This window comes from Teichococcus deserti (genome assembly GCF_001982615.1).
GTDB classification, from domain to species: domain Bacteria; phylum Pseudomonadota; class Alphaproteobacteria; order Acetobacterales; family Acetobacteraceae; genus Pseudoroseomonas; species Pseudoroseomonas deserti.
Window position 1 is genome coordinate 1 of the sequence record NZ_MLCO01000021.1, and the last position, 55290, is coordinate 55290.

The window sequence follows — 55290 nt, forward strand, 5'->3', positions numbered from 1 at the left end:
AGGGCTTCGACGCCTGGGTGGCGCAGAACAAGGCCGCCGGCGGCCTTGTTCTGCGCCACCCAGGCGTCGAAGCCCTGCTGGCTCAGCCCGTGGAACTTGAAGCGCATGTCGGAGAAGCCGGCGCCGCTGTAATTGGCCGAGAGACCGTCATAGACGCCCTCGCGGTTGATCACCGCATGCAGCTTCGTCTCCATGCCCGGCATGGCATAGATCATCCCCGCCATGGCCGGGATGGAGAAGGAGTTCATCACGGAGGAGGCGGTGATGCGGAAGTTGATCGGGGTGTCCACCGGCGCGGCGAGCTCGTTCACCGTGGCGAAACCCTGCTCCGGGTAGATGAACAGCCATTTCCAGTCGAGCGCCACGACCTCGACCGTCAGCGGCTTGTGCTCGGCGGTCACCGGCCGGTCGGCATCGATGCGCGCCAGCGGGCGGTAGGGGTCGAGCAGATGCGTCGCCGTCCAGGTCATGGCGCCCAGCACGATGATGATGGCGAGCGGCGCGGCCCAGATCACCACCTCGAGCTTGGTCGAGTGGTGCCATTCGGGGTCGTAGGTCGCGGCCTTGTTCGAGGCGCGGTAGCGCCAGGCGAAGAACAGCGTGAGCACCATCACCGGAACGATGATGATCAGCATCAACACGGTCGAGGCGATGATCAGGTCGCGCTGCTGGGCGGCGATGTCCCCCGAGGGCGACAGGATCACCAGGTTGCAACCGGAGAGGAAGAGGCCCAGCGGAAGCAGGGCCAGGATGCGCAAAATCTTCGGGGGCATGCCACTCGCTCAGGAAACCATGCTGCGGTGCACCCTCTTAAGAGGGGGGTGGAGAGGCAGGGATAGGACGTTTTGTCCCATCGCCGGTCCTGTTAGCATCCTTGGGGGACCACCTGACTTGACAGGTTCGGGACCACAACAAGTCGGGAAGCCTGATGCCACCCGACTGGTTATAAAACGTTGAAAAAGGGGCGGAATTCATGATTCAAATGCCTGACGCGGCATTGCATTCGGCCTCGCTGGAACGCGACGCCCGGCTGGTCAACGCCGATGACCACGAGGCCTCGGCGGGCGACATCGCGCTCGGCGTGGTGATCGGCCGCACCTCGGAATTCTTCGACTTCTTCGTCTATGCCATCGGCTCGGCCCTGGTCTTCCCGGCGCTGTTCTTCCCCGACTTCACCCCGCTGCAGGGCACCCTCTTCGCCTTCGCCATCTTCCCGCTCGCCTTCCTGGCGCGTCCCGTCGGCTCCTTCGTCTTCATGGCGGTGGACCGCCGCTACGGCCGCGGCACCAAGCTGACGGTGGCGCTCTTCCTGCTCGGCGGCTCGACGGCCTCGATCGCCTTCCTGCCCGGCTTCGAGAAGGCCGGCTGGTGGGCCGTGGCCTCGCTGGCGCTGTTCCGCCTGGGCCAGGGCTTCGCGCTCGGCGGCGTCTGGGACGGGCTGGCCTCGCTGCTGTCGCTGAACGCGCCGCAGAACAAGCGGGGCTGGTATGCGATGATGCCGCAGCTCGGCGCGCCGCTCGGCTTCGCCCTGGCCAGCGGCCTCTTCGCCTATCTCTACGGCACCCTGACCACCCAGGACTTCCTCGACTGGGGCTGGCGCTATCCCTTCTTCGTCGCCTTCGCGGTGAACGTGGTGGCGCTCTTCGCCCGGCTGCGGCTGGTGGCGACCCGCGAATTCTCGACCCTGCTGGACAAGCACGAGCTGCAGCCGACCACGGTCTTCTCGCTGCTCGACAATGAGGGGCGCAACGTGCTGATCGGCGCCTTCGTGCCGCTGGCCAGCTTCGCCCTGTTCCACCTGGTCACCGTCTTCCCGCTGGCCTGGATCGCGCTGAACACCGACCGGTCGCCGGCCGACTTCATGTCGGTGCAGCTGATCGGCGCCGTTCTCTGCGTGGTCAGCGTCGTGATCTCCGGCCTGGTGGCCGACCGCATCGGCCGGCGCAGCCAGCTGGCCATCGGCGCGGTGCTGATCGGGCTCTTCGCCCTGGCCGCGCCCTTCCTGCTGAATGGCGGCCGCCATGGCGAGACGCTCTTCGTGCTGGCCGGCTTCACCCTGCTGGGCCTGTCCTTCGGCCAGGCCAGCGGCGCGCTGGCCTCGAACTTCTCGCAGCGCTTCCGCTACACCGGCGCCGCCTTCACCTCGGACGTCGCCTGGCTGCTGGGCGCGGCCTTCGCCCCCCTGGTGGCGCTCAGCCTGTCCGACCTGATCGGCCCGGCGGCGGTCGGCGCCTATCTGCTCTCCGGCGTGCTCTGCACCCTGGGGGCGCTGCGGGTGAACCGCCAGCTCGAGGTGCAGGACCGGTAACACTCTATATAGAGATACGGCCGGGGAGGGGGTCGCCGCAGGGCGGCCCCCTTTCTTGTCGGGCAGGGGTTTCAGCCGCGGAACGGTCATTGCATGGCGTGGGCCAGACCCTTCTGCCCGCGAGGAGCCCGCCCTTGGCCAAGACGATGATGCATCTGGGTTTCGACCTGTCCTACGCCCATATGGGCGGCCGCTGGCGCAAGCCCGGGGCGCTGCGCGGCCGCCGCTTCCCCGATGTCGCGATGTATGAGGAGGTCGCGCGCCTGGCCGAGCGCGGCTGCCTCGACATGCTCTTCACCGGCGACGGGACCGGGGTGCCGGACACCTATGGCGGGTCACGCGACGCCGCCATCGAATGGGGCATGAACTGGCCGCGGCAGGACTTCAACCCTCTGATGGTCGCCATGTCGCGGGTGACCCGCCATATCGGCTTCGGCCTGACCTATTCCTCCACCTTCATGCATCCCTACTACCTGTCGCGGCTGATGAACTCGATCGACCACATCACCGGCGGGCGGGTGGCGATGAACCTGGTCACCTCCACCCGCAAGTCGGATGCCGCCAATTTCGGCTTCGACGAGCTCATGGAGCACGAGGCCCGCTACGACCGGATGGAGGAATTCGTCGATGTCTGCCGCCTGCTCTGGGACAGCGCGCAGCCCGACGCCATGCTCTGGGACGCCGAGACCGGCCGGGTGGCCGAGCCGTCGCGCATCGGCGATGTCCGCCACCATGGCCGCTTCTTCAAGGTGGAGGGGCCGCTGAACACGCCGCCCTCGCCGCAGGGCCGGCCGGTGCTGATCCAGGCCGGCGGCTCGCCGAGGGGCATCCGCGCCTCGGCCTATGTGGCCGACCATGTCTTCGGCCAGGACATGGCGCTGGCCTCGCAGGCGAAGCAGCGGGTCGCCCTCGACCAGGCGCTGGTCGCCCTGGGCAAGGACCCGGCCAAGGTCGGCATCCTGTGGCAGACCCCGATCACGGTCGCCGAAAGCCGCGCCGAGGCCGTGGCCCGCAAGGATGCGCTGCTGTCCTTCATCCCTCCGGAAGCGGTGGGTGCCTATCTGTCCTACAATTGCGGCTATGATTTCTCGACGCTGCCGGCCCGGTTCACGCTGAAAGAGATCCAGGCGGAGATCGTCGCCGCCAATGCCTCGCCGGTCAGCCCGGTGCAGAAGATGGCGGAGGAGCTGGGCGAGGACACGGAGATGACCCGGGCCGAGTTCCTCGAGGAGGGCGCCCGCTACGCCACCAGCCACAACACCATGCTGGCCGGCACCGCGCCGGAGCTCGCCGATATCCTGGAGGAGGCCTTCGAGGCCACCGGGTCCCGCGGCGGCTTCATGCTGGGCCACACCGCCTCGCTGTTCGAGGACCTGACGGCCATCGTGGACCTCCTGGTGCCGGAGCTGCAGCGCCGCGGCCGCTTCCGCAACCGCTATGCCACCACGACGCTGCGCGAGACCCTGGCGGAAGGCTGAAAGAGGGGGGGCGGCGCCCCCCTCAAAACTCAGCCGCCGACGCTGATGACGATGTCCAGTGCGCGGCGCAGCATGGTCATGGTCGCCTCGGGCGTCATGAAGCCGGCATGCGCCGTCAGCGTGACATTGTCGAGGCCGAGGAAAGGATCATCCCCCGCCGGCGGCTCCTGGCTAAAGACGTCGAGCGCGGCATGGCGCACATGCCCCTCGCGCAGCAGGGCGACCAGCGCGGCATTGTCGACGATGTCGGCCCGCGCCGTGTTGACGAAGATGACACCCTTCTTGGTCAGCTTCAGCCGCTCGGCATTGAGGAAGCCGCGGCTGCCGTCGTTCAGCGCCATGGTCAGGCACAGGATGTCGGCCGTGGCCAGCACCTCCTCCAGCGGCGCCATGGGGCAGGCCGGGCTCTCGACCGGGCTGCGGTTCCAGGCGACCACCTTCATGCCCAGGCCCTGGCCCATCCGCGCCACCTCGCGGCCGATGCCGCCGAGGCCCACGATGCCCAGCACCTTGCCGTTGACCTGCAGCCCCTCCACCTGGCGCCACTGCCCGGCGCGGACCTCGCGGTCCATCTTGGCGACGCCGCGCGCCGCCGACAGGGCGAGCGCGATGGTGTGCTCGGCCACCGTGGTGTCGCCATAGCCCTTGATGGTGTGGACGGTGATGCCGTTCTTCTCGGCCGCCGCCAGGTCGATGAAGCTGGAGGCGCCGGTGCCCAGGAAGACGATATGCTTCAGATCGGGGCAGCGCCCGAGCAGACCGGCGTCAAAATAGCTGTGATCGACGATGCAGGTGTCGTGGCCCGCCAGCAGCGCCGGGATATCCGCCGGCTGGCCCGGCTCGATGTTCACCACCACCGTGGGGTCGCCGGCCGCGGCCACCGCCTTCCACAGCGGAATCATGTCGTCGAAGCAGTCGAGAAAGATGGTGCTCATGCCAGCCGTTTCTCCGATAGGGCCGATATGCCCATGCACGATGCGGGACGCTCTGGCAAACGCCTAAATCTTGGGCCGTTTGTTTTTGGCGGGCGGAATCCGCCTGCTGCACCGCGGCAAATGCGCTTCCCCCCGGAAAAATCCCTGACCTAAGCTGATCCTCGCAGGCGGCCCCGGGATCGGGATGGCGCCGCCATCTGGAAAAGGAGGCTGCAGGCTGTCCTGGATTCCGGCTTTCCACCCCCGCCTGGGCCGCGCCGCGCCCCGCTGACGCCGTTGCCCGGGATTGCTGTCGCCGACAGCGATCCCGGCCATCCGTCTCGCCTGGAAGCTCGCGGCGCCGCGCCGGCGGGCGATGCCCGACCATGCTTTCGTCCCACCGAAGGGCGCGCCTGACCGCGCGCCTGCCATCCCCCGCAGGAGGCGCCGCGTGACGATTCTGTCTTCAGTTCTCCCCCGCCGTCTCACCGCGCTGGCCCTTGCCGCGGGCCTGCTGGCGGGCCCCGCCGGTCTGGCGCGCGCGGAAACCCTCGGGCCGGTGACCGACCCGGTTGGCGTGGTCCGTATCCCGCGCGGCGCGCCCATCCTGATCGGCGGGCTGATGGTCCTGTCCGGCCCCGACCTGTCGCTCGGCCTCGACGCCTCGCGCGGCGCCGAGATCGCTTTCGACGACCGCAGGAACGTCCTCGTCGGCCATCCGATCCGCTACCTGCCGGAAGACGGGCAATGCAGCGTCGAAGGCGGCCAGACCGGCGCCACGCGCCTGGCCGCCAACCGGCAGATCGTCGGCGTCATCGGCACCGCCTGCTCGTCGGAGGCCCGCGGCGGCGCGCCGATCCTGTGGAATGCCGGCATGCCCCAGGCGGTGACCAGCGCCACGGCCCCCGCCCTGACCGCGCCCGACCGGCCCGTCGGCCTGCAGGGCACCGTGCGCTTCGTCTACAACGACATCAACGCCGCCGCCGCCGCCGTCCGCTATGCGCAAGCGCAGACATTCACGCGCGTCGCGACGCTGCATGATGGCAGCCTCTATGCCGAGCAGCTGGTCCGCGCCTTCGAGGCGCAGTTCAAGGCCGCCGGCGGCACCATCGTCGCCGCCGAGGCCGTCGCCGCCTCCGACAGCGACCTGCGTCCGGTGCTGACCCGCATCGGCACGGCCAAGCCGGAGCTGATCTTCGCCCCCATCTTCGTCGGCGCCACGGCCTATCTGGTGCGCCAGGCCAAGGAGATCGGCAGCCTGGCCGGCACCCCCGTGCTCGGCACCGACGCGGTCATGGCGCCGGCCTTCCTCGAGGCCGCCGGCGATGCCGCCATCGGCTACCGCATGACCGGCATCAACAACGACCCGGCGGTGCTGGGCCAGCGCTATGTCGATTTCCGCGCCAAGTACCTGGCGAAATTCGGCGAGAATCCGATCGGTGGCTTCCACGGAAACGGCTATGACGCGGCGCTCGCCATGATGCTGGCGATCGAAAGGGTCGCGGTGAAGGATGCCGAGGGCAACACCTATATCGGCCGCGCCGCGCTGCGCGACGCGCTGATGCGGACCGCCGGCCTGGACGGCATCACCGGCCGCCTGTCCTGCGACCCGCATGGCGATTGCGGCGCCTCGCGCTTCGCCGTCTTCGAATACACCAGCGGCGATCCCGGCAGCTTCCAGGAGGGCAAGAACCCGCGGCGCGTCTTCCAGTGAGCGGGCTGCTGCCCCGCCTGCAGGACGGGTGGCGCCGCGCCACCTGGGTCGATGTCTTCCTCGTCGCGCTGCGGCTGCTGGTGCTGGGCATCGTCGGCTACGGCTTCGTCGCGGGCCTGCTGCATCCGCGCTACGGGCGCGACGAATGGGCCTCCTTCCTGGTCTTCGGCCTGGTGATCGGCGCGATCTACGCGCTGATCGCGCTGGGCTACACCATGGTCTACGGCATCCTGCGCATGGTGAACTTCGCCCATGGCGACGTCTTCATGTTCGGCGCCTATGCCGCCTGCTTCACCCTGATCGCCTGCAACCGCAACGGGCTGCTGGCGACGCAGCCGGCGCTGTCCTTCGCGCTCGCCTTGCTGGCCTGCATGCTGGTGGCTGCGGGCCTGGCCATCCTCGCCGAGCGCATCGCCTATCGCCCCTTCCGCCGCGGCCGCGCGATGGCGCCGCTGATCAGCACGCTGGGCCTGTCCTTCGTGCTGGAATACTCGGCGCGCGGCATGTTCGGCGCGCAGAACAAGGCGTTTCCCTCCTTCCCGGCGATCGATGGCGCCGTCCTGGTCTTCGGCCTGTCGATCCCGCGCGTGCAGCTGATCGTCATGCTGGCCGCGGTGCTGACCATGCTGGTGCTGACGCTGGTCGTCATGCGCACCCGCATGGGCACCGCGATGCGCGCCGTCGCCGAGGACCAGGACGCCGCCATCCTGATGGGCATCAATGTCGACCGCGTCATCGTCTTCACCTTCGCCCTCGGCGGCGCGCTGGCGGGGGTGGCCGGCCTGCTCTACGGCCTGGTCTTCAAGCAGATTTCCTTCTTCATGGGGTTCTTTCTCGGGGTCAAAGGCTTCGGCGCCGCCGTGCTGGGCGGCATCGGCAACATCCCCGGCGCCATGCTGGGCGGCTTCTCGCTGGGTCTGGTGGAAAGCCTGGGCCCGGCGCTGTTCCTCGAGGGCATCGGCGTCGCCGCGCCCTATCAGCTGCGCGACGCCATCGCCTATACGATGCTCGTCATGGTGCTGATCTTCCGTCCGCGCGGATTGCTGGGCGAGCGCCTGGCGGTGAAGCGGGCCTGACGCCATGAGCGACCTCGCCATGACGCTGCCCGCCCGCCTCGAGCCCCTGGCGCTGGCCCGCGACGCCACCCGCCTGGCCCTGGCCGTCACCGGCGCCTGCGCCGGCCTGGTGCTGGTCGGGCTCTTCGGCCAGTTCTCCAACCGCTGGCTGGTGGTGGGCCTGCTCGATATCGGCCATGCGCTGATGCTGGCCATCGCGCTGCGCGCCGGCATGGTGGCGGCGCGCGGCCAGTCCTGGGCCGGCGCCGTGCCGCGGGCCCTGCTGTGCGGGGCTCTGGCGGGGGTGCTGGTCGTGCTGCTGGTGATGGCGGCACGCGTGGCCAACCTGCGCTGGATGCTGGTGTCGCTGACACCCGTCACCTTGAACCGCGTCGGCTACATGCTGCCGGAGCAGCAGGCGATGCTGCTGCTGGCCGCCGGTGGCGCCGCGGCCGCCTTGCTCGGCACCGCGCTGGTGCTGCTGCCGCCCAAGGCGCGGCGGCTGCTGATGGGCGCGCTGCTGGGCGTGGTGCTCGCGGGGCTGTTGCGGGAACTGATCCGCAGCCTGCTGTCCGGCCTCGGCGAGATCGACGGCTGGGCCTTCAGCTATGACGGGCTGCTGCCCGCCGGGGCGATGGCCGCGGCCGGGATCGGCGCGCTCGCCGCGGCCCGTCCGGGCGCGCGCCACTTCGCCGCGCTGCCATCCCGCGCACGGCTGGCGCTGCAGCTGCTCTGCCTGGCGCTGCTCCTGCTGCTGCCGGCGGTGACCAATGATTTCGTCGCCCAGGTGATGATGCTGGTCTGCCTCTACACGCTGATGGGGCTGGGCCTGAATGTCGAGCTCGGCCTCGCCGGCCTGGTCGATCTCGGCTTCGTCGCCTTCTTCGCCGTCGGCGCCTATACCGTCGCGCTGCTGACCGCCGAGACCGCCGGCGTCGCGCATCTGGGCTTCTTCGCGGCGCTGCCCTTCTCGGTGCTCTTCGCCGCGCTGGCCGGTTTTCTGTTCGGTTTGCCGGTGCTGCGGGTGCGTGGCGACTATCTGGCCATCGCGACGCTGGGCCTCGGCGAGGTCATCCGCGTCCTGGTGCTGTCCGACATGCTGAAGCCGCTGCTCGGCGGCGCCCAGGGCATCGTCGATATCCCCAAGCCGGCGCTGTTCGGCGTCATCCTCGGCAGCCCGACGCGGCTGTTCTACCTGACCGCCGCCTTCGCAGCACTCGCCGGATACTGCGCGTGGCGGCTGCAGCATTCGGGAATCGGCCGCCGCTGGCTGGCGGTGCGCGAGGATGAGGACGTGGCCCAGGCGCTGGGCATCAACCTCGTCCAGGTCAAGCTGATGGCCTATACGATCGGCGCCGCCTTCGCGGGGCTGGCGGGCGGGCTGTTCGCCGCCATGGCCGGCTCGGTCTTCCCGCAGAGCTTCCAGCTGCTGGTCTCGGTGAATGTGCTGGCGGTGCTGGTGGTGGGCGGCATCGGCAGCCTGCCCGGCGTGGTTGTCGGCGCCGCCGCGCTGATCGGCGCGCCGGAGGTGCTGCGCGACCTCGGTGAGCATCGTTACCTGATCTACGGCCTCGTCATCATCGCCATCGTCCGCTTCAAGCCGGAAGGACTGAGTCCCGCGGCCATCCGCCAACGGGAGGTCGCATGACCGAGCTGCTGCGTGCGGCGGGCGTCAGCAAGCGCTTCGGCGGGCTGCTCGCGGTGGACCGCGTCAGCCTGGCCATGGCGCCGGGCGCGATCCATGCGGTGATCGGCCCGAACGGGGCCGGCAAGACCACGCTGTTCAACTGCCTGACCTCCTTCACCCCGCCCAGCGCCGGCGAGATCTGGCTGCAGGGCGCGCGTATCGACGGGCTGCGGCCCGATCTGGTGGCGGCGCGCGGCATCGCCCGCACTTATCAGAACATCCGCCTTTTCCCCGACCTGACGGCGCTGGAGAACATCATGGTCGGGCTTGGCGTCAGGCGGCCGGAGACGCTGCTGGGCGCGCTGCTGGCGACGCCGGCGCATCGCGCGACGGTCGCGGCGGTGGAGGCGCGGGCCCGCGCGCTGCTGCTCGATCTCGGCCTTGGCGGCCGCGGCGACCGGCTGGCGCGGCACCTGTCCTATGGCGACCAGCGCCGACTGGAAATCGCCCGTGCCCTGTCGGTGCAGCCCGTCCTGCTGCTGCTGGACGAGCCGGCGGCCGGCATGAACCCGGTGGAGAGCCATGCGATGATGGAGCTGATCGCCCGCATCCGCGACGAGCACGGCGTCGGCATCCTGCTGATCGAGCATCAGATGCGCGTCGTCATGGGCATTTCCGAGCAGATCCACGTGCTGGACCATGGTGTCTGCATCGCCGCCGGCACGCCGGCGCAGATCCGCGCCGATCCGGCGGTGATCGCTGCCTATCTCGGTGCGCGGGCGGCCAAGCACGGCATGGACGCGCTGGAGAAGCGCGCGTGAGCTCGCTCCAAGTCGAGGAGCTGTGCGTCGCCTACGGGAAGATCCAGGCATTGCGGGGCATCTCCCTACAGGTTCCGTCCGGCAGGATCTGTGCGCTGGTGGGCGCCAACGGCGCCGGCAAGACCACGGCACTGAACGCCATCTGCGGGCTGCGGCCGCTGGTCGGCGGCCGCGTGCTGCTCGATGGCCGCGACATCGCCGCCGTGCCGCCGCATGACCGGGTGACGCTGGGCCTGGTGCAGGTGCCGGAGGGCCGGCGCATCTTCGGCCGCCTCACCGTCGCCGAGAACCTTGCCATGGGCGCCTTCCGGCGCCGCGCCATGCGCTCCGAGCTGCAGGCCGATCTGGACGAGGTGCTGACCCTCTTCCCGCGGCTGCGCGAGCGCATGGCGCAGCTCAGCGGCACGCTCTCGGGCGGCGAGCAGCAGATGCTGGCCATGGGCCGCGCCATGATGGCCAAGCCCAGCCTGCTGCTGCTGGACGAGCCGAGCATGGGCCTGGCGCCACGCCTGGTCGACCAGATCTTCGAGACGGTGACGGCGATCAACCGCCTGGGCGTCACCGTGCTGCTGGTCGAGCAGAACGCCTTCATGGCGCTCGAGATCGCCGAGACCGCCTATGTGCTGCAATCCGGCGAGGTTGTGCTGTCCGGCACCGGGGCCGCGCTGATCGACAGCGAGGCGGTGCAGGAAGCTTATCTGGGCTGAGAGAGGACTCCGATCCGCATGCCGAAACCTTTCCATCTCGGCTGGTTCGCCAATTTCACGGCGGGCGAGTGGAACCACCCCTTCACGGCCGACACGTCGCCCTGGGACGGCAAGTTCTATGTCGAGATGGCGCAGGCGATGGAGCGCGCCTGCTTCGACTACATCATGCTCGAAGACACGCTGATGGTCTCCGAGGCCTGGCGCGGCACTCCCGAGGCCACGCTGCGCCACGCGCTGCAGGCGCCGAAGCATGATCCGCTGCCGCTGGCGGCGATGATCGGCGCTGCAACGACCCATCTCGGCGTGGTCGCCACCATGTCGACCATGGCCTACCCGCCCTTCCTGCTGGCGCGGCTGGCCTCGACCATCGACAGCATCTGCGGCGGCCGTTTCGGCTGGAACATCGTCACCTCCGGCGAGGATGCGGCGGCGCAGAATTTCGGCATGGACGCGCTGCCGCCGCGCGAGCAGCGCTACGCCATGGCCGACGAGTATGTCGATCTGGTCACGCGGCTCTTCGAGTCCTGGGAGCCCGATGCGGTGCTGCGCGACCGCGCCAGCGGCACCTATGCCGACTTCCGCAAGGTCCATCCGATCCATTTCGAGGGCAAGTACTTCAAGTGCCGCGGACCGCTGAACACGGTGCGCTCGCCGCAGGGCAAGCCGGTCTATGTCCAGGCCGGTGGGTCTCCACGCGGGCGGGAGTTCGCCGCCCGCACCGCGGACTCCATCATCGCGACCGCCAACGGTCCCCAAGGCATGAAGTGGTATCGCGACGATGTCCGCGCCCGTGCCGTCAAGGCGGGCAGGGACCCCGACAGCATCAAGGTGCTGTTCCTCGTCTATCCGGTGGTCGGCGAGACCACCGCCGAGGCCGAAGCCAGGTACCAGCGCCGTGTCACCGCCCCCGACTTCGTCGAGTCCGCGCTGGCCAGCATCGGCACCGTCACCGACATCGACTTTTCCCGGTTCGACCTCGATGCCGAGCTGCCGCGCCTGACCACCAATGGCGAGCAGGGGTCGCTCGACAAGTTCGCGCAATGGGGCAGCGGCAAGACGCTGCGCCAGCTGGCCTCCGAGCGCTTCGACGGCGGGCTGCGCCTGGTCGGCACGCCGGACGAGGTCGCGGAAATGATGGGCGATGCCATGGCCGAGATTGGCGGCGACGGCTTCCTGATCAGCACGCCCTTCCAGCGCAGCAGCCGCCGCACGGTGATGGAGGTCACCGAGGGGCTGGTGCCGGCGTTGCAGCGCCGCGGCCTGACCCGAAGCCGCTACGCGCATCGCCTGCTGCGCGACACGCTGCGCGAATTCTGACCGGCTGGGAGATGGAGCGATGACCCCGCGACAGATGCATCTGGTGGCCTTCCTGATGACCGGCCCGACCTGCCACCACCATGGCGCCTGGCGGCATCCGGAATCCAATGTCGACGACCTGCTGGACCCCTCGCGCTACGAGCACATCGCCCGCGTGCTGGAGGCAGGAAAATTCGACGCGCTGTTCTTCGCCGATATCCTCGGCCTCTACGATCTCTATGAGGGGAAATACGACACCATGGTCGGCCGCGGCGGGCAGGTCTGCCTGCTCGACCCGGCGGTGATCCTGCCGATCATGGCGCGGGTGACCAGCCGCATCGGCCTCGGCCTGACCTACTCCTCCACCTTCAACCATCCATATCAGGTGGCACGGATGCTCTCGACGCTCGACCATATGAGCCATGGCCGTGCTGCCTGGAATGTGGTGGCCTCCACCAGCACGCTGGAGGCGCGCAACTTCGGCATGAAGGACATACCGAGCCGCGCCCAGCGCTACGACCGTGCCGACGAGGTGCTGGAGGCCTGCTGGGCCCTCTGGGACAGCTGGGACGAGGGGGCGCTGCTGCTGGACAAGGCCTCGGGACAATTCGCCGATCCCGCCCGAATCCACTATGCCGATTATAAAGGGCAGTGGATACGCACGCGTGGCCCGCTGACCGCGCCGCGTTCGCCGCAGGGGCGGCCGGTGATCATGCAGGCCGGCAGCTCCGAACGCGGTCGCGACTTCGGCGCCCGCTGGGGAGAGATCATTTTCACCCTGCAGCATGAAAAAGCCGACATGCAGGATTTCTACGCCGACTTCAAAGGGCGTATGGAAAAATTCGGGCGGGCACCTGATCAATGCGTGGTGCTGCCTTCGATCGACGTGGTGATCGGCGCGACCGAGTCCATCGCGCGGGAGCAGGCCGATTACGTCAACAGTCTGGTCGACACAAAGCTCGGCATGGCGCAGATCTCCGGCCATATCGGCATCGACCTGTCGAAGCTCGATCCCGAGCAGCCGCTCTCCGACATCATCGTCGAGGAAGGCTCGCGCGGCTCCTTCGACGTCATCCTGCAAGGCACGAAGCGCGAGGGGCTGACGCTGGGCGAGGCCGCGCGCCGCTTCGCCACCAGCGAGCTCTGCCCGCAGCTGGTCGGCACGCCCGAGAGCATCGCCGACCGGCTGATCGACCTGTTTGAAAGCCATGCCTGCGACGGCTTCGTCCTGACGCCGACGACATTTCCCGGCATGTACGAGCAGTTCTGTCGCAGCGTGGTGCCGATTCTGCAGCAGCGTGGCGTCTTCCGGCGGGATTATGCCGGCGCCACGCTGCGCGAGCATCTGCGCGGCTAGTTCACCACAGCGATCTGCTGCGGATCGATTTCCAGCCAGACGCTTTCACCCACCTCATGCACCTGCAGCGGTGGCGCGGTGACGCGCAGCTTCAGGCCGCTCGCCTCCGGATGCACGATATAGTCCCAGGACTCGCCCAGATAGGTGCGCTGGGCGACGGTGGCCGCCAGCAGCGGCACCCCGTCGCGTCCCGTGGCCGGGCGGCCGCGATGCAGCGCCATGCCCTGCGGCCGCAGCGACAGCAGGATCGGCTGCGAGGAGGCGGGCATGCTGCCCGGGATCTGGTCGGAGCGCAGGGCGAAGCCGTCCAGCCCGACCTCGCCATTGGCGAAGCGGCCCTCGATCAGGTTGGTGCGGCCGATGAAGCCGGCGACGAAGCGGGTGCGCGGCCGGGTGTAGATGACATGCGGCGCGTCCACCTGCTCGATCCGCCCGCCCTGCATCACCGCGATGCGGTCGGCCGTCGCCATGGCCTCGGCCTGGTCATGGGTGACATAGACGGTGGTGAAGCGGAACTCGTCATGCAGCCGGCGGATCTCGAAGCGCATCTCCTCGCGCAGATTGGCGTCGAGGTTGGACAGCGGCTCGTCCAGCAGCAGCACGGCCGGCTGCACCACGATGGCGCGGGCCAGGGCCACGCGCTGCTGCTGCCCGCCCGAGAGCTCGGCCGGGTAGCGGTCGGCCAGATGCGCCATCTGCACCACCTCGAGGATGCGCTTGACCTTGGCGCGCACCTCCTCCTTCGGCAGCTTCTTCAGGGTCAGGCCGAAGCCGACATTCTCGGCGACGGTCATGTTCGGCCAGATGGCATAGCTCTGGAAGATCATCGACATGCCGCGCTTCTCCGGCGGCAGCACCGCGCCAGGGGCGGAGAGCACCTGGCCGTTCAGCGTGATGCTGCCCGAGGTCGGCTCGACGAAGCCGGCGATCATGCGCAGCGTCGTCGTCTTGCCGCAGCCCGAGGGGCCGAGCAGCGAGACGAATTCCCCTTCCTCCAGCGTCAGGTCGACGTCGTCCACCACCTTCAGCTTGCCATAGGCCTTGCCGAGGCCCTTCAGGGTCAGACGGGGCATGGGGTCAGTTCCTCCGCAGCATGAAGTCGCGGCCGGCCAGCTTCATGCCGATGCCGACAAGGATCAGGGTGATGGCGAGCAGCAGGCCGCCGAAAGCCGAGAGCACCTCGAAATTGCCTGCTTCGCTCAGGTCGTAGAGCAGCACGGCCATGGTGCGGGTGCGCGGCCCGACCAGGAAGACGGCAGAAGACAGCTCGCGCGAGGCGACGATGAAGACGATCAGCCAGCCGCCCAGCAGGCTGCGCCGGATCAGCGGCGCGGTGATGCGGGCCACCGTCATCAGCCGGCCGCCGCCCAGGATGCGCGAGGCCTCCTCCATCTCCGGATGCACCGAGCGCACCGCGGCCGAGGCATTGGCGAAGGCGATCGGCAGGAAGCGCGCGGTGAAGGCCAGGATGATGATCAGCGCCGTGCCGTAGAGCGCCAGCGGCGGCGCGGCATAGGCGGCGTAGAAGCCGATCGCCATGACGATGCCGGGGATGACGAAGGGCGCCATCGCCAGGAAGCCCAGCGCCGAGCCGAAGGGCACCAGCTTGCGGGTAACGATATAGGCCACCAGCACGGCGATCAGCACCGCCGCGGTCGCCGCCGTCGCTGAGTACCACAGGGTGTTCCAGATCGAGCTCAGCGCCATCTCGTGGCGGAACAACAGATAGGTGTAGTTGTCGAAGGTGAAGTTGCCCGGCGCCAGCAGCCCGCGCCCCCAGGCCTTGGCGAAGGAGGATTGCAGCAGCACCGCGACCGGCATGACCACGGCCATCGAGCCGACGATCGCGCAATAGGCGAAGACCGGCCAGCGCCAGACGCCCAGGCGGATGATGCGCCGCTCGCCGCCCTTGCCGGTCTGCGAGACATAGCCTTTCCGCGCCAGCAGCAGTTTTTGCGCCAGGATGATGCCGACGGTGATCAGCAGCAGCGGCATGGCATAAGCGGCGGCGACCTCGACCCGCACCGGATATTCGAAGAACTGCCAGAGCTGCGTCGTCACCACGTTGATCCGCGCCGGGATGCCGATGATGGCCGGCGTGCCGAACAGCGCGATGGTCTCCAGGAAGACGACGATGGTGCCGCCCAGGATCGCCGGCCAGACCAGCGGCAGCGTGACCCGCCGCGTTGCCGTCATGGTGCCGGCGCCGAGGATGTTCGCCGCATCCTCCATCTCCGACGAGATCAGGTCGAGCGCGGACTTGACGAAGATGAAGATCAGCGGGAAGGAATGCAGCGCGATGACCAGCGCCAGGCCAGGGAAGCTGTAGACATTGACCAGCGCCCCCTCCGCCCCCGTCACCCAGCGCCAGGCCTGGTTGATGAAGCCGGAATTCGGCCCGGCCAGCAGGATCCAGCCGACGGCGCCGAGATAGGGCGGCATGATGAAGGCACCCATCACCGCCGCCCAGGTCAGCCCCTTGCCCGGCATGTCGGTGCGCGACACCGCCCAGGCCATCGGCACCGCGAAGACCGCCGCCAGCAGCGCCGAGGACGTCCCCAGGATCAGCGAATTGCCCAGCGCCTCCAGGTAGCGCACCCGGCCATAGGCGGTCGCGTAGTTGCTGAGGGTGAAGGCGCCGGTCCCCTGCTGCTCGAAGCTGACGACCAGCAGCTTGCCGATCGGCACCGCCACCAGGAACAGCAGGATCAGCACCAGCAGCAGCCAGAGCAGGTTGGAGGGCTCGAGATAGCGCAGCCGCGTCAGCACGCCGGGCGGGCGCGCCTCGATGGCCGGCTTGGGCAGGGTCACGGTCTCGGTCATGCGCCGGCGGATCCTTTTGCGGCGGGGCCTGAGGTCAGATGCCGAAGGTGTCGCGCCATTGCTCTTTCACCTCCGGCACGCCCTTCTCGATCTCCTCCGGCGTCGGCATGATCACCTTGACCTGCTCGAGCGGGCGCGAGCCCTCCGGCGGCGGCACGTCGGCGCGCAGCGATTCGTTGAAGAAGGCGCGGGTCACACGGAAATATTCGGGCCCCGTGGCGAATTCCATGAACAGCTTGGCCGCGTTGGGATGCGGCGCGTTCTTCTGGATGCAGCTGGGCGAGGGCACCACCACGGTGCCGTCCTCCGGATAGATCAGCGACAGCGGATTGCCGCGCGACATGCTGAGCAGCGTGCTGGCCGAGGGAATCGCCACGCCGATGCTGCGCTCGCCGGCATTCAGCGTCGTCACCGGATCGATCGAGGAGCGGCCGATCTGCGGCCGGTTTTTTTCCAGTGCCTTGAAGTAATCCCAGCCATAGAGCTTGCGCAGCAGCACCGCCCAGGCACCGATGGCGCCGCTATAGCCGGGATGGCCGACGGCGAGCTGGTCGCGCCAGCGCGCCTCGGTCAACGCTTTCCAGCTTTTCGGCGCATCGGCCTCCGACACGCGGTCGTTGCGCCGCGCCAGCAGATGCACGCCGATATAGAAGACGTGGAAATGGTCCTCGGGGTCGCCCGCCTTGCGGACGAATTCGAGCAGCCCGTCGGCATTCTTCGGCCGGTATGCCAGCAGCCGCCCTTCGCGCTTCAGGAAGGAGGAATGGCTGTAGTCAGTGGAGCTCAGCACGTCGCATTGCGCGATGCCGGCGCGCATGTCCTGCGCCAGCCGCTGGAAGGCTACCTGCGAGGTGCTGCGCACCACATTGACCTTCACCCCCGGATAGCGCTCGGTGAAGGCCTTGCCCACGGCCTCGCAGGGCTCGGCGCTGAGCTGCCCGGCATACCAGGTCATCTCGCCCTCGCGCCGGGCGGCACCGTAGAGCTCCTGCTCATGCGGCGGCAATTCGGCGGCGCCCGCGCGCGGCGTGGCGCCGATGATGGCGGCGGCTGCCAGCAGCCCGCGCCTCCCCACTCCCGTCATCCCCTCCTCCTTTTTTTCTCCTGGGTCGCCCGCCTCGTTGGGCGGGCGGCGGCGTATCGCGAGCCTAGATCCCGAAAGTATCGCGCCAGAGGTCCTTGACCTCCTGCGCCTTGGCTTCGACATCCTCGGGCTTCGGCGTGTAGAGCGGGATGCTGTCCAGTGCCTTCGCGCCGGGCGGCGGCGGCACTTCCGGCCGCAGCGATTCGCCGAAATAGGCGCGCGTCGCGGTGTGGTAGGCCGGGCTGGTGACGAATTCCATGAACAGCTTCGCGGCATTCGGATGCGGCGCCGAGCGCATCGCCCCGGTCGGCGAGGGCACCACCAGCGTGCCGTCGGTCGGATAGATCAGCGTCACCGGATTGCCGCGCGAAATGCTGAGCAAGGTCGTCGCCGAAGGGATCGCCGCGCCGATCATCCGCTCGCCGGCATTCAGCGTCGTCACCGGGTCGCCGCTGGAGCGGCCGATCAGCGGCCGGTTGCGCTCCAACTCCTTGAAGTAGCCGGCGCCGAACTTCTCCTGCATCATCAGGCACCAGGCGGTGATGGCGCCGCTATAGCCGGGGTGGCCGACGGCGACGCGGTCCTTCCAGCGCGGATCGGTCAGGTCGCGCCAGGATTTCGGCGCATCGGCCTCCGACACGTTCTTGCTGTGCCGCGCCATCAGATACAGGCCGAGATAGGTGATCTGGAAGAAGCCGTCCGGATCGGCGGCCTTCTGCGCCACCTCGATCAGGCCCTTGGCATTCTCCGGGCGATAGGCCATCAGCTGCTCGTTGCGCTTCAGATGCGCCGCATGGCTGTAATCGGTGGAGCTGAAGACGTCGCACTGGTTGACCCGCGCGCGCATGTCCTGCGCCAGCCGCTGGAAGGCCACCTGCGAGGCGCTGCGCACCACATTGACCTTCACGCCCGGATAGCGCTCGCCGAAGGCGCGGCCGATCGCCTCGGAAGGCTCGGCCTGCATCTGGCCGGTGTACCAGGTGATCTCGCCTTCCTTCTTGGCCGCGTCGTAGAGCGCCGCCTCATGCGCCGGCAGCCCCTGCGCCCGTGCCTTCTGCTGCGCCAGCAAGACGCCGCCGGCCGCCAGCGCCACGAAGTGCCGCCTGTTGATCATCCGCATCCCTCGATCCTCCCTGCCTGGACCGGCGCCGGCGGCTCTGCGGCCGCTCGGCGCGCGTCGTCTTCCTCTAGTGCCCCTTGAAGACCGGGCTCCGCTTCTCCTGGAAGGCGCGGCGGCCTTCGGCGTAGTCGGCACTGTCGAAGCAGGCGCGGTTCGCCTGCTCCACCGCGGCGCGGTCGCGCTTCTCCGGGCTTCCCACAATTTGCTCGATCGCCATCCGCGACGCCTTCAAGGACAGCGGCGCATTCCTCGCGATCTGCGTTGCCAGCTCGATCGTCGCCGATTCGAGCGCGTCGACCGGCACCACGCGGTTGACCATGCCCGTGCGCAGCGCTTCCGCCGCATCCAGCTGACGGCCGCTGAACATGATTTCCTTCGCCATGGCCGGGCCGGTCAGCGCGACCAGCTTCTCCAGGCTTTCATAGCCATAGGCGATGCCGAGCTTGGCCGCCGGAATGCCGAAGCGGCTGTCCTCGGAGGCGACGCGGATATCGGCGATCAGCGCGGTGGCATAGCCGCCGCCGATGCAGAAGCCCTGGATCATGGCGATCAGCGGCTTGCCCATGCCTTCCAGCGCGCGGCGCGCCGCGGCGCTGCGCTGGCCATAGGCCTCCTGCGCCGCCGCATCGGCGCGGATGCGGTCGAACTCGCTGATATCGGCGCCGGAGGCGAAGGCCTTTCCGCCCGCGCCGTGCAGGATGACGACGCGCACCTCGGGATCGGCGGCGAAGTCGGTCGCAGCCGCGGCGATGGCGTCCCACATGGCCAGCGCGATGGCGTTGCGCTTCTCCGGCTGGTTGATGGTGATCCAGCCGATGCCGGCTTCGCGCCGCGTCAGGATCCGGGGGTCGGCAATGCCTTTGGCCTCGATATCCATCGGATCCTCCCTGCCATGGCGGAAGAGATCGCAACCGCATCCGGGGCGCGCATCGCGCTGCCCCGGGCTTCCCTGCAGATCGTTTCTCTCCCGGCGAAGAGTCTTGCCACCCGGTCTGCGGAATGTAAACAATAAAGCCGGTCCAGCGAGACCGAAGAGATCGCGACATCGCGACTGAGCATTTGCAGCAAGCGATTTTGCCGACAAAGCCTCGGGGGCGGCGGGGAAAAAATGTCTACAATCCAGGCGGCGCGCGAGGCGGCGCAGTCCCTCTCCAGCAAGGTGCAGGCGGCGCTCGAGGCCCTGATCTGGAGCGGCGCCCTGCCGCCCGGCGCCCGGCTGAACGAGGTGACCCTGGCCCGCCAGCTCGGCGTCAGCCGTGGTCCCGTGCGCGAGGCGGCGCGCGCGCTGGAGCGCACCGGTCTCGTCACCGTCATCCTGAATCGCGGCGCCTTCGTCCGCACGCTGACCATCGACGAGGCGATGCAGATCTACGAGCTGAACTCGGTGCTGTTCGGCTCGGCCGCGGCGCGACTGGCGGTGGCTTGCACCGGCGAGCAGGCGATGACGCTGCGCGCCATCGTCGACCGCATGGACCAGCGGATCGCGGTCGGCGACGCCGAGGGTTTCTTCGCCGGCAACATCGAGTTCCACGAGCAGCTCATGGCCTTTTCCGGCAATGCGGCGATGGAGGCGGTCTATCTCGACCACACCCGCAAGCTGTCGATGCTGCGCCGCCGCTCCTTCGACCGGGCGGGCAGCATGGCCGAGGCCAATGCCGAGCACCGCCGCCTGCTGGAGAGCATCCTGGCCGGCGACGCGACGGCCGCGCGGCAGCAGGCGGAGCAGCACACGCGCTCCGGCCGCGCCCGCTTCCTGACCGCCATCGCCTACAAGGAAGGCGGCCCGCGCGCCACCACGGCGGCGGAGAAGAACCGAGCAACCGTCTGAGGGGAAGAGCACGACCATGGCACAACAGGAAAGCTTGCTGGACCGCATCGGCGTCGATGTCGGCCGCCGCCTGCCGCTGGAGCAGGCGATCGACTGGGCCGCCGGGCGCGGCGTGCGCTACATCGACATCCAGCTCGACACCGGCGCCAACAAGGTCGATTCCTTCGACGACGCCCGCTGCGCCCGCATCCGCGCCCAGGCGAAGGACAAGGGCGTGACCATCGGTCTGCACACGCTGTCGGCGGTGAACGTCGCCGAATACTCGCCCTTCCTGTCGGAAGCGGTCGACGCCTATATGCGCGCCTATATCGAGGTGGCGCCGAAGCTGGGCGCCGCCTGGATCGTCGTCCATGCCGGCTACCACTTCACCGCCGACGTGAAGATGCGGATGGAGGCCGGCCTCGCGCGGCTGCAGCGCATGGTGGCGCATGCCGAGAAGCATGGCGCGCTGCTGCTGCTGGAGAACCTGAACAAGGAGCCGGTCGATGCCGAGGTCCACTACCTGGCGCATAGCCTGGAGGAGTGGCGCTACTACTACGACCGCATCAATTCCCCCGCCTTCGCGCTGTCCTTCACCGCCAACCACGCGCATCTGATGCCGGAGGGCGTCGAGGGCTTCGTCGACGCCATCCCGCTGGAGCGGGTCGCGGAAGTGCGGCTGGCCGATTGCTTCCGCAACGGGCATGAGCAGCACCTGCTGCCGGGGCAGGGCAATTTCGACTTCGGCGCGATGTTCGAGCTGCTCGAGCGCCGCGGCTTCCAGGGCCACTATATGAACGCCTTCGGCACGCTCGATGACATGGACCAGGCCCGCCACGCCATGGTCGGGATGGCCCGCGCGGCCGCCTAGGCTGCCGCTGGCCCCCCCCGCGCCTGCAGCGAAACCCTGGCCGATGCGCTATGTTGCATCGGCCGGGGCCTGCCGCCCTGGCACGACAGGCTTCGGGGAGCGCGCGGCGCGTGAAGGTGATCATCTGCGGGGCGGGCCAGGTCGGCACCACCATCGCCCGCCATCTGTCGATGGAAGGCAACGACGTCACCGTCATCGACGCCTCGCCCGAGGCGGCGCGGCGGGCCGATGAAAGCTATGACGTGCGCGGGATGGCGGGCTTCGCCTCGCATCCCGACACGCTGCGCGCGGCGGGCGCCGAGGAGGCCGACCTGCTGATCGCCGTCACCCGCTCCGACGAGGTCAACCTGGTCGCCTGCCTGGTCGGCCAGGCGCTGTTCCAGGTCAAGCGCCGCATCGCCCGTCTTCGCCACCACGGCTATCTGCAGCCCAACTGGCAGGGCGCCCAGGCCGCCGAGCGCGCCTTGGTCGATGTCGTCATCTCGCCCGAGGTCGAGGTCGCCCGCGGCATCGCCCGGCGGCTCCGCACCCCCGGCGCCTTCGACATGGCGCCGCTGTCGGACGGGCGGCTGCAATTGCTCGGCATCCATTGCGAGGGCGGCGGCTGCCCGATGGCCGGCCAGGCGCTGGGCGCGCTGCGGCGCGAGGCGGCGGAGCGCGGCTTCAGCATCGTCGCCATTCTGCGCGAAGGCGCCGCCCGCATGCCGCGCGACGAGGAGCGCATCGCGCCCGGCGACGACGTCTATGTCGTCGCCCGGCCCGAGCGGGCGGATGCCGTCGTCGCCGCCTTCGGCCATCGCGAGGAGGAGGCGCGCCGCGTCGTCATCGTCGGCGGCGGCAATGTCGGCCTGCATCTGGCGCAGATGCTGCGCCGCGACGCTTTGGTCTCGCTCAAGGTGATCGAGCACGATCCGACCCGCGCGGCCCTGGTGGCCGAGGCGCTGGGCCCGGGCAGCGTGGTGCTCAGCGGCGACGCGCTGGACCGCGAGCTGCTGGACGAGGCCAATATCGGCGCCGTCGACACGGTGATCGCCGTGACCAACGACGACGAGACCAATATCTTCGTCTCGGTGCTGGCCAAGCGCGCCGGTTGCGGCCGCGCCATCACCCTGGTCAACAAGAGCAGCTACGCCCCCGTGGTGGACGAGCTCGGCATCGACGCGGTGGTCAGCCCCAGCAGCATCACCATCGCCTCCATCCTGCGCCATGTGCGGCGCGGCGCGGTGGGGCAGGTGTTTCCGCTCGGCGATGGCATGGTCGAGGTGCTGGAACTGCGCGCTTTGGCCGGCTCCCGCCTGGTCTCGGCGCCGCTGGGGGAGCTCGACCTGCCCAAGGGCGTGCTGGTCGCAGCCCTGCTGCGCGACGGCGAGGCCCGGCTGCCCGACCCCGCCACCCGCATCCAGCCCGGCGACGAGGTGATCGCCGTGGTGGCCCAGGCCGCGCGCGAGGCCGCCGAGGCGCTGATCGCGCTGCCCGGCAGCGAGCCCGGCGCCGGCCGATGAAGCCCCAGGCCAAGGCGAGGCCGCAGCCGCGCGGCTACTGGGCGCCGCCGCCGCTGCGCCCGGTGCTGCATCTGGTGGCGCGCATGCTGCTGGTGCTGGGCGGCTTCATGCTGCTGCCGGCCGCCGTCGATGCCGCGGTCGACCATCCGGACTGGCGCGGCTTCGCCATCAGTGCGGCGGGGACCATGCTGGCCGCCGCCGCGCTGCTGCGCGCCACGCGCTGCGACCTGGCCGAGGGCCTGACCCTCCGCCAGGCCTTCCTGCTCACCCCGATGGCCTGGCTGGCGGTCTGCGCCGCGGCGGCGGTGCCGCTTTATCTGTCGGCGCTGGAAGGGCTGGGCGGCAGCGTCACCAATTCGGTCTTCGAGGCGGTCTCCGGCCTGACCACCACGGGGGCCACGGTGATCTACGGGCTGGACACCGCGCCGCCCGGCATCCTGCTATGGCGGGCGCTGCTGCAATGGCTGGGCGGCATCGGCATCATCGCGACGGCGCTGGCCATCTTGCCGACACTCGGCGTCGGCGGCATGCAGCTGTTCCGCACCGAAAGCTCCGACCGCTCGGAAAAGGTGATGCCGCGGGTGCGCCAGATCGCCGCGCGCATCCTGGTCGCCTATCTGGTGCTGACCCTGGTCTGCGCCATCGCCTATGCCCTGGCCGGGATGGGCCCGCTCGACGCCGTGGCCCATGCGCTCAGCACGATTTCCACCGCCGGCTTCTCCACCGCCGACGCCTCGCTGGCGCATTGGGACAATGCCGCGGTGCATTGGATCGCGACCTTCGGCATGCTGGCCGGAGCGTTGCCCTTCGTCCTCTATATCCGCCTGATGCAGCGCGACTACGCTTTGCTGCGCGACCCGCAGGTGCATGGGCTGCTCGGCATGCTGGCCGTGGTCATCCTGCTGCTGACCGGCTGGCTGGTGCTGCATGACCGCTACCCGCCGCTCGACGCGTTGCGCCATGCCGCGCTGAACACCGTCTCCATCGTCACCACCACCGGCTTCGCCTCCGCCGATTACGGGCTGTGGGGCGGGGCGACGACCGGGCTGTTCTTCGGGCTGATGTTCGTCGGCGGCTGCACCGGCTCCACCGCCGGCGGGCTCAAGGTCTTCCGCTTCCAGGTGATGGCGGCGATGCTGCGGGTGCAGTTCCTGCGGCTGCTCTATCCGCGCGGCGTCTTTCCGCGCCTCTATGGCGGCAAGCCGATCCCGGACGAGGTGATGGGCTCGGTCGTCGGCTTCTTCACCCTCTACTTCGTCTGCTACGGCGTGCTGACCATCGCGCTGACCACCATGGACCTGGACTTCCTGACCAGCGCCAGCGCGGCGGTCAGCATGCTGTCGAATATCGGCCCCGGCCTCGGCCCGGTGATCGGCCCGGCCGGCCATTACGGCGCCATGCCCGAGGGCGCCAAGTGGCTGCTCTGCTTCGCCATGCTGCTCGGCCGGCTGGAGCTTTTTACGCTCTTGATCCTGTTCATGCCGCGCTTCTGGCGGGGGTAGTTGTCGACAGATTCCTGCTGGACGCGCCGCGTTTCCGGGCATAGCCTCTCGGTCAATGGAGGAAATTGTCGACATCGACCCGGAGGCCGAAGCAGCCCGGGCGGATGGCGCGCTCGCCCAGTCGCTGTTCCAGCGGCTCAGCGAGGCGATCATCCAGGGCGAGATCCCGCTCGGCGCCAAGCTGAGCGAGCCGGTCCTCGCCCGCCAGTTCGGCGTCAGTCGGGCGCCGCTGCGCGAGGCGCTGAACCGGCTGCAGGAACGCCGCCTGGTGCAGCGCGCGCCGCGTCTCGGCGCCCGCGTCGTCAGCCTCTCGGCCGCCACCTTCCGCGAGATCTACGGCGTGCGCGAAGCCCTCGAAGGTTTCGCGGCGCGCGCCGCCGCGATCGCGATGGGCGCGGATGACCTCGACCGCCTGCGCGCCATCCTGTCGCTGCAGGAAGAAGCCCTGGCGCGCGGCGGCGACGACGCGCCCAACGCCCTGGGCGGCGAGGATCGCGATTTCCACGCCGTCATCGCCCGTGCCTCCGGCAATGCGCTGCTGACCGGTCTCTTGTGCGGCGACCTCTACCAGCAGCTGCGTCTCTACCGCTCGCAACTGAAGAAAGTGCCGGGCCGCGGCGCGCGGGCGGTGCTGGAGCATCGCCGCATCCTCGACGCCATCGCCGAGCGCGATGCCGAGATGGCCGAATGGCAGATGCGCCGCCACGTCACCGCCTCCTATGCGGCGCTTGCCCCGCTGCTCGGCCCCCCTGCTTCCGAGGATCCCTGCGCATGACCCGCTTCCGCACGATGCGCCTTGCCGGCGTCGAGCATGACGGCATCGACCTGCCCGGGATCGCCGGCGCGGAGCGGCTGGCGCGGCTGCCCTACAGCCTGCGCGTGCTGCTGGAGAACCTGCTGCGCCACCAGGACGAGGACACCGTGCGGCAGGCCGACATCGACGCGCTGCTCGCCGCGGCCGAGGGCGAGGCGCGCCCCGGCGACGTCGCCTTCCGCCCCGCCCGCGTGCTGATGCAGGACTTCACGGGTGTCCCCGGCATGGTGGACCTCGCCGCCATGCGCGATGCCGTGGCTGCCCGTGGCGGCGATGCGCGGCGGGTCAATCCGATGATCCCGGTCGACCTGATCGTCGACCATTCGCTGATCGTCGACTGCGCCGGCACGCCCGACGCCATGGCGCGCAACGTCGCCCATGAATACCGCCGCAATGCCGAGCGCTATTCCTTCCTGCGCTGGGCGCAAACGGCCTTCGGCAATTTCCGCGTGGCGCCGCCGGGAGGCGGCATCCTGCACCAGGTCAATCTGGAGCATGTCGCCAATGTCGTCGTCAGCCGCGAGGAGGGGGGGCGCCGCATCGCCTATCCCGACACGCTGGTCGGCACCGACAGCCACACCACCATGATCAACGCGCTGGGCGTGCTGGGCTGGGGCGTCGGCGGCATCGAGGCCGAGGCCGCCATGCTCGGGCAGCCGCTGGTCTTCCGCCTGCCGGAGGTCGTCGGCGTCCGCCTGACCGGTCGCCTGCCGGTCGGCGCGACGGCCACCGACCTGGTGCTGACCCTGACGCAACGCCTGCGCGCGCTGGGCGTCGTGGAAAAATTCGTCGAGTTCACCGGCCCGGCGCTGGATGGCGCGCTGACCTTGGCCGACCGCGCGACCATCGCCAATATGGCGCCGGAATACGGCTCCACCTGCGGCTTCTTCCCGGTCGACCGCGCGACGCTGGACTATCTGGCGGCGACCGGCCGCGACGCCGCGCACTGCGCGCTGGTCGAAGACTATTGCCGCGCCCAGGCGATGTTCCGCGAGGCCGGAGCGCCGGAGCCGGTTTTCTCCCAGCTGGTCGAGTTCGACCTGGGCGCGGTAGAGCCCTCGGTCGCCGGCCCGCGCCGCCCGCAGGACCGGCTGGCACTGGCAGACATCCCTGGCAGCCTGGAGGCCTTCGCCAAAAGGCCATTGCAGGGCTGGGAGGATGGCTTCGGCGACGGCGCCGTGGTAATCGCCGCCATCACCTCCTGCACCAACACCTCCAACCCGGCGCTGATGCTGGGGGCGGGGCTGCTGGCCCGGAAGGCGGTGGCGCGGGGCCTGCGCGTGCCGGGCTGGGTCAAGGCCTCGCTGACGCCGGGCTCGCGGGTGGTGGCGCGCTACCTGGAGAAGACCGGGCTGCAGGACAGCCTGGACGCGCTGGGCTTCCACCTGACCGGCTTCGGCTGCGGCACCTGCGGCGGCAATTCCGGCCCGCTGGAAGAGGCCGTCGCGGCCCGCATCAAGGAACGCGACCTGATCGGCTGCGCCGTGCTCTCCGGCAACCGCAATTTTGAGGGCCGCATCCATCCGCTGGCCCGCGCCGGCTATCTGATGTCGCCGCCGCTGGTGGTGGCGCTCGCCTTGGCCGGCCGCGTCTCCCTCGACCTGACGCGCGATCCGATCGGCACTGGCAGCGATGGCGCGCCGGTCTTCCTGTCGGATCTCTGGCCCTCGGCCGAAGAGGTCGCGGCGCTGATGCAGGATGCGGTCACGCCCGAGCTCTACCGCCAGGAATACGCGCCCCTGTTCGAAGCCGATGATGACTGGCGGGCCCTGGCGGCACCGGAAGACATCCGTTTCGACTGGCAGCCGGGCAGCACCTATATCCGCCGCCCGCCCTATTTCGACGCGCTGGAGGCCGGCGATCCGCCGCCGCCCTCGCTGCACGGCGCGCGCCTGCTGCTGCTGCTGGGCGACAGCATCACGACCGACCATATCTCGCCGGTCAGCGCCATTCCGCCGCAATCGCCCGCCGGCGGCTTCCTCGCCGCGCATCAGGTGCCGCCCGCCGAGTTCAACGCCTATGGCGCCCGCCGCGCCAACCACGAGGTGATGATGCGCGGCACCTTCGCCAATATCCGCCTGCGCAACGAGATGGTCCCTGGCACCGAAGGCGGGCTGACGCGCCACCAGCCCAGCGGCGAGGTGCTGAGCATCTTCGACGCCGCCGCCCGCTACCGCGCCGAAGGTGTTCCCCTCGTCGTGGTGGCGGGGCGCGAATACGGCACCGGATCGTCCCGCGACTGGGCGGCAAAGGGGCCGCGGCTGCTCGGCGTCGCCGCGGTCATCGCCGAGAGCTTCGAGCGCATCCACCGCGCCAACCTGGTCGCCATGGGCATCCTGCCGCTGGAATTCACCGGCGGCGCGACGCGGCTGACGCTCGGCCTCGATGGCAGCGAGCGCTTCGACATCGAGTCGCTGGACAGCCAGGCCGGACCCGGCGCCCTTCTGCGCGCGACGCTGCATCGCGACGGCGCGCCACCGGAGATCGTGCCGCTGCGCTGCCGGCTGGACAGCGCCTATGATGCGCGGATCTGGCGGGCCGGCGGCATCCTGCCGTTCATGCTGCGCGCCCTGGCCGCCGAAGGGGACGCCGCATGACCCGGCTGCACCGCCTGCCCGCCGTCTATATGCGCGGCGGCACCAGCCGCGCGCTGTTCTTCCACCAGCACCACCTGCCGGCAGCGCGGGCCGAGTGGGATCCGATCTTCCTGGCCGCGCTGGGCAGCCCCGATCCGAACGGCCGCCAGCTCGACGGCATGGGCGGCGGCATCTCCTCGCTGTCGAAGATCGCGGTGATCGGCCCGCCGACGCGCGCCGATGCCGATCTGGATTACACCTTCGCGCAGGTCCAGGTGGACACGCCGGTCGTCGGATACCGCGGCAACTGCGGCAATATCTCCTCGGCCGTCGGCCCCTTCGCGGTGGAAGAGGGGCTGATCGCGCCGCAGGGCGAGGAGGCGGTGGTGCGCATCCACAACACCAACACGGCGAAGATCATCGAGGCCCGCTTCCCGCTGCGCCACGGCCTGCCCGCCGTCGAGGGCGATTTCCTGTTGCAGGGCGTGGCGGGCCGGGCGGCGCCGATCCGCCTGGCCTTCCTGTCGCCCGGCGGCGCGGCCACCGGCAGGCTGCTGCCGACCGGCCGCGCGCTGGACCGGCTCGAGGTGCCGGGGCTCGGTGCGATCGAGGCCTCGCTGGTCGATGCTGCCAACCCGGTGGTCTTCGTCGCCGCCGCGGCGCTGGGCTTCACCGGCACCGAATCGCCTTCGGCCCTGTCCGATCCAGCCCATATCGCGACATTTGAAAGGATCCGGGTGGCGGCGGCGGTCGCGATGGGCCTGGTCGCCACGCCCGAGCAGGCGCAGACAACGTTGAAAAATCTGCCGCAGGTGGCGCTGCTTTCGGCGCCGCGCGATGCGCCGGCCGCGGATGGCAGCACGCTCGCGGCGGACGACATGGACCTGCTGGTGCGCATGATCTCCGCCGGCCAGCCGCACAAGGCGACGCCCCTGACCGGCGCCATGTGCCTGGCCGTCGCCGCGCGCATCCCCGGCAGCCTGGCCGAGGCCTTGGCCCGTCGCCGTGGGCCACAGGACGATCTCCGTGTTGCCCATCCCTCGGGCATCCTGCCGGTGGCCGCCCGCACCCGGCTCGAGGACGGCGCGCTGATCGCCGAGGAAGCGGTGGTCTATCGCACCGCGCGTCGCCTGATGGAGGGCCGGGTGCTCTATCCCGGCCCGGACTGACCCGTCGCAGCAAGCAGTCCCCTGAGGCCGGCGCCAGACCGGCCGGGGCACGTCCAGTGAGGAACCCCGTCCCCATGCATCGTCGCAGCCTGCTGGCGGCCGCCGCCGCCCTGCCGTTCCTCTCCGCCGCCCGGGCGGCGGAGCCCCTGCCGAGCCTGAATTTCCTGGTCCCCGCAGCCCCCGGCGGCGGCTGGGACGGGCTGGGCCGCGCCATCGAGCAGGTGGGCGTCGCCGCCGGCCTGGTCGCCCGCTGCCAGTTCGAGAACCTGCCCGGCGGCTCCGGCACGGTCGGGCTGGCGCGCTTCGTCACCACCCGCCGCGGCAAGCCCGACAGTCTTTTCGTCGCCGGCGCCAGCCTGGTCGGCGCCGCCATCGCCAGCAGGTCGCCGGTCAGCCTGAAGGACGTCGTTCCTGTCGCACGCCTGACGGAGGAGGCCGCGGTCATCGTCGTGCCTGCCAGCAGCGAGTTCCGCGACATCCGCCACTTCGCCGAGGCGCTGAAATCCGAGCCGCGCGGCATCCCCATCGCCGGCGCGGGCGGCGGCACGGTGGACCATGTGGTGCTGTGCCGGCTGATGACCGTGCTCGGCCGCAAGCCGCTGGAGGCGCAGTTCGTCTCCTTCCCCGGCGGCGGCGCCACGCAATCCGCGGTGATCGGCGCGCAGGTGAAGGCGGCCGTCGCCGGCTGGGGCGAATTCTCCGAGCAGGTCGCCGCCGGCCGCGTCCGGGCGCTGGCCACCAGCGGCGAGCGCCGCCTGCACCCGGACGTGCCGACGCTGAAGGAAAGCGGCTACGACGTCACCACCACCAATTGGCGGGGTCTCTTTGCGGCACCCCAGGTCAGCGGCACGCCGCTGCGCGCGCTCACGGATTTCGCGACATCGCTGCAGGCGACGCCAGCCTGGAAGGAGCTGCTGCAGAAGCGCGGCTGGGATGATGCCTTCCTGACCGGTGACGACTTCCAGACATTCGTGGCGCGCGACCAGGCGGAGACGGAAGCCGTGCTGCGCGAGCTCGGACTGGCCTGAGGGGAGCGCCGTCATGACCATCTCCCGCCGCTTGCTGCTGGCAACGCCGCTGCTGGCCACCCCCGCACTGGCCCAGCGCCCCTGGCCGGACGGCCCGATCCGGCTGGTCGCACCCTTCCCGCCAGGGGGTAGCGCTGATCTTCTCTGCCGCCTGCTGCAGAATCCACTGCAGGCGGCGCTGGGCGTGCCGATTGTCGTCGAGAACAAGCCGGGCGCCAGCGGCGCGCTCGGCACCGCCAGCGTCGCCCGCGCGGCGCCCGACGGGCAGAGTTTTGTTCTCGTCTTCGACACGCATGTGGTCAATCCGGCGCTGAACCCGCAGCTCGGCTTCGAGGCCAGGGACCTGCGCGGCGTCATGCTGGTGGCCACCGCGCCGATGCTGGTGGCGACGGCCAATGCCAAGCCCTATCGCAGCCTGGCCGATGTGCTGGCGGCGGCGAGGGCGAAGCCGGAGACCGTCAGCTACGGCACCATCGGCATCGGCAGCCTGGCGCATCTGACCATGGAGCGGCTGCAGGACGTGACGAAGACGAAGCTGATCCATGTCCCCTATCGCGGCGGCGGGCCGATGAGTGCCGCGGCCACGGCCGGCGAGGTCGACATGGCGGTGGCCAGCGTCGTCGGCCTGGGCGGCCAGGTCGGCACCACGCTGCGCGCCCTGGCGCAGACCGGCGAGACGCGCTCGCCCCTGCGCCCCGACATCCCGACCCTGATCGAGGGCGGCGTCGCCGGCGTCTCCGCCAAGGCCTTCTGGGGGTTCATGGCGCCGGCCGGCATCGCGGCGCCGGTGCTGGGGCGTTTCCAGGCGGCCCTGGCCGAGGCGCTGCGCCAGCCCGCGGTGCGCCAGCCGCTGGAAGGGCAGGGGGTCGATGTCATCGGCTCCACCCCGGACGAGTTCGACCGTTTCCTGGTCGAGCAGGCGGCGATCTGGACCGGCGTGGTGCGGGACAAGAAGATCTCGGCGCATTGACGCCGGGCTCCGGGCGGGCCCAGGCTGCCGGGGCGCGACAGGAGCCCGCCCATGACGCCGATCTTCGACCCTGCCGAGTTCGAGATGCCGCCGGGCGTCGCCCATCTCTGCGCCGGCGGCGAGACCCCGCTGCTGCGCCGCCATGCCGATGCCTATGCGCGCTATGCCCGCGACAAGGCCGCCGGCATGCCCGGCCGCAGCGCGCAGGAGGCGGTGGTGGAGCGGGTGCGCGCCCGCATGGCGGCGCTGTGGCAGGTCGAGGCCGGCGATATCGGTTTCGTCTCCAGCGTCGCCGAGGGTGTTTCCCTCCTGGCCGAAAGCCTGGCCTTCCGGCCCGGCGACAACATCGTGCTCGACGTGAAGGAATACCCTTCGGTCGCGGCACCCTTCGCCATGAAGCGCGGTGGCCCGGCGCTGCGCATCGCCGAAGGCCAGGCGGCCGGCCGGCTGGAAGCCCTGGTGGATGAGCGCACCCGGGTGATCGCCGTCAGCGCCGTCTCCTATCTGAATGGCGAGCGCTTCGACCTGGCGCCGCTGCGCGCCCTTGCCGACCGGGTCGGCGCGCTGCTGGTGGTCGATTTCACGCAAGCGGCGGGCTACCTCCGCATTGAGGCCGGCATCGCCGATTTCGCCTTCGCCGCCAGCTACAAATGGCTGCTGGGGGTGACCGGCGTCGCCACCGCCTATTGGAACCGGGCGCGGCAGCCGGGCTGGACGCCGGGCAGCGCGGGATGGCATTCGCTCGACAGCATGGCGCGGCCGGATTACGCCGGTCCGCTGGCGCTGCGGCCCGACGCGCTGCGCTTCACCCGCGGCAATCCGGCGCATCTGCCGCTCTATATCCTGGACGGCGCGCTGGACTATCTGGCGCAGCACGACGCGGCGGCGCTGGAGGCACATGTGCTGGGTCTGACCGCCGCGCTGCGCCAGGGGCTGGCGGCGGCCGGCATCGCCAGCACCACCCCGGCCGAGCCGTCGCGCCAGGCCGCCAGCGTCACCGTCGACACCGCCGGCAGCGAGGCGCTGGTCGCAGCCCTCGAAGACCGCGGCGTCATGGCCTGGGGCGGGCGCGGGCGGATCCGGTTCAGCTTCCACGGCTATAACGGCGCTGAGGATCTCGACCGGCTGCTGCAGGACTTTCCGCGACTCTGGCGGGAGTCCCAGCGCGCCGCGGCATGATCCCCGCCGTCCGTGGGTGATTCCCTGGGCAGCAGGGAAGAAACTGCACAAGCCGTCGCCAGGGTCCGGTCTGGCGGCGGCATTTCGCCCGCTGGCGCGGCTTGCGGCGGCGGCGCGCGGCATCGGAAGCTCGCGGCCTGGCCACCTGATCAGGAGACCGCCGTGTTCCGACCTTTCGCTGCGCTGCTCGGCGCCTTTGCCACGCTGGGCCTTGCCGCCACCGCCCAGGCGCAGCCCACCGCCGACACGGTCGCCGCCATCCGCGCCCGCGGAGAGCTGGTCTGCGGCGTCACCGGCGTCACCGCCGGCTTCAGCCTGCCCGACAGCCAGGGCGTGATGCGCGGGCTGGATGCCGATGGCTGCCGCCAGGTCGCCGCCGCCATCCTGGGCGACGGCAACAAGGTGCGCTTCGTGCTGACCACCTCGCAGAACCGCTTCCCGGCGCTGCAATCCGGCGAGGTCGACATGCTGGTGCGCAACACCACCTGGACCCTGGGGCGCGAGGCGGCGCTGGGGCTCGAATTCGCCTCCATCAACTTCTATGACGGCACCGGCTTCATGGTGAAGAAGTCGCTCGGCGTCACCTCGGCCAGGCAGCTCGACGGCGCCTCGGTCTGCGTGCAGCCGGGCAGCACCACCGAGCTCAACCTGACCGACTATTTCCGCGCCAACAAGCTGCGGCTGAACCCGCTGGTCATCGAGAATCTCGAAGAACTGCGCGCCGCCTTCATCAGCGGCCGCTGCGACGTCTTCACCACCGACGCCTCGTCGCTGGCCGCCTTCCGCTTCTCGCAGGGCGCCAATGCCGACCAGTACCTGCTGCTGCCCGAGATCATCTCGAAGGAACCGCTGGGGGCCGCCGTGCGCAAGGGCGACTGGCGCTTCTTCGACATCGTCCGCTGGGCGCATTTCGCCGGGCTGACCGCCGAGGAGATGGGCATCACCCAGGCCAATGTCATGAGCTTCGCCGACAACCAGAACCCCGACGTGCAGCGCTTCATGGGCCGCAGCGGCGACCTGGGGAAGATGCTGGGCCTGTCGCCGGACTGGGCGGTGAACGTCATCAAGTCGGTCGGCAATTTCGGCGAGATGTGGGAGCGCAGCATCACCCCGCTCGGCGTGCAGCGCGGCATCAACAACCTCTGGACCAAGGGTGGCCTGCAATACGCGCCGCCGATGCGCTGATCACCGTCGCCCGGCGAAGGGCCCTGGGGAACCAGGGCCCTTTTTTTGTGCTTGGCCGGGAGCCGAATGGATTCGGCCTGGATTCCGCTTGACCAGCGCGACGGTGCCATGGGACGGTCCAAAACCGGAAGAAAATCGGGATTTGGCATGAAGGTCCTGTTCAGCCCGCGCCACGCCCTGCATGCGCCGAAGCGGGTGATGCGGCTGGGCGCCTTCTCCGCCGGGCGCGACGTGCCGGAACGCGCCGAGCAGCTGCTGGCCACCGTCCGCGCCGGCGGCCATGTCATCGTCGAGGCTGCCGAGCATGGCCGCGCGCCCGTCGCCGCCGTGCACACGCCGGAATATCTCGACTTCCTCGAGACGGCGCATCGCGAATGGACGGCCCTGCCTGGCGCGTCCGAAGAGGTGCTGCCCTCGCATTTCCCGGTGCGCGGCATGGTGGGCGGCTATCCGCGCTCGGTGGTCGGGCGTGCCGGCTACCATATGCATGACCAGCTGGCGCCGATCGGGCCGGGCACCTTCGACGCCGCCCTCGCCTCGGCCAATCTGGCGGCGGATGCGGCGGCGCGGCTGCTGGCCGGCGAGCGCGTCCTCTATGCCCTGTGCCGCCCCTCCGGCCACCATGCCTATGCCGATATGGGCGGCGGCGCCACCTATCTGAACAATGCCGCCATCGCCGCGCAATTCCTGCGGCAGCGGATGCGGCGCGTGGCAGTGATCGACATCGATGTCCACCACGGCAACGGCACCCAGGGCATTTTCTACGGCCGCGACGATGTTCTCTTTGTCTCGCTGCATCGCGACCCGGTCGACTACCATCCCTATACCGTCGGCTATGCGCATGAGCGCGGCGAAGGGGTGGGGCTCGGCTACAACCTTAACCTGCCGCTGCCGGCCATGGCGCAGGATGCGGCCTATCTGGACGCGCTGCAGATCGCCTGCCGCCGCATCGAAAGCTTCGTGCCCGAGGCGCTGGTGGTCTCGCTTGGCTTCGACGCGCATGCCGAAGACCCCAGCCAGGGGCTGGCGCTCAGCTTCGACGCGTATCGCGCCATCGGCGAGAGGCTGGCGCGGCTCGGCCTGCCGACGGCGCTGATCCAGGAGGGCGGCTATGCCGTCGGCAATCTCGGCCGCTGCCTGACCGAATTTTTCTCGGGTTTCGAGGGCGCGGCATGAGCGCGACGCAGCGCCAGGCGCGCGGGCTGGCGCGGCTCGAGGTCATTCTCGACGCCGGCGACGCGGTGATCCAGCGCCGCGCCAGCACCGAGCTCAGCCTGCAGGAGGTCGCCGCCGAGGCCGGGCTGCCGGTCGCCTCGGTCTATCACTATTTCCAGGGCAGCCAGGCGCTGCTGCTGGCGCTGGCGCAGCGCTACATGCAGGGCTTCGAGGCGCTGGCCGAAAGCCCTGTCAAAGCCGCGAAGATCGGCAGCTGGATGGACCTGTTGCGGCTGCATGCCGAGCGGTCGCTGGCCTTCTACCGCGCGCATCCTGTGGCGATGCGGCTGCTGCTCGGCCCCGAAAGCGGCTGGCAGATCCGCGCCGCGGACCTCGCCGCCAACCGCCGCATCGGCGCCATCCAGTATCGCCGCTTGCGGTCCTTCTTCCACGTCGCCGAGAGCGAGACGCTGGAGCGCGCCTTCACCACCTCGGTCACCATCGGCGATGCCGTCTGGGCGCTGGGCTTCGCCGAGGAGGGCGATGTCTCCGCCGCGCGGGCGGAAGAGTCGCTGCGGGCGCGGCTGGCCTATCTGCGCCTGTATCTCGGCGAGATCATCGAGAAACGCGAAACCCCCGGAGCGGAAGCATGAGCGCGAACCCCTTTGCCGAAGGTGCGGCCTATGTGAAGGGCCGCTTCGTGCCCTTCGCCGAGGCCAGCATTCCCGTCACCGACTGGGGCTTCACCCGGTCGGATGCGGTCTATGACGTCGTCCATGTCTTCCAGGGCGGCTTTTTCCGACTGGACGACCACCTCGACCGGTTTGCGCGGGCGATGGAGCGCCGGCGCCTGGCGCCGCCGGAAGACCGCGCGGCGATCGAGGCGGTGCTGCATCGCTGCGTCGCGCTGTCCGGGCTGCAGGATGCCTATGTCGCGATGGTGGCCAGCCGCGGCAAGCCGAAGGTGGCGGGCTCGCGCCGGCCGGCGGATTGCGAGAACCACCTGATCGCCTATGCCATCCCCTGGATCGACGTGATCCCCAAGGATGTGCAGGAGCGCGGCGCGCATCTCTGGCTGGCCTCGACGCCGCGGGTGCCGGATGCCTCGGTCGATCCGACGGTGAAGAACTACCAGTGGAGCGACCTGACCTCGGGGCTGATGGAGGCGCATGACGAAGGCTACGACACCGCCGTGCTCTGCGACGCCGCCGGCTATGTCACCGAGGGTCCGGGCTTCAACATCTTCATGGTGAAGGATGGCCGCGTGCTGACGCCGGATCGTGGCAGCCTGCAGGGGATCACCCGGCGCTCGGTGCTAGAGCTGTGCGAGCAGCTCGGCATCCCGGCCGAGGTCGCGCCGATCACCCGCGCCGAGTTCGAAGACGCCGACGAGATCTTCGCCGCGACCACCGCGGGCGGGGTGATGCCGGTGTCGCGGCTGGGCAAGCGGATCATGGGCAATGACCGGCCCGGCCCGCTGTCGCTGCAGCTGAAAGACACCTATTGGCGCCGCCATGCCGAGGGGTGGCACCGGACGCCGGTGCGGCCCCTGGAAGACATGGCGGCAGAGTAAGGCTTTACTTCAGCCCGAAGCCCAGCGCGGTCAGCGCCGCGCGCATGCGGTCACGGCCCGACAGCGCGGCCGCATCGGCCAGGCGGGTCAGCATGCGGGGCAGCCAGGGCTGGCTGCCCTGGCCGACGCGCTGGGAAAAGTCTTCCATGGCGGCGTCGTAGCGGGCGACGGCCTGGGGATCGACGGGGGTGGCGCGGTAGGTCTCGTGGTGCAGCACCACGGATTGCGGCAGGCGCGGCTTGACGGCGCTGTGCGGACCTTCGACGGGCCAGCCGATGCCCATGCCGAAGAGGCCCATGGCGCCGGGGGGCAGGTTCAGCTCCTGCGCCACGGACTCGGGGTGGTTGCGCAGGGCGCCGATGTAGCAGGCGCCGAGGCCCAGGGCCTCGAGGGCGACCGTGGCGTTCTGCGCGGCCAGCGCGGCGTCGATGGCGGCGACCATGAAGGATTCGAGGTAGTCGAGGCCGGTCAGGTCGCGGCCTTGCCCGGCACCCAGGGCGCGGTTGCGCGACAGGTCGGCGACCCAGACGAGGAAGAGCGGCGCCTCGGCGACGAAGCCCTGGCCGGCGGCGAGGGATGCCAGGCGGGCGCGGCGGGCCGGGTCGGTGACGGCGATGACGCTCCAGCTCTGCAGGTTGGAGGAGGTGGCGGCGGATTGCGCCGCGGCCACCAGTGTTTCTGTCAGGCCGGGTGGCAGTGGGCGCGTGGTGTCGAAGCGTCGGACGCTGCGGTGTTGCAACAGGGCGTCGATGATGGGGTGGTGCAGGATGGCGTCGGGCGCGTCGCCGGTCGCGTAGCGTTGCTCGAGGGACATGGGCAGCGGGTCTCCGTTTCGCGCCGCAGGCTAAGCGCAGGTCTGGCCAAGGCCAATGGAAAGAAAGAAAAGAAGGGGGTCTGGGGGAATTCATTCCCCCGGCGCTTCCTTGAGGTGGGCGATGGCCGGCAAGCAGCATCGATATCGGGTGGCCGTCCGTTGGACCGGCAATCTGGGCGAGGGCACCGCGACGCATCGCGGCTACAGCCGGTCGCATCTGATCTCGGCGGAGGGCAAGCCCGATGTCCCGGGTTCTTCCGACCCGTCCTTCCGCGGCGACCCGTCGCGCTGGAATCCGGAGGAGCTGTTGCTGGCCGCCGTCGCCGCCTGCCACAAGCTTTGGTATCTGGGGCTTTGCGCCTCGGCCGGGGTGGTGGTGACGGCGTATGAGGACGCTGCCGAGGGCGAGATGCTGGAGGAGGCGGATGGCGCCGGCCAGTTCACCGGCATCACGCTGCGGCCACGGGTGACGCTGGCGCCGGGCAGCGACATCGCGAAGGCCGAGGCGCTGCACGATGCGGCGCATGCCAAATGCTTCATCGCGCGGTCGGTGAACTTCCCGATCCACCATGCCGCCGAGACGGTCGCCGGCTAGATCGTCCGGTCGAATTCCCGCGCCGCGTCGGGCGCCAGGGCGAAGAGCCGGGCCGGGCGATGCGCGCCGGCGCGGCGCTCGCCGACGGGGATGATGATGCGCTGCTCCTCGATCTTGCGCCGGAAGGAGGCGGGGTCGAGGCGGGCGCCCAGCACCTGCTCATAGACGCGGTGCAGCTCGGCCAGGGTGAACTGGGCGGGCAGCAGGAAGGCGGGCAGGGCGGAATAGCTGGCCTTGTTGCGCAGCCGGCGGACGGCGGCGGCGACGATCTCGGCATGGTCGAAGGGCAGCGGCGGCAGGGCGTCGACGGGGGCCAGGCGCAGGGCCGGGCCGGGGGCCAGCTCATCAAGGTTCAGCACCGACAGGAACGCCACGCTGATCGACCAGCCGCGCGGGTCGCGGGTGGCGCCGCCGAAGCTCGCCAGCTGCTCCAGGCTGCGCGGCGCCATGCCCAGCTTGTCGCGCAGCACGCGGCGGGCGGCGGGTTCCAGCCCGGCATCTTCTTCCGTCCGGACATAGCCGCCGGGCAGCGCCGGCTGGCCGAGCGCGGGCTCGGCCACGCGCGGGGCGAGGGCGACCTGCAGGCGGCCCTCGGCGAGGGTCAGCAGCACGATGTCCACGGTTGCGATCGGGGTCGGGTGCTCTGCCATTTTTCTGTTCATAGGCCATCGGCGGGACGCTGACCACACGGTTTGGTGTTTTGTGCACTTTACAATTAACTACCATAAAGGTGGCCAGGAGGATCAAGCCATGCCTGCCTCACCCACCGCTTCCGCGCTTCTGGCCGTGCCCCTGGAGGATGCGGCCCGCCTCTTCCCCGGCGATGCCGCTGCGGTGCGGGCCGGCTACCACCGGCTGGCCATCCAGTGGCATCCCGACCATTGCCAGGCGCCGATGGCGGATGCGGTGTTCAGCCACCTGACCCGGCTGCGCGACGCGGCGCTGCGCGGGCTGGCCGATGCGGCGCCGGAGGTGCTGCCGGGCGGCCGCCGCTTCCAGCCGCGCCGGCGCCATGCCATCGAGACCGGCACGCTGCTGGTCGGCGACGCGGCCTGGGCGTGGGTGATCGAGCCCGGCCAGGCCGACCTGGCGCGCAATGCCGCGGCGCGGATCGCGGGGCTGCGCTTCGCCGATGCCGCCATGCGCGCCCAGATGGCGCCGCTGCTGCCGCAGGTTCTTTCGATGGACGAGGGCATCGAGGGCACCGCCCTGCTGATGCGCCGCGAACCAACCGACATCCTGCTGCGCGATACGGTGGAGGCGGCGGGGGGCGCGCTGGGGCCGCGGCATGTCGCCTGGATTTGCAGCGGGCTGCTGCATCTGGCCTGCTTCCTGGCGGTCAACCGCCTGGTGCATGGCGATATCGGGCCTGAAAGCGTCTGCATCGCCCCGGAAAGCCACCGCGTCGGCCTGCCCGGCGGCTGGTGGTATGCGACGCCCGAGGGCGCGCCGATGCCGGCCCTGCCGCTGCGCAGCGTCGATGTCGCGCCGGCCGCGCTGCTGGATGACGGGCTGGCCGATCCGGCGCTGGACCAGGCGCTGATCCGCCGGACGGGGCGCGAGATCGCCGGGCCGCTGGCCGCGCTGCCGCCGCCGCTGGCCGACTGGCTCGGACAGGAACGATTTTCGGATGCCGTGACCGAGTACGGGCGCTGGCAGCAGGTGCTGGAGGCCAGCTTCGGCCCGCGCCGCTTCGCCGTGCTCGACCTCGATGCCCGCAGCATCTACCGCTGAAGGAAAGGAACAGAAAAATGGGACACGCCCGCTGGAGCCCGACCGACTGGGCCAGCTATGCCAGAAGCAGCGCCGGCAAGAGCCGCGCCGAGCTGTTCGACGCCCGCCGCATCGACCCGGCGCTGGACCCCAAGGGGGTGGCGCTGCGCGAGGCCCGGGATTCGGCGCATAACCCGAATTCCACCGGCATCGTCATCGGCCTGGACGTCACCGGGTCGATGGGGATGATCGCCGACGCCCTGGCCCGGCATGGGCTGGGGACCCTGGTGGAGGAGGTGCTGGCGCGCAAGCCGGTGCCCGATCCGCAGGTGATGGTGATGGGTATCGGCGACGCCTTCTGCGACCAGGCGCCGCTGCAGGTGACGCAGTTCGAGGCCGATATCCGCATCGCCCAGCAGCTGCAGGCGCTGTGGCTGGAGCATGGTGGCGGCGGCAATGACTCGGAGAGCTACCAGCTGCCCTGGTACTTCGCCGCGCGCCACACGGCGATGGACTGCTTCGAGAAGCGCGGCCGCAAAGGCTATCTGTTCACCGTGGGCGACGAGATGCCGCCGCCCGTCCTGCTGCCCGAGCAGATCGCGCGGATCACCGGCGACGGGGAGGAGCGTCCGCTGTCCCCCGAGGCGCTGCTCGCCGAAGTCGAAAAGAAATTCCATGTGTTCCACCTGATCGTCGAGGAGGGCAGCTATGCCCGCGGCAACCTCGACCGGGTGGTGCCGGCCTGGCAGCGGCTGCTGGGGCAGAAGGCGCTGCGGCTGGCCGACCACACCAAGCTGGCCGAGGTGGTGGTCTCCGCCATCCAGGTGACCGAGGGCGTCGATGCCGGCACGGTCACCGGCAGCTGGGAGGGCAAGACCGCCGCGGTGGTCAGCCGGGCGCTGGGCGCGCTGGTGCCCGAGGCGCCGCGGCGCGGGCTGTTCCGCTTCGGCTTCGGGAGGCGGGCATGAGCATCGCCGAGGCCGTCATCGGCGCCGGCTATGGCGACGAGGGCAAGGGGCTGCTGACCGATGCCTTCTCCGCCCGCGCCGTCGCGACCGGGGCGCCGGTGCTGGTGCTCCGCTGCAATGGCGGGGCGCAGGCGGGGCATACGGTGGTGACGCCGGAAGGGGCGCGCCATGTCTTCAGCCATCTCGGCGCCGGCACGCTGGCGGGGGCCGCCACCTGGCTGGGGCCGGATTTCGTGGCCAATCCGGCGCTGTTCGTGCCGGAGCTGGCGGCGCTGCGCCGGATGGGCGCGTCGCCGCAGCTGCTGGCCGATCCCAGGGCCGCGCTGACCACGCCCTATGACATGCTGGTCAACCAGGCGCTGGAACAGGCGCGCGGCGCGGCGCGCCACGGCTCGGTCGGCGTCGGCGTCGGCGAGACCATCGAGCGGGGGCTGCTGCCGGCGTTCCGTTTGAACATCGGCGATCTGGCCGAGGGGCGCGACGCGCTGCGCGCCCGGCTGGAGACCATCCGCCGCGACTGGATGCCGCGGCGGCTGGCGGCGCTGGGGCTGGCGCCGGATGCGGATCTGGCGGCGCTGCTGAAGGATGACGCGCTGATCGAGGCCTTTTGCGACGATGCCTTCCAGCTCTGGGACAGCCTGGCGCTCTGCCCCGCCGCATCCTTGCCGGCCGGCCCGAAGATCTTCGAAGGCGCGCAGGGGCTTCTGCTGGATGCGGAGCGCGGCGCCTTCCCGCATGTGACGCGGTCACGCACCGGGCTGGAGGGAATCCTGCCGGTGCTGCGCGACGCGGGCATCACCCGGCTGCGCGTGACCTATGCGACGCGGGCCTATGTCACGCGGCATGGCGCCGGGCCGCTGGCGCATGAATTGTCCGGGCCGCCGGCGGCGGGCGTCGTCGACCGCACCAACCGGCCGCATCCTTTCCAGGGCAGCCTGCGCTTCGCCGCCCTGGACCTCGACATCCTGCGCGACGCCATCCGCGCCGACCTGGGCGACGCACCCGCCTGGCTGACCGTCGAGCCGGCGCTGGCGGTCACCTGTCTCGACCAGATGGAGGACGCCATCGGCGTCTTCGCCGGCGGCACGGAACGGCGGATCAGCCGGGAGGCGCTGCCGCAGGCCGCGGCCGCGCATTGCGGCTTGCCGCTGCGCGCCGTCGCCGCCGGCGACCGCCGCTCCGCGATCTTCTTCCACTCGCTGCCGGCGATGGCGGCGTGAGGCGCTATTCCGCCCGGATGTTGCGCTTGCGGATGAGCGCGCCCCAGCGCTCGCCCTCGGCGGCCAGATAGGCGGGGAAGGCCTCGGCGCTGCCGCCGATGACATCGATCGAGGCGGCGTCCAGCTTGCCGCGCACGCCCGGGTCCTTCAGCGCCGCGGCGGCGGCCTCGGACAGCCTCGCCACGATGGCCGGCGGCGTGCCGGCAGGCGCGAAGAAGCCGAAGTCGTTGGTGGCGTGGTAGCCGGCCAGCCCGCTTTCGGCCAGCGTCGGGACAGTCGGCGCCTTGGGGTCGCGGGCGCGGCTGGTCACCGCCAACCCGCGCAGCTCGCCCGAGGCCAGGTAGGGCAAAGCGGTGACGGAATCGACGAAGCCCATCGAGGTCTCCTTGGCGAGGATCGCCTGCAGCGCCAGCCCGCCGGAGCGGTAGGGCACGTGCAGCATCTCGATCCCCGCCATGTCCAGCATCAGCTCCGGCGCCAGCTGGCCGACGGTGCCGGCGCCGGGCGAGGCATAGGACAGTTTTGCGGGCTCCGCCTTGGCGGCCGCGACCAATCCAGCGAAATCGCGGATCGGGCTGGAGGACGGCACGCAGACGAACATGGCGTTGCTGGCCAGCAGCGAGATCGGCGCGAAGGCGTTCGCCGGGTCATAGGGCAGCGGGCTGAACAGGAAGGGGGCCAGGGCGAAGGTGCCGGTCGGCGCCACGTCCAGCGTGTAGCCGTCGGGCCGGGCGCGTGCCAGCGTCGCATGGCCGACCGTGCCGCTGCCGCCGGCGCGGTTCTCGACCACGAAGCTGCCGCCGAGGGACGCCGACAGCGCCTGGGCCAGCAACCGGGCCACGAAATCGGTGGAGCCGCCGGGGGCGAAGGGCACGATGACGGTGACCGCGCGGCTGGGATAGGGCGCTGCGGTCTGGGCCAGCGCCGGCAGGCTCAGCCCGGCGAGCGTTGCGCCCAGCAGCCCGCGCCGGCCGATGCCGTTCTGTTCCACGATGTTCTTCATTGGGACGTTCCTCGGGTGGACTTCGAAAAAGCCTCAGGCGTCGTCGAGAAGATCCAGCATCGCCCGGACCGCGGTGGCATAGCCGCGCGCGCCCAGACCGGCGATCACCGCCGTCGCCACGCCGGAGACCAGCGAATGCTGGTGCAGCGCGTCGCGGCGGTGGATGTTGGAGATATGCAGCTCGATGATCGGCTGCGGCACCATGCGCAGCGCGTCGACCAGCGGGATCGAGCGGAAGGACAGGCCGGCCGGGTTGATGATCAGCCCGTCGGCCGGGGCGTCGATCGCCTCGTGGATCCAGTCGATCAGCTGGCCTTCCCAATTGGTCTGGCGGAAGACCAGCGCGGCATCCCCGGCGGCGGCGCGGCACAGCGCCTCGACCTCGGCCAGCGTGGTGCGGCCGTAGATCTCGGGCTCGCGCTGCCCCAGCCGGTTCAGGTTGGGGCCGTTCAGGACATGGATGACGGGCAAGAGGCGGCTCCCTGGGCGCTGTTGGCCGCAAAGCTCGCTCATGACGGCATCAGAATCAACCGCCGAATCAGGAATTATCGGAGGATTCTTTGAAAACCGGATGATGACGCCGTCCTCTTGCGCCCCGCCGCGCCCGGTGCATGCTGGGTGCGCAGGCCGGGGAGGGCGCGGGCATGGACGAGCAGACCGTGGGGGAGGGCGCCTATCGCCGCATCCGCGCCGACATCCTCTTCGGCCGGCTGGCGCCCGGGCAGCGTCTGGGGCTGGACGCCATGCGCGAGCGCTACGGCGCCAGCGTCAGCACCTTGCGCGAACTGCTCAGCCGGCTGAGCTCCGAGGCGCTGGTGGTGGCCGAGGGCCAACGCGGCTTCGAGGTCGCCCCCGTTTCGGCCGCCGATTTCCGCGAGGTCGCCGCGCTGCGCCTGCTGCTGGAAGAGCACGCACTGAAGGAGAGCTTTTCAACCGGCCGGCTGGAATGGGAAGGCCGCGTCGTCGCCGCTCATCACAAGCTGGCGGCGCTGGAACGCGCGCTGCTGGCCGGCGACGCGGCGGAGCCGGCGCAGTGGAAGCGCTACGACTGGGAATTCCACCACGCGCTGATCTCGGCCTGCGGGTCGCAGGCGCTGCTGCAGGCGCATGCCGCGGTCTATGACCGCTACCTGCGCTACCAGATGGTCGCCGTCGTCTTCCGCGGCGCCATCGCGGCAGAGGAGCACCAGCGCCTGCTCGACCATGCCCTGGCCCGCGACGTGGGCGCGGCGCAGGCGGTGCTGCGCGCCCATGTCGATGGCTGCGTCGAACAGGTGCTGGCGGCCGGCCTGCTCGACCCCTTCACCCGCGCCCCCGCCGCCGAAAGCCCGCCCCGCCGCAAGCGCGCCGGCTGAGACGCAGCATCGTCGCTTGCCGCCCGCGCCGCGCTGCGGCAGAGGGGCGCGCATGAGCATTTCCTATCTCTGGCTCGCCATCGCCATCGTCGCCGAGGTGGCGGCGACCTCGGCGCTGAAGGCGGCCGACGGCTTCACCCGCCTGGTGCCCAGCCTGATCACCGTGGTGGGCTATGCCATCGCCTTCGTCTGCCTGTCGCTGACGCTGCGCACCATCCCGGTCGGCATCACCTATGCCATCTGGTCGGGGGTCGGCATCGTGCTGGTCTCGGCGGTGGCCTGGATCTGGTACCGGCAGAACCTGGACCTGCCGGCGCTGCTCGGCATGGGGCTGATCCTGGCGGGCGTGCTGGTGATCAATCTTTTCTCCCGCACCGCCGGGCATTGAGCGCGCTGCGCTATCCTCCCCGCCGACAAGGGGAGGGAAGCCGATGAAGACCATCGAGGCCGGCGCGCTGCAGGTCGCCTATGCCGAGCACGGATCGCCCGGGGGCTGGCCTGTGGTCCTGCTGCACGGCTTTCCCTATGACATCCGCGCCTATGACGCGGTGGCGCCGATCCTGGCCGAGGCCGGCGCCCGGGTGATCGTGCCCTATCTCCGTGGCTATGGACCGACGCGGTTCCGCGACGCGGCGACGCCGCGCTCCGGCCAGCAGGCAGCGCTGGCAGACGACCTGCGGGCGCTGCTGCAGGCGCTGGGCCTCGGGCTGGCGGTGCTGGCGGGCTATGACTGGGGCGGGCGCGCCGCCTGCATCGTCGCGGCCCTCTGGCCGGAGCGCGTCGCCGGGCTGGTCTCGCAGAACGGCTATAACATCCAGGATATATCATCCAGCCTGTCGCCGGCCGCGCCCGAGGCCGAGCTGCGCCACTGGTATCAGTATTACCTGCATGGCGAGCGCGGCGCCCGCGGGCTGGCGCAGAACCGCCGCGATTTCTGCCGGCTGCTGTGGCGGCTGTGGTCGCCGCCCTGGATGTTTTCCGACGACGATTTTGCGGCGACGGCGGCCAGCTTCGACAATCCCGACTTCGTCGCCGTGGTGCTGCATTCCTACCGCCACCGCTTCGGCCTGGTTGCCGGCGATCCGGCGCTGGAAGCGATCGAGCGGCAGCTCGCCGCGCAGCCGCCGATCGCCGTGCCCAGCATCACCCTGGACGGCGCGGCGGACGGGGTGATGGCGCCGGGCGGCACCGCGCGCCACGCCCGGCATTTCACCGGCCGCCATGCGCATCGCTGGATCGAGGGCGGCGGCCACAACCTGCCGCAGGAGAAGCCGGCCGACTTCGCGGCTGCCATCCTCGACGTTCAGGCCGGACGCGTCTAGCGCGGCGTCCGCCAGGACAGCATCATGCGCTGCAGCCGGGCGGCGGCGGCGACCGGGCAGGACAGCGTCGCCCGCGGCCGCTCCGGCAGGGTGGGACCAGGGCCGTAGAGGCCGAAGCCGACGCCGTCCTGCCATTCGACGGCCGGCGTCATGCCCTCGGCCGCCAGCTCGATCCACCACTGGCCGGCGTGGCCCGGCCCCTCGACCGCCAGCCGCAGCTCGGGGACACGTCGAAAAATCTCGGCGACGAAATCGACCAGGACCAGCGGGGCCTGGGCTTGCAGGGCGGGCAGGGTGGCTTCGGCGCCGTCGAAAGGCATGGCAGGCGGGTCCGGTTGGAGACGATCCGGACCTTGCCATGGGCTTCGGGCGCAAGATGGGCGCCCGATGCCGCAATTGTGACATATTCAGCGACGCTCAAGCTTTCTGGTCAGAAGCCGTCGAAGGCGGGGATCTGCCAGTCGCAGCTGGCCTCGTAGGCGCGGGCGGCGGCCAGCACGGCGGCCTCGGCGCGCTGCGGCCCGACGACCTGCAGCCCGATCGGCAGGCCGGCGGAGGACAGCCCGCAGGGGATCGAGGCGGCGGGCTGCGCCGTCAGGTTGAAGGGGAAGGTGAAGGGGGTCCAGTCCGCCCGCCACTCGCCGCCGCGGTCGTTCGGAAAGTCCAGCCCGACCGGGAAGGCGGTGCCCGGCATCGAGGGCAGCAGCAGGAGCGGATGTTTCTGGTGCAGCGCCCGCATCCGCGCGCCGAGCTCGCCGCGCGCCACATGCAGCGCCCGCGCATAATCCAGCGCCGACAGCCGCGTCCCGTCATCGGCGATGATCAGCAGCCCGGGATCGACCATCTCGCGCTGCTCCGCGGTCAAGGGCGCGACGGCGCTGGCGAGCGTCACCGACAGGATGCGGTAGTAGATGTCGGCGGCATCCGGCAGGTCGAGCTCGACCTCCTCCACGATGGCGCCCAGCTCGGCGAAGCGGCGGGCGGCGGCCTCGACGGCGGCGGCGACCTCGGGATCGACCGGCGCGCCGGAAATGGTGCGGGCGAAGGCGATGCGCTGCCCGGTGACGCCCGCCTCCAGCCCCGACAGCAGGTCCAGCCCGGGCTCCGGCAGCGCCATCCAGTCCCGGGCATCGTCGCCGGCGATGACCTGCAGCATCAGCGCCGCGTCGCGCACCGTCCGAGTCAGCGGCCCGGCGCCCGGCAGCGATCCGGCAAAGCCCTGCGGCGCGGCAGGCACGCGGCCATAGCCAGGCTTGATGCCGAAGACGCCGCAGAAGCTCGCCGGGATGCGGATCGAGCCGCCGCCGTCGCTGCCCAGATGCAGCGGCCCCATCGCCGCCGCCGCCGCCGCCCCGGCGCCGCAGCTGGACCCGCCGGTGGTCATCCCAGGGTTCCAGGGATTGCGGGTGATGCCGGTCAGCGGGCTGTCGCTGACGCCCTTATGGCCGAATTCGGTGGTGGTGGTCTTGCCCAGCAGCACGGCGCCGGCCTGGCGCAGCCGGGCGACGGGAGGCGCATCGACCGAGACATCCTGCTCGCGCGACACGGTCTTCGACCCCTTCATCGTCGGCCAGCCGCGGGTCAGGAAAAGATCCTTCACACTGGCGGGGACGCCATCCAGCGCGCCGCAGGGGGCGCCGCGCCGCCAGCGCGCCTCCGACTCGCGGGCGGCGGCCAGGGCGCTGGCCTCGTCGACCAGGCAGAAGGCGTTCAGCACCGGGTCCAGCGCGGCGATGCGGTCCAGGCAGGCGCGCGTCGCCTCCACCGGGGACAGGCTGCCGGCGCGATAGGCCTGCAGCAGGGCGGTGGCGGACAGGCGGAACAGCTCGGTCATCGGCTCTCTTTCGGGCAGCCCCGCTGGCGGCGGCAGGCGGGATCGGCGCCAAGCCTCGGGCCAGGCCGCGGCGCCGGTCAAGCCAGGGTCAAGCCATCCAGGGCCAGGTCCGAAAATCCTTGCATTTCCCCGGCCTCGTCCTGATATGGTCATCGTCCAGATCGGGTCGATTGCCCAGGAGGATCCGGATGAGCCATCTGACGCTGCTGCCGCCGCCGAGCCTGGTGCCGCCCGGCCTCGCCGCCGGCCCCGACCGGCTGGAGGCCGGCCGCTTCGCCCCGGCCGAGCGCCGCCGCCTGTCCGCCCCCGGGCTGCGCACCTTCCTGGCCATCGCCGACCTCTGGGGGCTGGACGAGACCGAGCGGCGCCTGGTGCTCGGCCTGCCGCCGCGCTCGACCTTCCAGAAATGGGCGCGCACGGCGCGGGAACATGGCGAGCTGACCCTCGACGTCGACGTGCTGCTGCGGATTTCCGCGGTGCTCGGCATCCACCAGGCGCTGGGCGTGCTGCATGCCGCCGAGCATGAGGGCCTCGCCTGGCTGCGCCGCCCGCATGCCGCGACCGTCTTCGGCGGCCGCCCGCCGATGGAATTGCTGACCGCCGGCACCCAGGACGCGTTGCTGACCTTGCGCCGCTATCTCGACGCCGCCCGCGGCGGTGTCTTCGCCGCCCCCGGCGCGGCCGACGACCGCGCGCCGCCGGCGACCGACGACGACCTGATCATCACGTGACCCTGGCCCGATGACCCTGCCTGCCGGCCGCTACGGCCCCGCGCCGCATCCGACGCACCGGCTGATCCCCTCGCAGTTCCCGCCGATCGGGCTGTTCGACACGGTGGCGACGGCGGCCGACGCGGCGGCGGTGATGGAGCTGGCCGGCTGGACCAACGACCGGCTGGTGGCCGACCGCCTGCGCCGCCTGCCCGAGGCCGAATGGGTCTATGGCCGCGCCAATGCCAGCGTCGTCATGGCCAGCTTTCTGCACGTCCCGCTGCAGGGCGCGCGCTTCAACGGCGCCGAGCTCGGCGCCTGGTATGCGGCGGCGAGCCTGGCCACCGCCGCCTTCGAGGTCGGCCACCATCTGCGGCGCGAGGCGGCGGCGACCGGCCTGCCGCGCCTCGCGCGCCGCTACCGCGACTATGCCGCCCGGCTGGCCGGCGACGGCTTCCTCGACCTGCGCGGCGCCCAGGCCGAATGGCCCGCAGTCTATCGCCGCGACAGCCATGCCGCCGGCCAGCGCCTGGGCGAGACGGTCCGCGCCGCGGGCGGCGACGGGGTTCTCTACGACAGCCTGCGCCATGCCGGCGGCGCCTGCATCGCCGCGCTGCGGCCGAGCCAGGTGCTGCAGGTGACCCAGGCCGACCACTGGGAGGTCACCGTCGAGCCCGGCTCGGCGAAGGTCCGGCTGCACCGCCTGGCCGCCTGATGGACGCGGGCCGGCGGATGCCCTAAGCGGCGCGCCCGGCGCCGCGGCGCGTTACACTGCCGCGCCACCCGCACCGATCAGGAGTCGCATCTTGGAGCGCTATTTCGGCCTTGCCGCCCTGGGCAGCTCGCCGCGCCGCGAGGGCTTGGCCGGCCTCGCGACCTTCATGACCATGGCCTATATCATCGTGGTCAACCCGGCGATGATGTCGGATGCCGGCATCGATGCCGGCGCCGCCTTCGTCGCCACCTGCCTGTCGGCGGCCATCGGCTCGGCGATGATGGGGCTCTGGGCGCGCATGCCGGTGGCCATGGCGCCGGGCATGGGGCTGAACGCCTTCTTCGCCTATACCGTGGTGGGCGGCATGGGCATGCCCTGGCAGGTGGCGCTGGGCGCCGTCTTCCTGTCCGGCCTGCTGTTCTTCCTGGTCTCGCTGACCCGTTTCCGCGAATGGCTGATCGTCGCCATCCCGATGTCGATGAAGCTCGGCATCGGCGCCGGCATCGGGCTGTTCCTCGGGTTGCTCGGGCTGCGCGGCATGGGGATCGTGGTGGACAGCACAGCGACCCTGGTCACCCTCGGCCCGCTGTCCAACCCGACCACGCTGCTCTCCTGCCTGGGCTTCCTGCTGATGGCCGGGCTGGTGGCGCGCGGCATCAGCTCCGGCATCGTCATCGGCATCCTGGTCGTCGCCGCGCTGGGCATTCCGCTGGGGCTGACGGAAATCCGCGGCATCGTCTCCATGCCGCCCTCGCTGGCGCCGAGCTTCTTCCAGCTGGACATCTGGGGCGCGCTGACCCTGCCGGGGATGCCGGCGGTGGTCTTCACCTTCTTCCTGCTGACCCTGCTGGACGATGCCGGCACGCTGATCGCGACGACGCACCGCGCCGGGCTGATGCGGCCGGACGGCACGGTGCCCGGGCTCGGCCGCGCGCTGCAGGCCAATTCGGGCGGCGCGGTGATCGGCGCCGTGCTCGGCACCTCGACCGCCGTGCCCTATATCGAGAGCGCCGCCGGCATCCAGGCGGGCGGCCGCAGCGGGCTGACCGCCCTGGCCGTCGCCGCGCTGTTCCTGGCCGCGCTGTTCTTCGCGCCGCTGGCCACCAGCATCCCGGCCTTCGCCACCGCGCCGGCGCTGCTGCTGGTCGCGGGGATGATGGCGCAGTCCTTGCGCGACCTCGACTGGGACGATGTCACCGAATACCTGCCGGCGATGATCACGGCGCTGGCCATGCCCTTCACCTTCTCGATCTCGACCGGGGTGGGCTTGGGCTTCGTCGTCTATGTGGTGCTGAAGCTGGCCACCGGCCGCATCGCCCAGATCAACGGCGCGGTCTGGGTGCTGGCCGCGCTCTCCGTGCTGGAATTCGCGCTGCACGGCTGAGGAATCGGAAAGGGCGGCCTTGCCGCCGCCCTTTCGCCGTCAGTGCTTCTGGCCGCCCTTGTCGGCGGGATTGGCGCTGTGGTGGCTGTCGCGCTCGCCGCCGCCGCCGGAGACCTTGCTCTGCCGCCCGTTGGTCGGGCTGTCCGGATCGCGGCGCTCGGCGGCGCGCTCCGCCTCGCTCTGCATCGCGCGCTTGGCGCTGCTGCCGGGCCCGCCCGAGGGCGCGTCCTTGTCGTGCTCGCCTCGGCTCATGCTCAACGATCCTGCTGGTGGCCCTGGTGGCGCGTGTTCTGCGCCAGGTTCTGGCTGCGGCCCTGCGCCTCCTGCTCGGCGGCGCGGCGCTCCTGGCCGGCGGCCTCGCGCGGGGCGGTCTTGTCGCCCTGCGGGGCACGGTTGGCCGGTGGCACCGGCGGCGGATGGGCATTCGAGCTCATGGCATTCCTCCCGGTTCTGGCGCGGCGCGGTGGCCGCGCGGGGTGACCGGGAAGCAACCGGCGCGCGACGCCGCGGTTGCATCACAGGGCCTCGGCTGTGTCGCAAGGGGAAGTCGAGCCCGGCCGCGTCGCCGGCATCCTTCAAATAAAGGATGGCGCGACCGTCCGGAAAGCTGGGCGGAGTTCACGCCAGCGGCCGGCCCTGCCTGATGTCGCGTCTGCCGCGAGGCTGGATTGCTGCGTTGCATTTGCGCTGAACTGCCCAGCCCCCGGCGAATTCACACGCAAACCTTAACATAGGTTGTTGCTGCCCCTGCCGCCTTGCGGCAATCGCGATGGTTCGAGCGGCATCCTGGCCGTGGGGCGGCGTCGTCATGGGAGGAGATCAAGGCTGCATGACGCTCCCCGCGCCTGACATGAAGGCGCTGCCGCCGGCTGCGGTGGCGGCGCTGATGCATCATTCCCCGGCGCTGCTTTTCCTGGCCGATGGCGAGGACCTGGCCTGGCGCTACGTCACCCCGCGCTTCGCCACCCTGACCGGCGCCGCGGTCGAGGCGGCGATGGCCGCCGGCTGGCGCGACTTCTGCCACCCGCTCGACCTGCAGGCGCTGCTGGCCGCATGGGCGGCGCGGCCGGAGGGCGAGGGCCTGGCCCGGCCGCTGCGGCTGCGCGCCGCAGCCTCCCCGGACTCCGGCGCGCCTGAGGCCTGGCGCCGTTTCGACTGCCTGATCGAGCCGGCCCTTGGCGGCGGCTGGGCGGGCAGCCTGACCGACGCCCAGGCGCGGCACGACGCCGCCGCCCGCCAGGCCCGCCTGCTGCTCGAGCTGCGCCGCCGCGCCACCGGCGGGCTGGCGCTGATCCGCTCGATGGTCAGCCGCACGCTGGAGGCCAGCGAGGACCTGTCCCATTTCGCCGCGCATCTCTCCGGCCGGCTTGGCGCGCTCAGCCGCATCCAGCTGCTGCTGGCCCGCCGCGGCGACGCCCTCGCCTCCCTGGAAGAGATGGTGCGCGAAGAACTGCTGGCGCAGGAGGTGCGCGAGGCCGCCGCCATCGAGGTCGACGGGCCCGAGGTGCTGCTGCCCGACAGCGTCGCCGCGGCGCTCGGCCTGGCGCTGCATGAGCTGGCGGTGAACGCCGCCAAGTTCGGCGCGCTGTCGCGGCCGCGCGGCCGCATCGCGGTCACCTGGAAGCGCCTGCCGCCGCGCGGCGAGCAGCCCGAGCGGCTGCAGCTGCGCTGGCAGGAAAGCCCGGGCAGCGAGCCGCCGGTCGACCCGGCGGCGCGCCATCTCGGCTTCGGCCGCGAGCTGCTCGAGCAGGGCCTGCCCTATGAGTTGGATGCCGTGACCCGCCTGGATTTCCTGGTCGATGGACTGCGTTGCGAGATCGTCTTCCCCCTGCCCACGGCGCCGGCGCCGCTGTTCTTCGATGACGCCGACAAGGGCGGCGTGTCATGAATGACCTGACCCAGACCCGCCTGCTGGCCGGCCGCGCCATCCTGGTGGTCGAGGACCAGTACGTCATCGCCGAGGAGCTGGCGCAGCTGCTGCTGCAGCTGGGCGCCCAGGTGATCGGCCCCTTCGCCCGGGTCGACATCGATCTCGCCGCGCAGCCGCGGCCGGATGCGGCGCTGCTCGACATCCATCTGCGCGGCCGTCCGGTCTTCGCCCTGGCCGACCGGCTGCGCGCCGAGGGCGTGCCGCTGCTGTTCCTGACCGGCTACGACGCCTCGGTGCTGCCGCCGGCCTATCGCGACCTGCCCTGGCTGTCGAAGCCGGTCGATGCGCGCCAGCTGGCCACCGCGCTGGCCGGGCTGCTGGGCGCTGGGGAGGCTGGCTGATGCTGCCGGTACGGCTCCATCCGGGCGGCAGCGAAGGTCCGCCGCCGGGCGCCGAGGCGCAGCCGCTGCAGCGCCGGCTGGGCCGGCTCGCCAGCCTGTCGCCGGCCGAGATGGCGATGATCGCCGAGGCCTGCCGCGGCCCGCTGCGCGAGCTGCCGGCGCGCGGGGAGATCCATCCCGAGGGCGCCTGCCCGCCACCGGCGGCGCTGGTCTCCGGCTGGGCGTGCCGCATCCGCATGCTGGCCGACGGGCGGCGGCAGATCGTCGCCTTCCTGCTGCCCGGCGACCTGATCGGCCGGCCGCCGCCCTGCCTGCCGGCGCCCTGCGCCGCGCTGGCGCTGACCCGGGTGCTGCTGGCCGATGCACAGCCGCTCTTCGCCGCCGGCTTCACGGAGCATCCGCCGACCCAGACCGGGCTGGGCCGGGCGCTGCGCGCCGCCGAGCTGCAGGAGGAGGTGCTGCTGCGCGACCAGGTGGTCCGCCTGGGCCGGCAGACCGCCTATGAGCGGCTGGCCAGCCTGCTGCTGGAGCTGCGCCAGCGGCTGGAGACGGCGGGGCTGGCCCAGCAGAGGGGCTTCGCCCTGCCGTTGACCCAGGAGGTGCTGGCCGACGCCCTGGGCCTCAGCGTCGTGCACGTCAACCGCACGGTGCAGCAGATGCGGCGTGACCGGCTGATCGAGCTGCGCGGCGGCCAGGTGATCATCCTGCAGCCCGAGGCGCTGCGGTCGGTCGCCGACTGGCAGGACATCCCGGGCCTGCGCGACTAGTCCCCGCACGTTTCGGCGAGCATTCCGCAAAACTAACAAGAGTTAAAGCCACGCCGGCGGCACCCGTGCCAGCCTCGCGTTGCCATGATCAAGCACGAGAAGCGGCGCGAGCAAGCGCCCGGCGGGAATGCGGCATGAAGTCCTATGTCCCGCCACGCCCCTGGCCCGCGCGCCAGGCGGCGACCGGCCGCGCCAGGGAGGCGACCGGGTCCGAGGAGGCGGCGCGCCAGGCGGCCCTGCTGACCGGGCTGCGCCGCGCGCATTGCAGCCTGGAGGCGCTGGGCCAGGCCCTGCCGGGCTGGCAGCGCCTGGCGCATGCGCCGGGGCTGGCCGCGCAGCTGGCGATGCTGGAGGCGGTGGCGGCCGAGGCGCTGCACCGCATCGACTTCATCCTGTCGCGCCTGGACGAGCCGAGCGAGGCCGGGGGCGCAACCGTCCCCGGCTGGATCGCTGCCGCCGAGCTGGCCTATCCGAAGGATGCCGAGGATGGCAGCGACGCCACCCTGGCGGCGCTGGCGCATTGGGCGCTGGGCCGGCTGGCGGCGCGCGGCCTGGCCCTGGTCACGCTGGCGCATGAGGCCGGCGAATACCAGGCGGCGCATCTGCTGCGCCTCTCGGTCGAGGAGGGGCGCGCCGCCGCGCGTGGGCTGGTGCCGCATCTGACGCCGCGGCGCACGCTGTCGGCGCCGCGGCTGCATTAGGTCCGGCAAGGCTCAGCGGGGTTTCTCCAGCTGCCAGGTCAGGTGCGAGCGCACCGTCGGCCATTCGCTGGAAATGATGCTGTAGACGCAGCTGTCGCGCAGCGTGCCGTCCTTGGCGCGCTGGTGGTTGCGCAGCACGCCGTCCAGCCTGGCGCCCAGCCGCTCGATGGCGCGGCGGCTCTGGTGGTTCATGAAATGCGTGCGCAGCTCCACCGCCAGGCAGTCCAGCGCCTCGAAGGCATAGCCGAGCAGCAGCAGCTTGGCCTCGGTGTTCAGCCCGCTGCGATGCGCCGCCCGCGCATACCAGGTCGAGCCGATCTCCAGCCGCGGCCCGGCGAGGTCGATGTTCATGTAGGTGGTCTGCCCGACCACCCGGCCTGAGCGCCGGTCGATCACGGTGAAGGGCAGCATGGCGCCTGCTTCCTGCAGCGCCAGGCGGCGGGCGATCTCGGCCGCCATGGCCTCGGGCGCGGGGACGCTGGTGTACCAGAGCCGCCACAGCTCGCCGTCGTGGGCGGCGTCGCAGAGCGCGTCGTGATGCCCCGTCGCAAGCGGGACCAGCGCGACCAGGTCGCCCTGCAGGGTGACGGGCTGCAAGGGAAGCGGGGCGAGCGGGGTGGCAGCCATGGGCAAGGATCTCCTGGGGGCTTTTCCCCTAGCCCTGACTGGCCCCATCCCCTAGGACCACTTTTTGACCCGCGATCAGTCCACATGCCCCGTCCGCCGGCTCCGCCGCTCTGGAACAGCTTTTCCCTCGACCCCGCCAGCAGGCTGTCGCGGCAGGAGCAGATCGTCCGCCATGTCCGCCAGGCGGTGCTCTCCGGCGCGCTGCGGCCCGGCGACCGGCTGCCCTCCAGCCGGCAGCTGGCGGAGGAGCTGGGCCTGGCGCGGCAGACCGTAGTGCTGGCCTTCGACCGGCTGCTGGCCGACGGCTTCCTGGCCATGCGCGCGGGTGCGGGGACCTTCGTGCCGGCGGCCCTGCCGCTGCCGGAGCCGGAAGCCGCCCCGGCTACCGGCATCGGCACCGGCACCGGCACGGGCCCGGCGCCCCGGCTTTCCGCCCGCGGCGCGGCGATCAGCGCCCTGCCGCTGACGCCGCTGCGGCGGGAGCCGGGGCTGCTCGCCCCTGGCCTGCCGGCGCTGGAAGGCTTCCCCTGGGCGGTCTGGGCGCGGCTTTCCGCGCGGCTCTGGCGCGGAGCAGCGCGCAGCCATCTGGGCTATTCCGACCCCGCCGGCCTGCCGGAGCTGCGCCAGGCCATCGCCGCGCATCTGGGCGCGACCCGCGGCCTGGTCTGCGACGCCGGCGACATCGTCGTCACCTCCGGCTCGCAGCAGGGCATCGACCTGGCGGCGCGGCTGCTGCTGGACCCGGGCGACGCCGCCTGGGTGGAGGACCCCGGCTATGTCGCCGGCCGCAGCGCGCTGGCCGCCGCCGGCGCCCGGCTGGTCCCCGTCCCCGTCGATGCCGAGGGCATCGTCGTCGCCGAGGGCCGCGCCCGCGCGCCGGAGGCCCGCCTCGCCCTGGTCTCGCCGGCGCACCAGTATCCGCTGGGGGTGGGGATGTCGCTGGCGCGACGGCTGGCGCTGCTCGACTGGGCGGCGCGGTCCGGCGCCTGGATCGTCGAGGACGATTACGACGGCGACTTCCGCTATGGCGGCGCGCCGCTGCGGCCGCTGCGCGCGCTGGGTGCCGGCCAGGCCGAGCGCTCGGTGCTGCATCTGGGCACCTTCGCCAAGATCCTGGCGCCGGGGCTGCGGCTGGGCTTCCTGGTGGCGCCGCGCGGCACCGCCGAGGCCTTCACCGCCGCCCGGGCGCTGACCGACCGCCAGCCGCCGGGCCCCCCCCAGGCGGTGCTGGCCGCCTTCATCGCCGAAGGGCATCTGGCCGGGCATCTGCGCCGCATGCGGGCGCTCGCCGCCGAGCGGCGCGCGGCGCTGCTGGCGGCCCTCGAGCGGCATGCCGCGGAGGCGCTGGACTGGGGCGGCGCCGGGCCGGAGATGGGGCTGCACCTGGCCGCCCGGCTGCGCGGTGCCGCCGCGCCCGGCTTCGACCGCGCGGTGCAGGAGGCGGCGTGGGCGCGCGGGCTTCAGGTGCCCGCGCTCAGCCGCTATGCCGTGGCGCCGGACGGCCCGCTGCAGGGCCTCGTCCTCGGCTACGGCACCACGCCGACCGCGCAGATCGACGGCGCGGTGCGGCGGCTGGTCGCGGTGATCACGGCGCTGCGTCGCCATCGCGGTCCGCATCCGGGCTGACGCCGCGCGGCGGCCAGGGCAGAATGGCCG

At 71.0% G+C, this 55290-nt stretch carries 54 protein-coding genes; 38 read left to right on the forward strand and 16 right to left on the reverse strand.

Annotated elements, in window-relative coordinates; all coding sequences use genetic code 11:
• Positions 1 to 773 (reverse strand): ubiquinol oxidase subunit II (gene cyoA / locus BKE38_RS03280; protein ID WP_076955944.1); only part of this gene is annotated, 773 nt, incomplete at its 3' end.
• A 200-nt stretch (positions 774 to 973) separates the two neighbouring features.
• Between cyoA and BKE38_RS03285 the strand changes: the two genes are divergently transcribed.
• Complete coding sequence (locus tag BKE38_RS03285; protein ID WP_076955945.1) at positions 974 to 2308, forward strand: MFS transporter; 1335 nt, start codon at positions 974 to 976, stop codon at positions 2306 to 2308.
• Between the two features lie 134 nt (positions 2309 to 2442).
• Positions 2443 to 3786: an NtaA/DmoA family FMN-dependent monooxygenase gene (locus BKE38_RS03290; protein WP_207553473.1), complete on the forward strand. Its 1344-nt coding sequence runs from the start codon at positions 2443 to 2445 to the stop codon at positions 3784 to 3786.
• A 29-nt stretch (positions 3787 to 3815) separates the two neighbouring features.
• Here the strand turns inward: BKE38_RS03290 and BKE38_RS03295 are convergent, their stop codons facing one another.
• Positions 3816 to 4721, reverse strand: a complete 906-nt coding sequence (locus BKE38_RS03295; RefSeq protein ID WP_076955946.1) for a 2-hydroxyacid dehydrogenase — start codon at positions 4719 to 4721, stop codon at positions 3816 to 3818.
• A 430-nt stretch (positions 4722 to 5151) separates the two neighbouring features.
• Here BKE38_RS03295 and BKE38_RS03300 point away from each other — a divergent pair, with 430 nt between their 5' ends.
• The 7 genes from BKE38_RS03300 to BKE38_RS03330 are packed head-to-tail and all read left to right on the forward strand — an operon-like array spanning position 5152 to position 13277.
• Entirely contained in the window at positions 5152 to 6414 is a 1263-nt protein-coding gene (locus BKE38_RS03300) for a branched-chain amino acid ABC transporter substrate-binding protein (RefSeq protein WP_207553474.1), read from the forward strand.
• On the forward strand, positions 6411 to 7490 hold the full coding sequence (locus BKE38_RS03305; protein WP_207553475.1) for a branched-chain amino acid ABC transporter permease: 1080 nt from the start codon (positions 6411 to 6413) through the stop codon (positions 7488 to 7490). Before BKE38_RS03300 ends, BKE38_RS03305 begins: the two co-directional genes overlap by 4 nt.
• A gap of 4 nt (positions 7491 to 7494) precedes the next feature.
• Complete coding sequence (locus BKE38_RS03310; protein WP_076955947.1) at positions 7495 to 9117, forward strand: branched-chain amino acid ABC transporter permease; 1623 nt, start codon at positions 7495 to 7497, stop codon at positions 9115 to 9117.
• Entirely contained in the window at positions 9114 to 9917 is an 804-nt protein-coding gene (locus tag BKE38_RS03315) for an ABC transporter ATP-binding protein (RefSeq protein WP_076955948.1), read from the forward strand. The genes BKE38_RS03310 and BKE38_RS03315 overlap by 4 nt, the downstream gene beginning before the upstream one ends.
• Complete coding sequence (locus BKE38_RS03320) at positions 9914 to 10624, forward strand: ABC transporter ATP-binding protein (RefSeq protein ID WP_076955949.1); 711 nt, start codon at positions 9914 to 9916, stop codon at positions 10622 to 10624. The genes BKE38_RS03315 and BKE38_RS03320 overlap by 4 nt, the downstream gene beginning before the upstream one ends.
• An 18-nt stretch (positions 10625 to 10642) precedes the next feature.
• Complete coding sequence (locus BKE38_RS03325; RefSeq protein WP_076955950.1) at positions 10643 to 11941, forward strand: NtaA/DmoA family FMN-dependent monooxygenase; 1299 nt, start codon at positions 10643 to 10645, stop codon at positions 11939 to 11941.
• 19 nt (positions 11942 to 11960) lie between these two features.
• Positions 11961 to 13277: an LLM class flavin-dependent oxidoreductase gene (locus BKE38_RS03330; RefSeq protein ID WP_076955951.1), complete on the forward strand. Its 1317-nt coding sequence runs from the start codon at positions 11961 to 11963 to the stop codon at positions 13275 to 13277.
• On the opposite strand, the gene BKE38_RS03335 is transcribed toward BKE38_RS03330, so the two are convergent.
• The 5 genes from BKE38_RS03335 to BKE38_RS03355 all read right to left on the reverse strand — a co-directional run bounded on the left by BKE38_RS03335 (position 13274) and on the right by BKE38_RS03355 (position 19181).
• Positions 13274 to 14350: an ABC transporter ATP-binding protein gene (locus tag BKE38_RS03335; RefSeq protein WP_076955952.1), complete on the reverse strand. Its 1077-nt coding sequence runs from the start codon at positions 14348 to 14350 to the stop codon at positions 13274 to 13276. The two genes, BKE38_RS03330 and BKE38_RS03335, sit on opposite strands and share 4 nt — an antisense overlap.
• 4 nt (positions 14351 to 14354) lie before the next feature.
• Complete coding sequence (locus tag BKE38_RS03340) at positions 14355 to 16100, reverse strand: ABC transporter permease (RefSeq protein WP_076955953.1); 1746 nt, start codon at positions 16098 to 16100, stop codon at positions 14355 to 14357.
• Positions 16101 to 16134: 34 nt separating this feature from the next.
• A complete protein-coding gene (locus BKE38_RS03345) occupies positions 16135 to 17184 on the reverse strand; it encodes an ABC transporter substrate-binding protein (RefSeq protein WP_076955954.1) in 1050 nt (349 codons plus the stop codon).
• A gap of 64 nt (positions 17185 to 17248) precedes the next feature.
• On the reverse strand, positions 17249 to 18304 hold the full coding sequence (locus tag BKE38_RS03350; protein WP_076955955.1) for an ABC transporter substrate-binding protein: 1056 nt from the start codon (positions 18302 to 18304) through the stop codon (positions 17249 to 17251).
• A 67-nt stretch (positions 18305 to 18371) separates the two neighbouring features.
• On the reverse strand, positions 18372 to 19181 hold the full coding sequence (locus BKE38_RS03355) for an enoyl-CoA hydratase (RefSeq protein ID WP_076955956.1): 810 nt from the start codon (positions 19179 to 19181) through the stop codon (positions 18372 to 18374).
• 231 nt (positions 19182 to 19412) lie between these two features.
• On the opposite strand from BKE38_RS03355, the gene BKE38_RS03360 reads away from it, so the two are divergent.
• From BKE38_RS03360 to BKE38_RS03425, 14 genes are all read left to right on the forward strand, one after another.
• On the forward strand, positions 19413 to 20132 hold the full coding sequence (locus tag BKE38_RS03360; RefSeq protein ID WP_076955957.1) for a GntR family transcriptional regulator: 720 nt from the start codon (positions 19413 to 19415) through the stop codon (positions 20130 to 20132).
• 16 nt (positions 20133 to 20148) lie between these two features.
• Positions 20149 to 20982, forward strand: a complete 834-nt coding sequence (locus BKE38_RS03365) for a sugar phosphate isomerase/epimerase family protein (protein WP_076955958.1) — start codon at positions 20149 to 20151, stop codon at positions 20980 to 20982.
• A 110-nt stretch (positions 20983 to 21092) separates the two neighbouring features.
• A complete protein-coding gene (trkA, locus tag BKE38_RS03370; RefSeq protein ID WP_076955959.1) occupies positions 21093 to 22484 on the forward strand; it encodes a Trk system potassium transporter TrkA in 1392 nt (463 codons plus the stop codon).
• Positions 22481 to 23986 (forward strand): TrkH family potassium uptake protein, encoded by a 1506-nt coding sequence (locus BKE38_RS03375; protein WP_083747270.1) that lies wholly within the window; start codon positions 22481 to 22483, stop codon positions 23984 to 23986. Before trkA ends, BKE38_RS03375 begins: the two co-directional genes overlap by 4 nt.
• A 55-nt stretch (positions 23987 to 24041) precedes the next feature.
• A complete protein-coding gene (locus tag BKE38_RS03380) occupies positions 24042 to 24761 on the forward strand; it encodes a GntR family transcriptional regulator (protein ID WP_076955960.1) in 720 nt (239 codons plus the stop codon).
• On the forward strand, positions 24758 to 27397 hold the full coding sequence (gene acnA / locus BKE38_RS03385) for an aconitate hydratase AcnA (RefSeq protein WP_076955961.1): 2640 nt from the start codon (positions 24758 to 24760) through the stop codon (positions 27395 to 27397). The genes BKE38_RS03380 and acnA overlap by 4 nt, the downstream gene beginning before the upstream one ends.
• Positions 27394 to 28545: a 2-methylaconitate cis-trans isomerase PrpF family protein gene (locus tag BKE38_RS03390; protein WP_076955962.1), complete on the forward strand. Its 1152-nt coding sequence runs from the start codon at positions 27394 to 27396 to the stop codon at positions 28543 to 28545. Before acnA ends, BKE38_RS03390 begins: the two co-directional genes overlap by 4 nt.
• 74 nt (positions 28546 to 28619) lie before the next feature.
• Complete coding sequence (locus BKE38_RS03395) at positions 28620 to 29573, forward strand: tripartite tricarboxylate transporter substrate binding protein (protein ID WP_076955963.1); 954 nt, start codon at positions 28620 to 28622, stop codon at positions 29571 to 29573.
• Between the two features lie 13 nt (positions 29574 to 29586).
• On the forward strand, positions 29587 to 30543 hold the full coding sequence (locus BKE38_RS03400) for a tripartite tricarboxylate transporter substrate-binding protein (protein ID WP_076955964.1): 957 nt from the start codon (positions 29587 to 29589) through the stop codon (positions 30541 to 30543).
• 51 nt (positions 30544 to 30594) lie between these two features.
• Positions 30595 to 31722: an aminotransferase class V-fold PLP-dependent enzyme gene (locus BKE38_RS03405; protein ID WP_076955965.1), complete on the forward strand. Its 1128-nt coding sequence runs from the start codon at positions 30595 to 30597 to the stop codon at positions 31720 to 31722.
• Positions 31723 to 31884: 162 nt separating this feature from the next.
• Positions 31885 to 32907: an amino acid ABC transporter substrate-binding protein gene (locus BKE38_RS03410; protein ID WP_076955966.1), complete on the forward strand. Its 1023-nt coding sequence runs from the start codon at positions 31885 to 31887 to the stop codon at positions 32905 to 32907.
• Between the two features lie 147 nt (positions 32908 to 33054).
• The gene (locus tag BKE38_RS03415; protein ID WP_076955967.1) at positions 33055 to 34083 is read left to right on the forward strand and encodes a histone deacetylase family protein; all 1029 of its coding nucleotides are present in this window, start codon (positions 33055 to 33057) and stop codon (positions 34081 to 34083) included.
• Complete coding sequence (locus BKE38_RS03420; RefSeq protein WP_076955968.1) at positions 34080 to 34715, forward strand: TetR/AcrR family transcriptional regulator; 636 nt, start codon at positions 34080 to 34082, stop codon at positions 34713 to 34715. The genes BKE38_RS03415 and BKE38_RS03420 overlap by 4 nt, the downstream gene beginning before the upstream one ends.
• Entirely contained in the window at positions 34712 to 35635 is a 924-nt protein-coding gene (locus BKE38_RS03425) for an aminotransferase class IV (protein WP_076955969.1), read from the forward strand. The genes BKE38_RS03420 and BKE38_RS03425 overlap by 4 nt, the downstream gene beginning before the upstream one ends.
• 4 nt (positions 35636 to 35639) lie before the next feature.
• Here BKE38_RS03425 and BKE38_RS03430 read toward each other — a convergent pair whose 3' ends face one another.
• Complete coding sequence (locus BKE38_RS03430; protein ID WP_076955970.1) at positions 35640 to 36449, reverse strand: nitroreductase family protein; 810 nt, start codon at positions 36447 to 36449, stop codon at positions 35640 to 35642.
• 148 nt (positions 36450 to 36597) lie between these two features.
• Between BKE38_RS03430 and BKE38_RS03435 the strand changes: the two genes are divergently transcribed.
• On the forward strand, positions 36598 to 37044 hold the full coding sequence (locus BKE38_RS03435) for an OsmC family protein (RefSeq protein ID WP_420014293.1): 447 nt from the start codon (positions 36598 to 36600) through the stop codon (positions 37042 to 37044).
• Here BKE38_RS03435 and BKE38_RS03440 read toward each other — a convergent pair.
• On the reverse strand, positions 37041 to 37694 hold the full coding sequence (locus tag BKE38_RS03440; RefSeq protein ID WP_076955972.1) for an NUDIX hydrolase: 654 nt from the start codon (positions 37692 to 37694) through the stop codon (positions 37041 to 37043). The two genes, BKE38_RS03435 and BKE38_RS03440, sit on opposite strands and share 4 nt — an antisense overlap.
• 100 nt (positions 37695 to 37794) lie before the next feature.
• Here BKE38_RS03440 and BKE38_RS03445 point away from each other — a divergent pair, with 100 nt between their 5' ends.
• The 3 genes from BKE38_RS03445 to BKE38_RS03455 are packed head-to-tail and all read left to right on the forward strand — an operon-like array spanning position 37795 to position 40945.
• Entirely contained in the window at positions 37795 to 38778 is a 984-nt protein-coding gene (locus BKE38_RS03445; protein WP_076955973.1) for a J domain-containing protein, read from the forward strand.
• A 17-nt stretch (positions 38779 to 38795) separates the two neighbouring features.
• A complete protein-coding gene (locus BKE38_RS03450) occupies positions 38796 to 39725 on the forward strand; it encodes a hypothetical protein (RefSeq protein ID WP_076955974.1) in 930 nt (309 codons plus the stop codon).
• Positions 39722 to 40945: an adenylosuccinate synthetase gene (locus tag BKE38_RS03455; RefSeq protein ID WP_076955975.1), complete on the forward strand. Its 1224-nt coding sequence runs from the start codon at positions 39722 to 39724 to the stop codon at positions 40943 to 40945. Before BKE38_RS03450 ends, BKE38_RS03455 begins: the two co-directional genes overlap by 4 nt.
• 4 nt (positions 40946 to 40949) lie before the next feature.
• Here BKE38_RS03455 and BKE38_RS03460 read toward each other — a convergent pair whose 3' ends face one another.
• Positions 40950 to 41948 (reverse strand): Bug family tripartite tricarboxylate transporter substrate binding protein, encoded by a 999-nt coding sequence (locus BKE38_RS03460; RefSeq protein ID WP_076955976.1) that lies wholly within the window; start codon positions 41946 to 41948, stop codon positions 40950 to 40952.
• A 33-nt stretch (positions 41949 to 41981) separates the two neighbouring features.
• A complete protein-coding gene (locus tag BKE38_RS03465) occupies positions 41982 to 42461 on the reverse strand; it encodes a type II 3-dehydroquinate dehydratase (protein WP_076955977.1) in 480 nt (159 codons plus the stop codon).
• A 131-nt stretch (positions 42462 to 42592) separates the two neighbouring features.
• Between BKE38_RS03465 and BKE38_RS03470 the strand changes: the two genes are divergently transcribed.
• The 3 genes from BKE38_RS03470 to BKE38_RS03480 are packed head-to-tail and all read left to right on the forward strand — an operon-like array spanning position 42593 to position 44625.
• Positions 42593 to 43303 carry a GntR family transcriptional regulator gene (locus BKE38_RS03470; protein ID WP_076955999.1) on the forward strand — a complete coding sequence of 237 codons (711 nt, stop codon included), beginning with the start codon at positions 42593 to 42595 and terminating at the stop codon, positions 43301 to 43303.
• A 52-nt stretch (positions 43304 to 43355) separates the two neighbouring features.
• On the forward strand, positions 43356 to 43691 hold the full coding sequence (locus tag BKE38_RS03475; RefSeq protein WP_076955978.1) for a DMT family transporter: 336 nt from the start codon (positions 43356 to 43358) through the stop codon (positions 43689 to 43691).
• Between the two features lie 43 nt (positions 43692 to 43734).
• Entirely contained in the window at positions 43735 to 44625 is an 891-nt protein-coding gene (locus tag BKE38_RS03480) for an alpha/beta fold hydrolase (RefSeq protein ID WP_076955979.1), read from the forward strand.
• Here BKE38_RS03480 and BKE38_RS03485 read toward each other — a convergent pair.
• Together BKE38_RS03485 and BKE38_RS03490 are read right to left on the reverse strand one after the other, a co-directional pair.
• Entirely contained in the window at positions 44622 to 44945 is a 324-nt protein-coding gene (locus BKE38_RS03485; RefSeq protein WP_076955980.1) for a hypothetical protein, read from the reverse strand. The two genes, BKE38_RS03480 and BKE38_RS03485, sit on opposite strands and share 4 nt — an antisense overlap.
• A 110-nt stretch (positions 44946 to 45055) precedes the next feature.
• Entirely contained in the window at positions 45056 to 46459 is a 1404-nt protein-coding gene (locus tag BKE38_RS03490; RefSeq protein WP_076955981.1) for an amidase, read from the reverse strand.
• Positions 46460 to 46647: 188 nt separating this feature from the next.
• On the opposite strand from BKE38_RS03490, the gene BKE38_RS03495 reads away from it, so the two are divergent.
• The 3 genes from BKE38_RS03495 to BKE38_RS03505 all read left to right on the forward strand — a co-directional run bounded on the left by BKE38_RS03495 (position 46648) and on the right by BKE38_RS03505 (position 49268).
• Positions 46648 to 47190, forward strand: coding sequence for an antitoxin Xre-like helix-turn-helix domain-containing protein (locus BKE38_RS03495; RefSeq protein WP_076955982.1), 543 nt, complete (start codon positions 46648 to 46650; stop codon positions 47188 to 47190).
• Between the two features lie 10 nt (positions 47191 to 47200).
• Positions 47201 to 47884 carry an RES family NAD+ phosphorylase gene (locus BKE38_RS03500; protein ID WP_076955983.1) on the forward strand — a complete coding sequence of 228 codons (684 nt, stop codon included), beginning with the start codon at positions 47201 to 47203 and terminating at the stop codon, positions 47882 to 47884.
• A 91-nt stretch (positions 47885 to 47975) separates the two neighbouring features.
• Entirely contained in the window at positions 47976 to 49268 is a 1293-nt protein-coding gene (locus BKE38_RS03505) for an NCS2 family permease (RefSeq protein WP_420014294.1), read from the forward strand.
• Between the two features lie 39 nt (positions 49269 to 49307).
• Here BKE38_RS03505 and BKE38_RS03510 read toward each other — a convergent pair whose 3' ends face one another.
• Together BKE38_RS03510 and BKE38_RS03515 are read right to left on the reverse strand one after the other, a co-directional pair.
• Positions 49308 to 49520, reverse strand: a complete 213-nt coding sequence (locus BKE38_RS03510) for a hypothetical protein (RefSeq protein WP_076955985.1) — start codon at positions 49518 to 49520, stop codon at positions 49308 to 49310.
• A gap of 2 nt (positions 49521 to 49522) precedes the next feature.
• Positions 49523 to 49702, reverse strand: a complete 180-nt coding sequence (locus BKE38_RS03515) for a hypothetical protein (RefSeq protein ID WP_076955986.1) — start codon at positions 49700 to 49702, stop codon at positions 49523 to 49525.
• Positions 49703 to 50097: 395 nt separating this feature from the next.
• Between BKE38_RS03515 and BKE38_RS03520 the strand changes: the two genes are divergently transcribed.
• From BKE38_RS03520 to BKE38_RS03535, 4 genes are all read left to right on the forward strand, one after another.
• On the forward strand, positions 50098 to 51156 hold the full coding sequence (locus BKE38_RS03520) for a sensor histidine kinase (RefSeq protein WP_165694098.1): 1059 nt from the start codon (positions 50098 to 50100) through the stop codon (positions 51154 to 51156).
• Positions 51153 to 51539 (forward strand): response regulator, encoded by a 387-nt coding sequence (locus BKE38_RS03525; protein ID WP_076955988.1) that lies wholly within the window; start codon positions 51153 to 51155, stop codon positions 51537 to 51539. The genes BKE38_RS03520 and BKE38_RS03525 overlap by 4 nt, the downstream gene beginning before the upstream one ends.
• Entirely contained in the window at positions 51539 to 52306 is a 768-nt protein-coding gene (locus BKE38_RS03530; protein WP_076955989.1) for a Crp/Fnr family transcriptional regulator, read from the forward strand. Before BKE38_RS03525 ends, BKE38_RS03530 begins: the two co-directional genes overlap by 1 nt.
• 134 nt (positions 52307 to 52440) lie before the next feature.
• Positions 52441 to 53007 (forward strand): hypothetical protein, encoded by a 567-nt coding sequence (locus BKE38_RS03535; RefSeq protein ID WP_076955990.1) that lies wholly within the window; start codon positions 52441 to 52443, stop codon positions 53005 to 53007.
• 12 nt (positions 53008 to 53019) lie between these two features.
• On the opposite strand, the gene BKE38_RS03540 is transcribed toward BKE38_RS03535, so the two are convergent.
• Entirely contained in the window at positions 53020 to 53634 is a 615-nt protein-coding gene (locus BKE38_RS03540; RefSeq protein ID WP_076955991.1) for a GNAT family N-acetyltransferase, read from the reverse strand.
• An 84-nt stretch (positions 53635 to 53718) separates the two neighbouring features.
• Here BKE38_RS03540 and pdxR point away from each other — a divergent pair, with 84 nt between their 5' ends.
• Positions 53719 to 55260, forward strand: a complete 1542-nt coding sequence (gene pdxR, locus BKE38_RS03545) for a MocR-like pyridoxine biosynthesis transcription factor PdxR (protein ID WP_076955992.1) — start codon at positions 53719 to 53721, stop codon at positions 55258 to 55260.
• Positions 55261 to 55290: the final 30 nt, after the last annotated feature.

Bases quoted from the DNA above. Each gene is read 5' to 3' on its own strand.
- BKE38_RS03285 (WP_076955945.1), top strand. From the start codon at position 974: ATGATTCAAATGCCTGACGCGGCATTGCATTCGGCCTCGCTGGAACGC.
- BKE38_RS03295 (WP_076955946.1), bottom strand. From the start codon at position 4,721: ATGAGCACCATCTTTCTCGACTGCTTCGACGACATGATTCCGCTGTGG.
- BKE38_RS03310 (WP_076955947.1), top strand. From the start codon at position 7,495: ATGAGCGACCTCGCCATGACGCTGCCCGCCCGCCTCGAGCCCCTGGCG.
- BKE38_RS03315 (WP_076955948.1), top strand. From the start codon at position 9,114: ATGACCGAGCTGCTGCGTGCGGCGGGCGTCAGCAAGCGCTTCGGCGGG.
- BKE38_RS03325 (WP_076955950.1), top strand. From the start codon at position 10,643: ATGCCGAAACCTTTCCATCTCGGCTGGTTCGCCAATTTCACGGCGGGC.
- BKE38_RS03330 (WP_076955951.1), top strand. From the start codon at position 11,961: ATGACCCCGCGACAGATGCATCTGGTGGCCTTCCTGATGACCGGCCCG.
- BKE38_RS03335 (WP_076955952.1), bottom strand. From the start codon at position 14,350: ATGCCCCGTCTGACCCTGAAGGGCCTCGGCAAGGCCTATGGCAAGCTG.
- BKE38_RS03340 (WP_076955953.1), bottom strand. From the start codon at position 16,100: ATGACCGAGACCGTGACCCTGCCCAAGCCGGCCATCGAGGCGCGCCCG.
- BKE38_RS03345 (WP_076955954.1), bottom strand. From the start codon at position 17,184: ATGACGGGAGTGGGGAGGCGCGGGCTGCTGGCAGCCGCCGCCATCATC.
- BKE38_RS03350 (WP_076955955.1), bottom strand. From the start codon at position 18,304: ATGCGGATGATCAACAGGCGGCACTTCGTGGCGCTGGCGGCCGGCGGC.
- BKE38_RS03355 (WP_076955956.1), bottom strand. From the start codon at position 19,181: ATGGATATCGAGGCCAAAGGCATTGCCGACCCCCGGATCCTGACGCGG.
- BKE38_RS03360 (WP_076955957.1), top strand. From the start codon at position 19,413: ATGTCTACAATCCAGGCGGCGCGCGAGGCGGCGCAGTCCCTCTCCAGC.
- BKE38_RS03365 (WP_076955958.1), top strand. From the start codon at position 20,149: ATGGCACAACAGGAAAGCTTGCTGGACCGCATCGGCGTCGATGTCGGC.
- BKE38_RS03375 (WP_083747270.1), top strand. From the start codon at position 22,481: ATGAAGCCCCAGGCCAAGGCGAGGCCGCAGCCGCGCGGCTACTGGGCG.
- BKE38_RS03380 (WP_076955960.1), top strand. From the start codon at position 24,042: ATGGAGGAAATTGTCGACATCGACCCGGAGGCCGAAGCAGCCCGGGCG.
- acnA (WP_076955961.1), top strand. From the start codon at position 24,758: ATGACCCGCTTCCGCACGATGCGCCTTGCCGGCGTCGAGCATGACGGC.
- BKE38_RS03390 (WP_076955962.1), top strand. From the start codon at position 27,394: ATGACCCGGCTGCACCGCCTGCCCGCCGTCTATATGCGCGGCGGCACC.
- BKE38_RS03395 (WP_076955963.1), top strand. From the start codon at position 28,620: ATGCATCGTCGCAGCCTGCTGGCGGCCGCCGCCGCCCTGCCGTTCCTC.
- BKE38_RS03400 (WP_076955964.1), top strand. From the start codon at position 29,587: ATGACCATCTCCCGCCGCTTGCTGCTGGCAACGCCGCTGCTGGCCACC.
- BKE38_RS03405 (WP_076955965.1), top strand. From the start codon at position 30,595: ATGACGCCGATCTTCGACCCTGCCGAGTTCGAGATGCCGCCGGGCGTC.
- BKE38_RS03415 (WP_076955967.1), top strand. From the start codon at position 33,055: ATGAAGGTCCTGTTCAGCCCGCGCCACGCCCTGCATGCGCCGAAGCGG.
- BKE38_RS03420 (WP_076955968.1), top strand. From the start codon at position 34,080: ATGAGCGCGACGCAGCGCCAGGCGCGCGGGCTGGCGCGGCTCGAGGTC.
- BKE38_RS03425 (WP_076955969.1), top strand. From the start codon at position 34,712: ATGAGCGCGAACCCCTTTGCCGAAGGTGCGGCCTATGTGAAGGGCCGC.
- BKE38_RS03430 (WP_076955970.1), bottom strand. From the start codon at position 36,449: ATGTCCCTCGAGCAACGCTACGCGACCGGCGACGCGCCCGACGCCATC.
- BKE38_RS03440 (WP_076955972.1), bottom strand. From the start codon at position 37,694: ATGGCAGAGCACCCGACCCCGATCGCAACCGTGGACATCGTGCTGCTG.
- BKE38_RS03445 (WP_076955973.1), top strand. From the start codon at position 37,795: ATGCCTGCCTCACCCACCGCTTCCGCGCTTCTGGCCGTGCCCCTGGAG.
- BKE38_RS03450 (WP_076955974.1), top strand. From the start codon at position 38,796: ATGGGACACGCCCGCTGGAGCCCGACCGACTGGGCCAGCTATGCCAGA.
- BKE38_RS03455 (WP_076955975.1), top strand. From the start codon at position 39,722: ATGAGCATCGCCGAGGCCGTCATCGGCGCCGGCTATGGCGACGAGGGC.
- BKE38_RS03460 (WP_076955976.1), bottom strand. From the start codon at position 41,948: ATGAAGAACATCGTGGAACAGAACGGCATCGGCCGGCGCGGGCTGCTG.
- BKE38_RS03465 (WP_076955977.1), bottom strand. From the start codon at position 42,461: ATGAGCGAGCTTTGCGGCCAACAGCGCCCAGGGAGCCGCCTCTTGCCC.
- BKE38_RS03470 (WP_076955999.1), top strand. From the start codon at position 42,593: ATGGACGAGCAGACCGTGGGGGAGGGCGCCTATCGCCGCATCCGCGCC.
- BKE38_RS03475 (WP_076955978.1), top strand. From the start codon at position 43,356: ATGAGCATTTCCTATCTCTGGCTCGCCATCGCCATCGTCGCCGAGGTG.
- BKE38_RS03480 (WP_076955979.1), top strand. From the start codon at position 43,735: ATGAAGACCATCGAGGCCGGCGCGCTGCAGGTCGCCTATGCCGAGCAC.
- BKE38_RS03485 (WP_076955980.1), bottom strand. From the start codon at position 44,945: ATGCCTTTCGACGGCGCCGAAGCCACCCTGCCCGCCCTGCAAGCCCAG.
- BKE38_RS03490 (WP_076955981.1), bottom strand. From the start codon at position 46,459: ATGACCGAGCTGTTCCGCCTGTCCGCCACCGCCCTGCTGCAGGCCTAT.
- BKE38_RS03495 (WP_076955982.1), top strand. From the start codon at position 46,648: ATGAGCCATCTGACGCTGCTGCCGCCGCCGAGCCTGGTGCCGCCCGGC.
- BKE38_RS03500 (WP_076955983.1), top strand. From the start codon at position 47,201: ATGACCCTGCCTGCCGGCCGCTACGGCCCCGCGCCGCATCCGACGCAC.
- BKE38_RS03510 (WP_076955985.1), bottom strand. From the start codon at position 49,520: ATGAGCCGAGGCGAGCACGACAAGGACGCGCCCTCGGGCGGGCCCGGC.
- BKE38_RS03515 (WP_076955986.1), bottom strand. From the start codon at position 49,702: ATGAGCTCGAATGCCCATCCGCCGCCGGTGCCACCGGCCAACCGTGCC.
- BKE38_RS03520 (WP_165694098.1), top strand. From the start codon at position 50,098: ATGACGCTCCCCGCGCCTGACATGAAGGCGCTGCCGCCGGCTGCGGTG.
- BKE38_RS03525 (WP_076955988.1), top strand. From the start codon at position 51,153: ATGAATGACCTGACCCAGACCCGCCTGCTGGCCGGCCGCGCCATCCTG.
- BKE38_RS03530 (WP_076955989.1), top strand. From the start codon at position 51,539: ATGCTGCCGGTACGGCTCCATCCGGGCGGCAGCGAAGGTCCGCCGCCG.
- BKE38_RS03535 (WP_076955990.1), top strand. From the start codon at position 52,441: ATGAAGTCCTATGTCCCGCCACGCCCCTGGCCCGCGCGCCAGGCGGCG.
- BKE38_RS03540 (WP_076955991.1), bottom strand. From the start codon at position 53,634: ATGGCTGCCACCCCGCTCGCCCCGCTTCCCTTGCAGCCCGTCACCCTG.
- pdxR (WP_076955992.1), top strand. From the start codon at position 53,719: ATGCCCCGTCCGCCGGCTCCGCCGCTCTGGAACAGCTTTTCCCTCGAC.